The sequence below is a fragment of the Amycolatopsis sp. NPDC051045 genome (assembly GCF_040682955.1).
Taxonomy (GTDB): domain Bacteria; phylum Actinomycetota; class Actinomycetes; order Mycobacteriales; family Pseudonocardiaceae; genus Amycolatopsis.
Genome location: NZ_JBFBCC010000008.1, coordinates 1 through 43873, shown reverse-complemented (window position 1 = coordinate 43873; position 43873 = coordinate 1). Strand labels below are relative to the sequence as shown.

The following is a 43873-nucleotide window of genomic DNA, read 5'->3' as shown; positions in this document are numbered from 1 at the left end:
CCGACCAGCTCCAGAACGGAAGCAACCTCGAGAGGCGACCACGGCGGGGGTCCGGGGGCGGAGCCCGCCGGGCGGGGCGTGGGGGTTGCACCCCCACAAGACACTCCGGAGGGCTCGACGGCGAGCGCTTTCCGCGAGCACACCGGCCCGAAGCCCGGAGGAACCCTCCCCACTCTGTCCGTACCCATATTGGGCGCCTGAGAGTTTCGCCCGCAGTTTTCCGGGCTTGCACCGTCGGCGGGGTCGTCAGGTGGTCTCCTGACGACCCGCTTTCCAGAGGCGTCTCGTCCGCGCGGTCCAGGGTGCCTGAGAGGTTCCGGGGAGGATTTGCTCCTTCGGCGCCGAGCTCAAGGTGAGGCTCGGACTCTCCCGCGCGGATTCGTCGACCGCGGGGTGAACCTTACTCCGTCCGCCGCAGTGGTGATCACCCGGTCTTGCGGGCGTTGCGGCGCTGGGTGAGTTCGTCCGGTTGGTGCGTCTCGACGATGCCGCCGTCGGCGCGTTCGGCGGGGAACTCGTGGATGGTGCCGCTGATTTCCTGCATCGCTCCGCTGACGGCGATGCCGAAGACGCCTTGACCGCCCTGGAGCAGGTCGACGATCTCCTCCGGCGACGTGCATTCGTAGACGGTGGTGCCGTCGGAGAACAGCGTCACCCTGGCCAGGTCGCGGACGCCGCGGAGGCGCAGGTGGTCGACGGCGACGCGGATGTTCTGGAGCGAGACGCCGGTGTCCAGCAGCCGCTTGACGACCTTGAGGACCAGGATGTCCTTGAACGAGTACAGCCGCTGCGAGCCGGAGCCGTGCGCGGTGCGGATGCTGGGCGCGACCAGTTTGGTCCGGGCCCAGTAGTCGAGCTGGCGGTAGGTGATCCCGGCGATCTGACACGCCGCCGGCCCCCGGTAGCCCACCAGCTCGTCGGGCAGCGAGTCGTCGGGGAACAGTTCACCCTGCTCACCAGCCGCGACCTCGACAGGCTGCTTCTCGGAACCAGCCTCGACCACGCAAGCCTCCCCTCGCCCGACCTGGTGGCCGGCGAATGACAGCCGGACGGTCCCAGGAGCGGGACCCGCCGGAGATCAACCGCCACGGTCCGGCCCCAGACCGTGAATCACACCGTGACGATTTACCTCCTTCGACGGTAAGCGCCCGGACAGTGCCGGTCAACGCGACGCGCGGCAAGCCTCAACGGTCGGCTGAGCCTTTGCGCCGTTCGCCGTACCCCGTCCGGGGCGATTCAAACACGGTGGACGTTTTTACTCAGCCGTGTTAATTTTTACTCATGCAAGTAAACACCGACCTCATGGCCGAGCTGGGGCTGAGCGTCACCGAGGCCGCACGCCGGGCGCAGATCATCGGCGCGACCATCGGCGTCCTTTCCGACCTCGGCTACCGCAGGACCACCTTCGCCAAGATCAAGGAACGGGCCGGGCTCAGCAGCACCCGGCTGATCTCGTACCACTTCACGAACAAGGCCGGCCTGATGCAGGCCGTGCTCAGCACGGTCGTCGAGACGAAGAACGAGTTCCTCGCCGAACGCACCGGTGGCGGCCTCGACCCGGCCGACCGGCCCGGCTACCTGCGGGCGCACATCGAGACGTCGGTGGCGTTCCTGCGCGCGTACCCCGAATGCGTCCGGGCGCTGACGGAGCTGTCCGCCAACGCCGACGACGCCGACGGCTGGATGATGACCAAGGTGCTGGTCGACGACCTGCGCGTGCACGGCCTGGCCCGCCAGCTGCGGCAGGGCCAGGCCGAGGGCCTGTTCGGCGAGTTCACCCCCGAGGTGATGGCGATGTCGATCGCCCAGGCCATCGACGGCGTCGCCGCGGCCTACGCGGCCGACCCGTCGCTGAACGTCGAGAAGTACGGGCGCGAGCTGGCGGACGCGTTCGTCAAAGCGACGGCGCCTTGAGGGCCCGGTCGAGCCGGTCTTCGATGCGGGCCTTCGGGAACGCGCCGACGATCGTCTCGACCGGCTCACCTGCGCGGAAGAGGATCATCGTCGGCAGCGACATGACCTGGTAGGAGCGGGTGGTCTCCGGGTTTTCGTCCGCGTTGATCTTGCGGACGGCGAGCTCCCCGGCCCGTTCGGCGGCCAGCTGTTCCAGCACCGGGCCGACCATCCGGCACGGGCCGCACCAGGTGGCCCAGAACTCGACCAGCACGGGGACATCGCTGCCGAGGACCTCGGTGAACGTCGCATCGGTGACTTCGCGGACTGTGGTGCCTGTGGTGTTTTCGGACATGGCGGGCTCCTTCACGGGCGGGGTGCTCCGGGGACGACACACGGATCGGGCGCCTGCCGGGCGAGCGCACCGGCGAGCTTCGCGGCCAGTTCGCCGCGGATGCCGCCGAGCCGCGCGAGGAGCGCGTCGGCTTCTTCGAGCTTGCGCCGGTACACCTCGATCGAGCTCGCGCACGAATCGCCGGTCTCGTGGCCGCTGCGCAGGCAGTCGACGAACGGCCGGGTCTCCTCGAGCGTCAGACCGACCGTCTGGAGGGTCAGGATCTCCTTGACCAGCTGGAGATCGTCCTCGTCGTACTCGCGGTAGCCGTTCGCCGAGCGACGGGCCGTCAGGAGGCCCTGGTCCTCGTAAAAACGCAGCGCACGGGTGGTGGTACCCGTGCGCTGCGCCAGTTCTCCGATCCGCATGCCGTCGACGCTAGACGTTGACGTCCGCGTCAAGGCAAGGTCTCACGCGTCAAGGCAAGCAAAACGCCCTACTGCGGGAGAACGCGGGGGTCCGGGGGCGTGCCCCCGGGCGGGGTCTGGGGGTTGCACCCCCAGAAGACACGGCGAGGAGCTCCGGGCGAGCGCTGTCCGCGAGCACACCCCACCCAAGCTTCGAGCACACCCCACCCAAACTCCGAACCCTCAGGTGTCCGCTCCGCGGAAGTCTTCCGGAGAGACCGAGTCGAGGAACTCGCGGAACTTCTCGACCTCGTCCTCCTGCTCGTCCGGGATGATCAGGCCGGCCTCCTCCAGCACCGCGTCCACGGCGTGGATGGGGACACCGATCCGCAGGGCCAGCGCGACCGAATCGCTCGGCCGGGCGGACACCCGGATGTCGCCGTCGAACACGAGCTCCGCGAAGAACGTGCCCTCCTTCAGGTCCGTGATGACGACCTGCTCCAGCTCCCGGCCGAGCGCTCCGATGACCTCTTTCAGCAGGTCATGCGTGAGCGGACGGGCGGGGCGGACCCCCTGCTGCTCCAAGGCGATGGCGGTGGCTTCGACCGAGCCGATCCAGATCGGCAGGTACCGTTCACCCTCGGTCTCCCGCAGCAACAAGATCGGCTGATTCGCGGGCAGCTCGACCCGCACACCGACGACGCGCATTTCGCTCATCGGGCTTCGCCTCCCTCTCGTGCACACGGGCCTCAGCGTTGGAACGGCTTCACGCCGCCACTGCCGACGCTACCCGTCATCCGTGCGCTGTGCTCGCTGTCCGGACTCTCTCGGTTCGCCTGCCGCAAACCCTTGCTCTCACGGTACGGCATGAGGGTCCGAACATTCAGTCATTGACATGGGACCGCAAAGAGGATCTCACTGCCCCGTTACCGATCAACACCCGGAAACGCCACGGATTCCGGCCTTGACGAGGAGCGTGTGCAGGGTCACGGACAGTGCCGCGAGCTCCCGCACCACCTCGTCGGCCCGTGACTTGGCCTCCGGGTCACGATGCCGGTACACCGGCGTCACGATCTGCTCCAGCAGCCCGACCTCGCGGTCGGCCGCGGCGCGGAAGGCACGCAAGTGTCTCGGCTCGATACCGAATTCGGTCATCGCCTTCACCGTCCGCGCGACCAGCACCGCGTCGGGGTCGAAGAACCCCGCGGGACCGGACCGGACGAGACCGTACTGCTGCAGCTCGGCCAGCGCGGGCGCGTCGATGCCGGCCTGCTCCAGGAGCTCCTCCTGGGTCAGGCGCAGCTCCTTGCCCGCGGCGAAGTCGTCCGCCACCGGCAGGCCGACGTTCTCGGCCGGCGCGTCGATCGGCACCAGCCGGCGCGGCGGGCGGAGCAGGGCCGCGGCGGGCCCGGCACCCGAGTCCGCCGCGTCCAGCTGTTCCTTGATGACCTTCAACGGCAGGTAGTGATCCCGCTGGGCGGCCAGGACGAACCTCAGGCGCTCCACGTCCGCCGCGGCGAACTGCCGGTACCCCGAAGGCGTCCGGCCCGGCTGGACCAGGCCTTCCGCTTCGAGGAACCGGATCTTGGAGATGGTGACATCGGGGAAGTCGCCGCGCAGCTGCGCCAGCACGGCCCCGATGCTCAGTCCCTGACTTTGTGGCCGCCCGGCCGCCGTCACTGCGCCCCCTGGCCCCCGTGCCCCGGGCCGGTCAGGAAGACCAGGCGGAACTTCCCGATCTGGACCTCGTCGCCGCCGGCGAGCACCGCCTGGTCGACCGGCTCGCGGTTGACGTAGGTCCCGTTGAGGCTCCCGACGTCGATGACGACGAACTCGCCGCCCTCACGCCGGAACTCCGCGTGCCGGCGGGAGACCGTGACGTCGTCCAGGAAGATGTCGCTGTCCGGGTGCCGTCCGGCGCTGGTGGTGTCGCGGTCGAGCAGGAACCGCGAACCCGCGTTCGGCCCGCGCTTCACGACCAGCAGGGCCGAACCCGCCGGCAGGGCGTCGACACCCTGGACCGGGGCCTCCGGGGCCGGGGCGGACTCGTGGCCTTCGGCTTCGGCCAGGAAGTCGGCCCGGAAGACAGAGGTCCGCTCCGGAGACTGCTCCGGGGGAACGCCGCCGGGCCCGTCGTTCGTGCTCACCTGAGCTCTCCTCCACACATGCTGTGTTGCCAGTACTCAAGAACGTGTAGCTGCCAACGTACCGTGCCTGATCGATTCAACGAGCCCCGGCTCCCCGAACCGGCGGAGCGGGCTTCAGCCCTTGGTCAGCGCGTCGTACGCCTCGGCTTCGAGCAGGGCTTCCAGCCCCGCCGGGTCGTCGAGCCGGATCTCGATCAGCCAGCCCTCGCCGTAGGGGTCGCTGTTGATCAGCTCCGGGGAGTCGGCGACCGCGTCGTTGACCGCGACGACCTCGCCGTCGACCGGCGCGAAGAGCTCGGAGACGCTCTTGGTCGACTCGACCTCGCCGAAGACGTCACCGGCGGTCACCTGCCTGCCGACGTCGGGCAGGTCGACGAACACGACGTCGCCGAGCTGGTCCTGCGCGTACTCGGTGATGCCCACGCGGACGAGGGTCTCCTCGCCGCGGATGGCGACCCACTCGTGTTCCTCGGTGTAGCGAAGCTCTTCAGGAGCGGACACCGCCGGTCCCCTTTCCTGCCCTCAATGGCAAAAGTGTTGGGCGAAGTCTTACACCCACACGGCGCAGCCGCCCGCCACGACCCGGGGAAAGGGTCGCGCTCAGTCGTCGCCGGCGCCGCGCAGGGCGTTACGCGCCTGCACGACGTAGAGCACGCCGGACCAGACGTAGAGGACGGCGCCCCAGATGGTGAAGGCGTAGCCGATCGGCCGCGCGACCGCGGCGACGCCGGAGCCACCCTGCGCGAGCAGCAGGAGCGGGAAGGCGTACATCAGGACGAAGGTGGCGCCCTTGCCGAGGTAGGTGACCTCGGGCGGTGCGAAGCCGCGGCGGCGCAGGACGACGACGCAGACGCCGAGCACGGCCTCGCGCAGCACGAGCGGCACCACGACCCACCACGGGATGATGTCGCGGACCAGGAAGGCGATGAGCGTCGCGAGGATGTACAACCGGTCGGCGGCCGGGTCGAGCAGCTGCCCGAGCCGGGACATCTGGTCGAGCCAGCGGGCCAGCTTGCCGTCGAGCCAGTCGGTCAGCGCGCTGAACACCAGCAGCGCGAGCGCCCAGCCGTCCTCCTTCGGGCCGAGCAGCAGCCAGAGGAACACCGGCACCCCGGCCAGCCGCAGCAACGACAGGATGTTGGGGACGTTCAGAACCTGCTTCAGCAGAGACGGCTCGGCCTGAGCGGCTGGTTCCGGGGCGGCTGTGCTCACGAGGAGTCAGCTTAGAGCGGTGCTCAGCACGCGCGGCGGCGGTGGCTCCAGCCGCGTCGCTGCAGCTCGGCGCTGCTCAGCGCTTCGGGGCGGCCGCGGTAGTCGGTGCCCATCCAGCGGGCGCGGCCGGCACGGCCCTCGAGGACGTACGGGCGGCCGCAGCACCACACCACGGCGCTCGGGACGGTCGGCGGACTGGACGGGTCTTCGGTGCTGGTCACAGCGTCGGCGTTCATCGCTCTCACGGATTCGGGACGGGTGTCGGGGAGGGGAAGCTCGTCGGCCTCCACCAAGATCTTCGGTGCCCGGGGCCGGGATGTTAACGGATACGGCCGGAATTAGACCGATCGATTCTGGATGGCAGCGTGAGGTTTCGGAGCGTGAACGGAATGTTAATTGTCCACTGTGGACAGTAGTCCGGTGGCCACCGGACCGGGCCGCCGGACCGCTGGAGTAATCTCCGGCACACCCGTGGGCGAGCCGGTCCGCGGGGCGCCGGCCCGGAGGGGCCGGAAGGCCCGGACCAGCCAGGCGGGGAGGAAGGATCGCGGTGCCCCACCCGACCACCACGAGGACGTGGCGGCCGTTGCTCGCGGCCTGTCTCGCCGTCCCCGCGCTCGCGGCCTGCGCCGGCGACCCGGCCGCGCAGGAGCCCCCGCCCCCGCCGTCCTCGGCCGCCCCGGCGGCCACGACGACGCCGACGGGCACCCCGCCGCCGCCACCGGCCACCACCGGCGGCTCGTCCGCACCGGCTCCGGTGACCAAGCCGTCCGGGCCACCGCCGTCGGTGCCCGGGTCGTGCGGCACGGTGACCGCCGCCAGCGGGCTGACGCTCTACGTGTTCGACAGCGGCTCCGCCGGCGTCAGCTGCGTCGCGGCGACGAAGCTGGTCGGCGACTTCCACCGCACGATCGCCGGGCGCCAGGGCACCGGCTCGAACGACGCGGTGAACGAGACCGTCGACGGCTGGCTGTGCACCTCCGGGCCGCCCGCCGCGCAGGGCGGCACCACCTGCACCAAGGGCGAGCAGACGGTGTTCGCCGCCGTCGTGCCGTCCGAGTGAGTCCGTTCCGTTCCGTCGCGCTCCTGAAGGGCCCATGAAGACACTCGCGTACCCCCTGCTGTTCGTCGCCGCGGCCGCCGCATTGGCCGGCTGCGGTGGTCGCGACCCGGCACCCGCCGCGCCGTCCTCCGCCGGTCCCGCACCCGTCCCCGCCGCGGCCGCCGCGGCCGGGTCGACGGCACCCGGCGTTCCGTGCGGCGACGTCACCGGCACGGGCGGCGCCAAGACGGCAGTCGTCGCGCACGGCCAGGTGGACTGCGCCGCGGCGACGAAGCTGCTGAAGGACTACTTCGCGAAGCTGACCCCGGCCGAGGCCGCCTCCCCCGACGGCCCGGGCCCGGTCGTCCTCGACGAGTGGACGTGCGGCAGCGGCGCCGACGACCCGGTGACGGCGTGCTCGACCGAGGACGGCCGCCAGGTCGAGGGCACCCGCGGCTGAGAAGCGCCCCACGCCGGCTGTCAGGACTTGAGGTCGGGGAAGTCCTCTTCGCGGTACTCGGTGCCCTCCGGCCGCTTCGGGTCGTTCTCGCGGCCGCGCAGCTCGACGCGGCGGATCTTGCCGGAGATCGTCTTCGGCAGCTCCGCGAACTCGAGCCGCCGGATCCGCTTGTACGGCGCCAGGTGCTCGCGGCAGTACGCCAGGATCGACCGCGCGGTCGCGGCGTCCGGGGAGAAGCCCGCCGCCAGCACGACGTACGCCTTGGGCACCGCGAGCCGGATCGGGTCGGGGGCCGGGACGACCGCCGCTTCCGCCACCGCCTCGTGCTCGATGAGGACGCTCTCCAGCTCGAACGGCGAGATCCGGTAGTCCGACGCCTTGAACACGTCGTCGGTGCGCCCGACGTAGGTGAGGTAGCCGCGTTCGTCGATCGAACCGACGTCGCCGGTGTGGTAGAAGCCGCCGGCGAAGGCCGCCGACGTGCGCTCGTCGTCGTCCGCGTATCCGGTCATCAGGCCCACCGGCCGGTGCGCGAGGTCCAGGCAGATCTCGCCCTCCGCCGCGCGCTCGCCGCTGACCGGGTCGACCAGTGCCACCACGAACCCGGGCAGCGGGCGGCCCATCGAGCCGGGCACCACGTCCTGGCCCGGCGTGTTGGCGATCTGGACACTGCTCTCGGTCTGGCCGAAGCCGTCGCGGATGGTGACGCCCCACGCCTTCTCGACCTGGTCGATCACCTCGGGGTTGAGCGGTTCGCCGGCGCCCACGACTTTGCGCGGCGGGTTTCGCAGCGCCGTCAGATCCGCCTGGATGAGCATCCGCCAGACCGTCGGTGGCGCGCAGAAGCTGGTCACCCCGCACCGGTCCATCTGGGCCATCAGCGCGCCCGCGTCGAACCGGCTGTAGTTGTAGAGGAACACCGTCGCCTCGGCGTTCCACGGGGCGAAGAAGTTGCTCCAGGCGTGCTTCGCCCAGCCCGGCGAGGAGATGTTCAGGTGGACGTCGCCGGGCTCCAGCCCGATCCAGTACATCGTGGACAGGTGGCCCACCGGGTACGAGACGTGCGTGTGCTGCACCAGCTTCGGCTTCGCGGTCGTGCCGGAGGTGAAGTACAGGAGCAGGGGGTCGCTGGCCTTGGTCGGGCCGTCCGGGGTGTACTCCGGCGACTCGGCGAAGGCGGCCGAGTACGAGTGCCAGCCTTCGACGGGCTCACCCACGGCGATCCGGGTGTAGCCGCCCGTCACACCGTCGAACTTCGGCGCGTCCACCGAGCGGACCACGACGTGCTTGGCCGCACCGCGCTCCACGCGGTCGGTCAGGTCGGCCGGGCCGAGCAGCGTGGACGCCGGGATGATCACCGCGCCGAGCTTGATCGCGGCGAGGATCGTCTCCCACAGCTCGCCCTGGTTGCCCAGCATGAGGATCAGCCGGTCACCGCGGCGGACGCCGAGACCGCGCAGCCAGTTGGCGACCTGGTTGGACCGGCCGGACATCTCCGGGTAGGTCCAGCGGTTCTCGGTCCCGTCCTCCTCGACGATCCACAGCGCGTACCGCTCGGCGTTGTCCGGGTCGTGCGCGACGACGTCGAACCAGTCGATCGCCCAGTTGAACTCGTCGAACTCCGGCCAGGCGAAGTCGCGGTACGCCGTGTCGTAGTCCTCGCGGTGGGTCTGCAGGTAGTCCCGCGCCACGCGGAACGCGTGGTGGACTTCCGAAGCGCCGTTGCTCACCCTGCCTCCTCGGTCGTGTCTATTCGCCCTTGAACTCCGGCTTGCGGCGCTCCATGAACGCCTGGACCGCCTCGCCGAGGTCCTTGCTGGGCAGGAACGCCGAGTTCCACGCCGCGACGTACCGGAGGCCGTCGGCGACCTGGCGCTCGGTGTTCACCGCCAGTACCTGCTTCGTACCCTGCACCACCAGCGGCGGGTTCGCAGCGATCTCCCCGGCGAGTTCCCGCGCGGCTTTCAGCAGGGTTTCGGAGTCCGCGTAGACGTCGTTGACCAGGCCGATCTTCTCCGCGCGGGCGGCGTCGATGTCCTTGCCGGTCAGCGCGAGCTCCCGCAGGTGGCCTTCACCGATGATGGAGGCGAGCCGCTGGAGGCTGCCGAGGTCGGCCACGATCGCGACGCGGACCTCGCGGACGCTGAACTTGGCGTCGGCGCCGGCCAGGCGGACGTCCGCGGCGGCGATCACGTCGACACCGCCGCCGATGCACCAGCCGGACACGGCCGCGACGACCGGTTTGCGGCATTCCGCGATCGAGCTGACCGCCGCCTGCAGCGACCGGACCTGGTCGAGGAACGCCGTGCGCGGGCCGGCCAGGTTGTCCCCGCCCAGCATCGGCGCCCAGTCGCCCATCATCGCCGGCAGGTCGAGGCCGTAGGAGAAGTTCGCGCCGCTGCCGGTCAGCACCACGGCCCTGACCTGCGGGTCGGCGTCCAGGGCGCGGAACACCAGCGGCAGTTCGCGCCAGAAGTCCGGGCCCATCGCGTTGCCCTTCGACGGGCCGAGAAGCGTCACTTCGGCCACGTGGCCGTCGACGTCGACCTTCAGGGAGACGAGGTCGGGCAGACTGTCAGCAGTAGCGGTCATGGGGTCATCTTCACCCATGCCCGCGACGAGCCGCCATTGGCACGTTGTCAATTGACGCGCGAGTCACTGTGCCAACGTGTCGATGTCACTGTGCCAACGTCAACGTCACTGTGCCAACGTGGTCATGGGATGTTTTCCTGAACGTGCACGACCACGACGTGGGGAGGACGGTGGGACATGAGCCCGGCCGGCAGCGCGACCCTGATCGAACCGGAGCCCCCGGCCGCGCCGTCGCGGCGCGCGTCGCGCCCGATCGAGCTGACCGGCTCGTTCGACCACGATGGCCACCGGCTCTGGTACACGGAGTTCGGCAGCGGCGACCGCGTCGTCGTGCTCACCCACGGCATCATGCTGACCCGCCGGATGCACGCCCCGCTGGCGCGCCGGCTGGCCCGCGCCGGGTTCCGGGTCATCACCCTGGACCTGCTCGGCCACGGGGACTCCGACCGCCCCACCGAGTCGTGGCAGTACTCGATGCCCGCGTTCGCCGAGCAGACCCTCGCCCTCCTCGACCACCTCGAGGTGGACTCGGCGGTGATCGGCGGGACGTCCCTGGGTGCGAACGTCTCGCTGGAGGTGGCGGTGTCGGCGCCGGCACGGGCCCGCGGCCTGATCGTCGAGATGCCGGTGCTGGACAACGCGATCGTCGCGGGGCTGATCACGTTCGCCCCGCTGCTGATGGCGGCCCGGTTCCTGCCGGTGACGGTGCAGGCGGTGGCCCTCGCCGCGTCCCTGGTCCCCCACGGCAACCAGTGGGTCGACGTCGTCACGGACACGCTCTCGCAGCGCCCGGCCCCGATGGCGGCGCTCATCCACGGCGTGCTGTTCGGCCGGATCGCGCCCCCGAAGGCGGTGCGCCGCAAGATCACCACGCGCGCGCTGGTGATCGGCCACCAGCGCGACCCGATCCACCCCTTCGGCGACGCGGACTCGCTGGCGGTCGACATGCCGGAAGCGGAGTTCGTCCAGGCCCGCAGCCCGGTCGAGCTCCGTCTGGACCCGACCCGGCTCTCGGACGCGATCCGCGACTTCGCCGCGAGCTGCTACGAGGACTGAACGGGCAGGATCCCCGTCAGGACACGGGCCCGAGGCCGGCCACCGGGCCGATCACGATCACCGCGGGCGGCCGGACGCCCGCCGCGGCCGCGTCGGCGACCACCTTGTCCAATGTGGACCGCAGCGCGCGCTGGGTGCGCATCGTGCCGTCCTCGACGATCGCCACCGGGGTGTCCGCCGGGCGGCCGCCGTCCAGCAGCGCCTTGGCGAACTGCGGCAGGCGCTCCACACCCATCATCAGCACGATCGTGCCGCGCATGCGGGCCAGCAGCGCCCAGTCGACCAGTGACCGGTCGTCGCCGGGGGCGACGTGGCCGGAGACCACCACCACCTCGTGCGCCACGCCGCGGTGGGTCACCGGGACGTCGGCCACCGCCGGGACCGCGAACGCGCTCGTGATGCCCGGGACCATCGTCACCGGGACGCCCGCCTCGGCGCAGGCCAGGACCTCCTCGAAGCCGCGGCCGAACAGGTACGGGTCGCCGCCCTTGAGGCGGACGACGAACTTGCCCTCCTTGGCGCGCTCGATCAGCGTGCTGTTGATCACGTCCTGGCTGGCCGCGCGGCCGTACGGGATCTTCGCCGCGTCCACGATCTCCACCTCGGGCGCGAGCTCGTCGAGCAGTTCGCGGGGCGCCAGCCGGTCCACCACGACGACGTCCGCGCGCGACAGCAGGCGCCGGCCGCGGACCGTGATCAGCTCCGGATCGCCCGGGCCGCCGCCGACCAGCGCCACCCCGGGCAGGGTGCCCTCCGGGTGCGGCTGACGGCCGTCCTCGATCGTGCCGTTGTGCAGGCCGTCGAGCATCGAGTCGCGCACCGCGGCCGAGCGCAGCGGCTCGCCTCCGGACAGCACGCCGAACAGCAGGCCGCCGTGCCGCCCGGACGCCGGGGTCACCGCGCTGCCCGACTCACCCTCGTCGGCGCGGACGCAGAACACCCGCTCGCGCTCGGCTTCGGCGCAGATGGCGGCGTTCACCGAGGGATCGTTCGTGCAGGCCAACGCGTACCAGGCGGCGCGAAGGTCGCCCTCGGCGTAGGGGCGTTCGTGCCAGACCAGCTCGCCCGCGTCCACCATGCCCTGCACCGACGGTGTCGTGTGCGGTGACACCAGCTCGACGCGGGCGCCCGCGCTGATGAGCCGGGGCAGCCGTCGCTGGGCGACGGAGCCACCGCCGAACATCACGACACGGCGGCCGGTGAGCTGGAGGCCGGAAAGGTAGTGCGGGTCGTCCATGGCCGGGAGTTTATTGACGGTTCACCCCCGCGCCAGCCCAGCGTGGGTCACGCCACGCGGAAGACCGGCCCCCGCGGCACGAACGGCAGCCGCGCGCCCCGCGGCACGAGGAACGCGTGCTCCCGGCGCGGCCGGACGTGGTCGCACATCGCGTCGGTGATCAGGATCGGCCCGTCGGCCGGAAAGTCCTCCGCGCGCTGCAGCAGGTCGACGCCGGGCTGCAGGATCGTGCCGCCGCGGCCGCGCACTTGGACGCGGCCCGCGATCTGCTCGACCGCGAGGTAGCCGGCGTCGTAGGCGACGGCGTCGCAGAACGCCACACGCGCCGCCGGGACGTCCCTGGCCAGCGCGTAGGACGCGATCGCGCCGAGGGCCTTGCCCAGCAGCTCCGCGTTCATCGACCCCGAGGTGTCCAGCACGACGCCGAAGGTGACGCGCCGGTCGAGGCGGTCCGGGCGGACCCGGCCGCGGGATGTCCGGCGTCGCCGACTGACGGCGCGACGCCCGCGCGTAGCTGCGCACCGGCAGCTCGGCCCGGACGTGCTCGTCGAACCAGCGGGCCAGTTGCGCGTCCCACGGCAGCGGCGGGTGGTCGAGGGCGCGGATCTCCTGCTCCAGCCCGAGCGGCAGCAGCCCCCGGCTCCGGGCGTGGTGGTACTCGAGCCCCTGGGTGAGCGCCCGGCGGTAGAACTCGTCGAGGTCGACGCCGCCGGCGCGGTCGCCGGTCCGCCACGGCAGCGGCTTCGGCGGCCGCCGCGACGAGCGGCGCCGAGCCGCCTCCGGTTCGGACAGCCAGCCGCCCAGGACGTCACCGGCGGACCGACCGCCGAGGGTCACCAGCTTGCGGGCGCGGCGGATGTCGGTCGTCAGCGTGTCGTACACCGATTCCGCGGACATCCCGGTGAGCTGCTGGTCGTGCAGGCTGCCGTCGGGCAGCTCGCCGACGCCCATGGCGACCAGCCAGCCGTTGATCACGTAGTCGCAGGCGACGTTCCACAGGTACGGGTCGCGGCCCAGCGCGCGGCGGTCGTGCCGCAGAGCCGCGTGCAGCATCTCGTGGGCCAGGACGAACCGCCACTCCTCCACGGTCAGCGCAGCGCTCGGGTTGACGTCGATCTCGCCGTGCTCGGCGTCGACCGCCGCGAGGGCGATGTCCCAGGCGCGGACGACCTCGGCGTCGACGACCAGCGTGAACCCCGCGGCAACCGCGCCGAGCAGCGGGAACGACGAGACGAACCACGCCAGCGCGCGGTCCCACTCCCCCATCGCCCGGCGGTGCCGCGTCTGCCCGCGTGCGTCGGCGGCGCGTTCCATCGCTTCGGTGGCCGACGCGATCAGCCCGCGCGCGAACCGTTCGGTCCACGGCTCCGGCTTCGGGTGGTACTGCAGCTGCCAGCGCGAGAGCGGCGGCGCGAGCACCAGGCACGGCCCGCCGGTGCCCAGGCGGGTGAACGGCGCCGGGACGCCCGCCTCGCGCCACGCGCGGGTCAGCGCGAGCTCGTCGGTCCCCGGGAGTTCGGGCAGGTCGACGACGGGGGTCCCGACGGGCACCGCCTCGGCGAACCGGTGGACGGCCACGCAGCACGCGGCCGCGTAAGCCGGGTCGATCCCGCCGTCCGCGATCGCCTTGTTCCGGCGTTCGCGGCGCTTCGCCTCCGCCTTGGCGTTCACGCTCGCGCCGCGACCAGCCGCGGCAGGTCACGGGCCACCTCGATCAGGAACCACGACGGCAGCCGCGGGTGGCCGGCTTCGTCGTCGGCGATGACCAGCTGGGCCATCTCCAGGGAGATCTCGGCCAGCTCGACGAGCAGGCTCTTCGCGCGGAAGGCGAACTGGCGCACGGCTGTGGACGCGTGCCGCTTGTCCGCGGGCAGGTCCTTGACCAGCCGCGCGCGGAACGTCTCGGCGAGGAAGTACAGCAGGTCACGGTCGGCCGGCTCGGCGGGCCAGCGGGCGTCGCCCTCGAGGATCGCCTCCAGGTCGAAGGCGTGCCGCGCCACCTTGAGGTACGCGCGGAACGCGCCCGCGTGCGCCGGGGTGAGGGTGGCGTACGCGAGCAGGGCGATCGTCTCGTCGCCGGCCGGGTCGCCGGAGGAGTGCAGCAGGTCCGAGAGCATGTGCCAGGACCGCGGCGTCGAGAACGGCTCCTCGGTCTTCGGCGGCGGGCTCCACAGGTGGTCCGGCCGCTGGGTCAGGTATTCGACGGCCCACGGGTGGATGCCGTTCCCGGCCGCCCAGGCGAGCCAGTCGCCCGCCGCGGCGCGCAGGTGGACGTGCACCAGGCGGTTCACCAGCGCCGAGGCCATCGGCCGGGCGAGCGCCTGGTCGGTGGCGCGGTTGCCGGCACCGATCACGACCGAGCCGAGCGGCAGTTCGTACGAGCCGATGCAGCGGTCGAGGATGAGCGAGTAGAACGCCTTCTGCACGTCGGGTGCGGCGGCGTTCAGCTCGTCGAGGAACAGGCAGTACGGCTCGTCGCGCGCGATCTCCTCCGGCGGGCAGAACCGGCTGCGGCCCTCGACGACCTGCGGGACGCCGATCAGGTCCTCGGGCGCGAGCTGGGTGCCCAGCAGCGACACGCATTCGAGCCCCAGCGAAGCGGCGAATTCCCGCACCAGCGAAGACTTCCCGATGCCGGGCGCACCCCAGAGGAACACCGGCCGGACGACGGCGGTGTTCAGCAGGACTTCGGGCAGCTGGGCGGGCGTGACCGTGAGCTGGGCGTGCAAGCGTGGACCTCCTGGTGTCAGGACATCCCCTCGACGCCCCCTTCCCCGGAGCCCATGATCGCGCGCCCGCCCAGCGTGCGCATCCGATTTAGCCGGCGCGCCCCGAGCCCGGGTACGGCAGCAGGGCCATCTCGCGCGCGTTCTTGATCGCCGTGGCGACCTGCTTCTGTTGCTGCGGCGTCAATCCCGTCACGCGGCGAGCGCGGATCTTGCCGCGGTCGGAGACGAACTTCCGCAGCAGGTCGACGTCCTTCCAGTCGACCTCGGTGACCTTGTTGACGCGCAACAGGTTCACCTTGCGCTTGGCGGGACGGTCCCGGTTCGGCTTCGGCATCCGGCTCACCAGCTCGACTTCGTGACGCCGGGCAGCTCGCCCCGGTGCGCGGCCTGGCGCATCTTCACCCGCGACAACCCGAACTTGCGCAGGTATCCCCGCGGTCGTCCGTCGGCGGCGTCCCGGTTGCGGATGCGCGTCGGGCTCGCGTCGCGCGGCAGCTTCTGCAGCGCGACAACGGCTTCCGCCTTCTCCTCCGTAGCCGACGACGGTGAGGCGATCAGGGCTTTGAGCGCACGACGCCGGTCGACGTACCGCGCCGCGACCACCTTCCGCTGCTCGTTCTTCGCGATCTTCGACTTCTTGGCCATCAGCGCTCTTCCTTGAACTCGACGTGCTTGCGCGCGACCGGGTCGTACTTGCGCAGGACCATCCGGTCGGGGTCGTTCCGCCGGTTCTTCTTCGTGACGTAGGTGTAGCCGGTGCCCGCGGTGGACCGCAGCTTGATGATCGGGCGGACGTCGGTGCTCTTCGCCATTACAGCTTCACTCCCCTTGCCTTCAGCTCGGCCACGACGGACTCGATGCCGCGCTTGTCGATCGTCTTCATGCCTTTGACGGAGACGCGCAGACGCACCCAGCGGCCTTCCCCGGGCACGAAGTAGCGACGGTTCTGCAGGTTCGGCTCCCAGCGCCGCGACGTACGGCGGTGCGAGTGCGAGACCTGCTTGCCGTAGCCCGGCTTGCGGCCGGTGACCTGGCACACGGCGGACACGGACCCTCCCGAGTTGATAGTGGTTGTCGTTTTCATTTACTCTACGCACCGTACCCCGCCCGTATTCCTGGAGCTCTCGTGACCCCTCACCCCCGCGTCCCGCTCGTCCTCGTCAGCGGCCTCGCCCCGGGACCGAACGCCGAACTCGCCGAACTGCTGCGCGTGGCCGGGCCCGGTACCGCCGTCGTCCACCACGACCTGCGCGAGATCCACTCCGGTGTGGTCCGCCGCCGGCTGCGCCTCGGCGAGCGCGACGAACTGACCGTGCTCGAACTGGCGCACGGCTGCGTGTCCTGCACCCTGCGCGAAGACCTGCTCCCGCTGCTGCGGCGGCTGGCCCGGCGCCCGGAGGTGACCCGGATCGTCGTCCGGCTCGACGAGGCCATGGAGCCGGAGCCGGTCAGCTGGGCGATCCGGAACGTCCTGGTCGGTGCCCACCCGGTGAGCGACGACGTCGACCTGCGGGCGGTCCTGACCGTCGTCGACTGCGCGACCTGGCTCGCCGACGCCACCGGCGACGACGAACTGGCCGACCGGAACCTCCGAGCCAGTCCCGAGGACGAGCGCACCGTCGCGCAGGTCGCGCTGGCCCAGGTCGAGTTCGCCGACGTCCTCGTGCTGGCCGGCGCGGCCACCGACGCGTGGAGCGCCGCGAAGGCGTCCGCGGTCCTCGACCGGGTCGCGCCGTCGGTCCCGCGGGTCGCACTGAACCGCCTCGACGGGCCCAGCGTGCTCGACGCCGTGCCGGAGGACGCCCGGCGCGGCGAAGTCACCGACATGCACGGAGCCCTGCTGCGCGGCGAGCCGCCAGTGCACGTCGACTGCGGCATCGGCCTGGTCACCTTCACCGCCCAGCGGCCGTTCCACCCCGAACGGCTCCACGACGCCCTCGATGTCCTCCTGGACGGCGTCGTCCGGACCCGCGGCCGCGCCTGGGTGGCCAGCCAGCCGGACGTCGCCTTCTGGATCGAGTCCGCCGGCGGCGGGCTGGGCATCGGCCACGCCGGGCCGTGGCTCGCCGCGCCGGACGGTCCGGCGTGGGCGGACGTCTCCCCCGAGCGCCGCACCCTGGCGTCCCTGCGCTGGGACCCGGTGCACGGCGACCGCGCGCAGGAGCTCGTCGTGGTGACGGACCAGACAACGCCCGACGAGATCGACGCGGCCCTGCGCGGCGCTCTACTGACCGAAGAAGAACTGGCCGCCGGCCCCGAGGAGTGGCTCCGCTACCCCGACCCGTTCGGCGACTGGCACGAAGAACCGTGCGAGGACACCGAAACCGACCCGGCGCGGCACGACGCGACCGCGGCGAACCGAAAGGAAGACCAGTGAAGAACGGCATCCACCCCGACTACCACCCCGTGGTGTTCAAGGACTCCTCCACCGGTGACGCGTTCCTGACCCGCTCCACCATCACCTCCGACAAGACCGTCGAGTGGTCCGACGGCCGGACCTACCCGCTCGTCATGGTCGACATCAGCTCGTGGTCGCACCCGTTCTGGACCGGCACCCAGCGGATCATGGACAGCGCCGGCCAGGTCGAGAAGTTCCACCGCCGCTACGGGAAGCGGGGGACGCGCTGATGGCCGTCCCCAAGCGCAAGAAGTCGCGCAGCAACACCCGCTCCCGGCGCGCCCAGTGGAAGGCCGCAGTGCCCGACCTGGTGCCGATCAAGGTCGACGGCGAGACGAAGCTCGTGCCGCGCCGGCTGATCAAGCACTTCCACCAGTGAGCGTTCCGGTCACGGTCCTGTCGGGATTCCTCGGCGCGGGCAAGACGACCCTGCTCAACCACATCCTCGCCAACCGGGCGGGGGTGCGGGTGGCGGTGATCGTCAACGACATGAGCGAAGTCAACATCGACGCCGCGCTGGTGCGCTCGCAGGAGCGGCTGGTCGAGCTGACCAACGGGTGCATCTGCTGCACCCTGCGGGAGGACCTCCTCGAGGAGGTGGCGGCGCTGTGCGCGGACGACCGCTTCGACCACGTGCTGATCGAGTCGAGCGGGATCTCCGAGCCGATGCCGGTGGCGGCGACGTTCTCGTTCCTGGAGCCGCTCGCCCGCCTCGACACCATGGTGACGGTGGTGGACGCGGCGAACTTCGCCCGCGAACTGGCCGACGGCGACTCGCTCGTGGAGCGCCGGCTGGACCAGTACGACGATGACGAGCGGACGGTCAGCGACCTGCTCGTGGACCAGGTCGAGTTCGCCGACGTCCTCCTGCTGAACAAGACCGACCTCGTCGCGGCTCCGGACGTGGACCGGCTGGTGGCGACGCTGCGGCGGATCAATCCCGCCGCGGACGTCGTCACCGGCCGGTTCGGGGAGGTGCCGCTGGAGCGCGTCTTCGGGACGGGCCGCTACGACGTCTTGCGGGCCAGGGAAGCGCCGGGCTGGGTGGCCGAGCTGAACGGCGACCACGTGCCGGAGACCGAGGAGTACGGCATCTCCAGCGTGGTGTTCCGCGCGTCGCGGGCGTTCGATCCGGCGGCGCTGTGGGACTTCGTCACACGGCGGCTGGACTCCGGCGAGTTCGGGACCGTGGTGCGCTCGAAGGGGTTCTTCGCGCTGGCCTCCCGGCCCGGGGTGACCGGGCTGTGGTCCCAGGCAGGCACGGTGGCGCGGTTCGAACCCCACGGCGTCGCGGCCGAGCCCCGGCAGGAGCTGGTGTTCATCGGCGTCGAGCTGGCGGGCGAAGCACTCCTTCGCGCCCTGCGCGAGTGCTTGGCCGACGTCGCCACCGGGCCGGACCCGTTCCCCGCGTGGGACGTGGTCCACGTCCACTGAGCGAAAGCTCCCCGCTCACCCGATAGCGCCCGATCCGTCCGAGTTGATCAACCCAGATTTATCAGCCTAGGTTGACGATCGTGACGGACGAGGAGCTCCTGCAGGCGAGCACCGACCTGCGCGTCGCCTTGGGCCGGGTGATCCGGCGGCTGCGGCAGGGGTACGTCGCCGGGGAGCTCACCCTGCCCGAACGGTCGGTGCTCTCCCGGCTCGACCGGGAGGGCCTGGCCACCCCGGGCTGCCTCGCCGACCTCGAGCGCGTCAAACCGCAGGCCATGGGCGTGACCCTGGCCGGGCTGGTCGAGCGCGGGCTCGTCGAGCGGCGCAAGGACGACTCCGACGGCCGCAAGGTGCTGATGTCGGTCACCGAGTCCGGGGTCAGGCTGCTCACCGACCGGCGCTCGCACACGACGCAGCAGATGGCGACCGCGCTGGCCGAGAAGTTCACCGCGGCCGAGCAGCGCAAGCTCGTCGCCGCGATCCCGCTGATCGAGCGGCTGGCGGACGAGCTGTGACGACGACGGCGACCACGAACAGCCGCTACAAGTGGGTCGCGCTGTCCAACACCACGCTCGGTGTGCTGATGTCCGCGCTCGACGGCTCGATCGTCATCATCTCGCTGCCGGCGATCTTCCGCGGCATCGGGCTCGATCCCCTCGCGCCGGGCAACATCGGCTACCTGCTCTGGATGATCCTCGGCTACCTGCTGGTGCAGGCGGTGCTGGTGGTGACGCTGGGGCGGCGCGGCGACATGTTCGGCCGCGTCAAGATCCGCAGCCTCCGCGAGGCCGGGACGCCCCGGCGGGCCGAGGTCGATGGGGGCGGCAACGTCACCTTCGCGGCCGGGACCGCGTTGGTCCTCGCGGCGATCACCTACGGCATCCAGCCCTACGGCGGCGCCCCCACCGGCTGGGGCAACCCCTGGGTGCTCGGCGGGATCGGCGCCGGCGTGCTGCTGCTCGTGCTGTTCGGCGTCATCGAGACCCGCGTCGCCGCGCCGATGTTCCAGCTGGGCCTGTTCAGGATCCGGGCGTTCGCGGCCGGCACCATCGCCGCGTTGCTGACTTCGGTCGCCCGTGGTGGCATGCAGTTCATGCTCATCATCTGGCTGCAGGGCATCTGGCTGCCCCTGCACGGCTACGAGCAGACCCCGCTGTGGGCGGGCATCCACCTGCTGCCGCTGACCGTCGGGTTCCTGATCGCCGGGCCGGTGTCCGGGTACCTGTCCGACCGGTGCTGTCGCCGCCCGACCGGGCGGCGCTCACCGGCGGCGAGTTCTTCCCGCGGCTGGTCTCCGGCCCGTTCCACCACGGCCTGGTGGTCGTGTTCACCGCGGCCGCGGCGATGGCCGTCGTCGCCGCGCTCGCTTCCGCTTCGCGCGGCGCGCGGTACGTCCACACCCCGAAGGATCGAAGGAGCACCGATGACCGACGAGATCATCGCCGGAACCGTCACCATCACCGGCCACGGTGGCGACGAACTCGAGGCCTACCTGGCCAAACCGACCGACGAGACCCCGCGCGGCGGCGTCGTGGTGATCCACCACCTGCCCGGCTACGACGCGGCGACGAAGGAGATGGTCCGCCGCTTCGCCGTCGAGGGCTACAACGCGCTCTGCCCGAACCTCTACACGCGCGAAGCACCCGGCGCGGACCCGGACGACGCGGCCGCGACGGTCCGCGCGTCGGGCGGTGTCCCCGACGACCGCCTGGTCGGCGACGTCTCCGGCGCGGCGGACTACCTCCGCGCCCTGGAAAACGCGAACGGCCGGGTCGGCGTCATCGGGCACTGCTCGGGCGGCCGCCACGCGTTCCTCGCCGCCTGTTCGCTGGACCTCGACGCGGCGGTGGACTGCTACGGCGCGTTCGTCGTCAACGACCCGCCGGAGGCCATGAAGCAGATGAAGCCGCTGCTCGGCCTGGCGCCCCAGCTGTCCTGCCCGCTGCTGGGCATCTTCGGCGCGGACGACCAGTTCCCCGGACCGGACGAGGTCGCCGTGCTGGCGGCCGAGCTGGAGAAGCTGGGCAAGGAGCACGAGTTCCACACGTACGCGGACGCCGGCCACGCGTTCTTCGCCGTCGACCGCCCGAGCTACCGCCCCGAAGCCGCGAAGGACGGCTGGGAACGCATCCTCGACTTCTACGCCCGCACGCTCACCGCCTGAGAGGACCAGCCCATGTGCACATACCTGACGGAAAAGTTCGCGCTCGAAGGCAGCGGCAAGGGCGCCCGCGGCTGGTTCCGGCTGAACGAGGGCACCGTGTACGTCGACCACCCGGTCCACGCGCCGTACGCGCACACGGTGAACATCGACTTCCGCAATCCGGGGCTGGGCGCTTCGGCGCGAGTCGCGCTCGAACTCACCGAAGAAGACGCGCTGGCCTTGGCGGACGCGATCCACGCGGCGGTCAAGTCCGCCCCGCCCGGCCTCGCCTCCCGCACCCAGTAGCCGTCACGGCGTGTAGAGCGCGCCCAGGAACTCCAGCAGGAGGCGCTCCCGCAACGGCGCCGGTGCCGTTGCGAGCAGGGCGTTGATCGGCGCCATCCGCTCCGGCAGGCCGGCCGCGCCGCCGAGGCCGGCCGCCGCGAGCAGGCCCGCGAACTGCTCGGACGTCAGGGTCGCCGGATCCAAGGCGGCCACGAACTCCGCCACGGCCGGGTCCACCGTCACCGGGCCCGCCGCCCGGGCCGCGTCGACCGAAGCAGCGAGATCCGCCAGGAACTCCTTCTCACTGCCACGGTTCGCCGCGGTGACCGTCAGGTGCAGGTTCACCGGCGAGGCTGCGAAAGCGAACTGCGGCTGGACGTACCAGCCGCGGACCTTCATCTCGTCCGCCACCGTGAACAGGTCGAAGCCGTCGTCGTCGCCGGTGATCGCGATCAGCGTCGAGACCGGGTCGCCGAGCACCCGCAGCCCGTCGATGTCCGCGATCCCGGCACGGATCCGGGAAACCGCTTCCCGCGCCGAAGCGGCCAGGCGCAGGTAGCCCTCCTCGCCCAGGTGGTGGACCACCGCCCACGCCGCGGCCAGTGGTCCACCCGACCGCGTGCTCTGGATCGTCGTGTTCAGCATCGTGTAGCCCGGCCAGGCCGCGCTCGCGAAGTAGTGCGTGCGCCGCAGTTCCGCCGAGGCGTGCAGCAGCACCGACGTCCCCTTCGGGCAGTACGCGTACTTGTGCAGGTCCACCGAGATGCTCGTGACGCCGGGGACGCGGAAGTCGAACGGACCGACGTCCGCGCCGAGGCGGGCGAAGTACGGCAGTACCCAGCCGCCGATGCAGGCGTCGACGTGCATCCGGACGCCCCGCGCGGAAGCCGCCGCCGCGATCTCGGGCACCGGGTCGAGGACGCCGTGGGCGTACGACGGCGCGCTCGCCACCACCAGGACCGTCGAGTCGTCGATCGCCGCGGCCATCGCCGCCGGGTCGGCGCGGAACGTCACCGGGTCGACCGGGACGTCGATCCGCCGCAGCCCGAACAGGTGGGCCGCCTTGTGGAACGCCGCGTGCACGGTGGTCGGCAGCACGATCGAGGGTGCCGCGACCGAAGGCCGCGCGTCCCGAGCGGCCAGCACCGCCAGCAGGCACGACTCCGTGCCGCCGGACGTCACCGAACCGACCACGCCCGGAACGTCGCCGAGCAGGGCAGCGGCCGCGGAAACGAGGTCGTTCTCCAACCGGAGCAGGCTCGGGAACGCCGTCGGATCGAGGCCGTTCGCCGACGACGCCAGTGCGTGCGCCGCCGCGCCCAGGGAGTCCACTTCGGACAGCCCGCTGTCGTAGACGTAGGCCAGGGTGCGGCCGCCGTGGGTCGGCAGGTCACCCGCGCGGAGCTCCCGCAGCGCCGCGAGGACGTCCTCGGGCGGGATCACGGGCGCGGCTCCAGTACCTTGCGCCGCAGCAGCGGCAGCGCGAGCGCGATCAGCACGCCGGGGACGATCGACGCTCCGATGAGGATCGCCACGATCGCGCTGTGCGGCTGGAACGCCGTGGCGTCCGTGCTGGACACGTAGCCGCCGAAGGCCAGGATCAGCGCCCAGAGCCCGCCGCCGAAGGCCAGCCCGAGGGTCTCCCCCGCGGTCCACACGCCGGCCGCGATCCCCGCGCGGGTCTCGCCGGTGCGCTCCTCCTCGGCCGTGATCAGGTCGGGCAGGATGGCCAGGGGGAACACCGAGATCCCGGCGTACCCGACCCCGCACAGCGCCACGAAGACGAACGACACGACCAGCGGGATCGACTGGGCGAAGACCAGGCCGAGCAGCCCGGCCGCGAAGGCGGCGGTGGCCAGGCGGAAGCCGTTGAGCTTGCCCACCCGGTCGCCCAGCCGCGGCCACAGCGGCATGGTGATCAGCGCCGGGCCGACGAAGATGACGAACAGGATCGTGCCGTACCCCTCGCTGCCGAGGATCCGCTGGGCGAAGAACGGGATGGCGGCGAGCACCGTGCCGATGCCCAGCGCCTGGATGAAGTACGTGCCGAGCAGCCAGCGGAACGGCCGCCAGGCGGCCAGCGTGCGCACCAGCTCCTTGCGGTTGACGGTGTTCGGCCGCAGCGAGCCGACCGGCGCGTCTTTCAGCCCGAAGTACACCAGCAGCGTCGCGGCCAGCACGATCAGCCCGATCACCACGGCCATCACGCGGTAGCCGGCGACGCCGTCGATCGCGGCGGTGATCGCCGGGGCGCCGCCGCCGCAGATCAGGATCGTCACGGCCAGCACGCCGATGCGGACGCTGGTGAGCTTCGTGCGCTCGGTCGCCGACTCGGTCAGCTCGGCGGGCAGCGCGTTGAACGGCACCTGGAACAACGCGTACGCCGTGGCGCAGAGGGCGAACGTGATCGCCACGTACAGCGCGTCCGGCAGCGGGGCGCCGAACCCGGGGTGGGCGAACATCGCCGCGAACAGGATCGCCACGCCGATGCCACCGATGAGCAGGAAGCGCCGCCGGCTGCCGGTCTTGAGCAGGTCGGCGTCGGACAGCCGGCCGGCGATCGGGTTGAACAGCACGTCCCAGGCCTTCGGCACGAACACGATCGCGGCGGCCCAGCCGGCGGGCACGGCCATCGTGTCGGTCAGGTACTTGACCAGGACCAGGCCGGGGACCGTGCCGAAGGACCCGGTGACGAACGAGCCGAGCGAATAGCGGAATCTCGTCCGGCCGGACAGCGTCGCCATGGTCCTCCTCGAAGGCGTGCCGGGCGCACTCGCCCGGTGGGTCGAGGGGAATCGTGCCATCGCCGTGACCGAGGACACGGAGCGACCCGCGCTACCCGGTCACAAAAGGGCGTCGGCGATCTTCGTCAGCGTCGCGGCGTCACCGCGCAGGAGCAGTTGCGTGACCACGGTGTCCTCCCACGCCTTCAGCTCTTCGCGGATCTTCGCCGGCGGTCCGATCAGCGACGTGTCCTCCACCAGTGACGTCGGGATCGCGGCCGTCGCCTCCTCCTTGCGGCCGGCCAGGTACAGCTCCTGGACCTTGTCGGCGACGTCCTCGTAGCCGAGCCGCGCGAAGACGTCGTGGTGGAAGTTGACGCTCTTCGCGCCCATCCCGCCGATGTACAGCGCGAGCGACGGCTTGATCCAGCCCGCCGCCTCCTCGACGTCGTCGTGCACGATCACCGGGAGCGAGCACGGCACCTCGAACGTCTCCAGGGTGTGCCGGGCGCCCGGCCGTGCGAAGCCCTCTTCGAGCGCGGCCTGGTAGAAGCCGTTGCTCTTCGGGGAGAAGAACAGGGGCAGCCAGCCGTCGGCGATCTCCGCGGCCAGGGCGACGTTCTTCGGGCCCTCCGCGGCCAGGTGGATCGGGATCTCCTTGCGCAGCGGGTGGACCGTCGGCTTCAGCGCCTTGCCGAGCCCGGTGCCGCCCTTGAGCGGCAGCTGGAAGTGGTCGCCGTCGAGCGTCACCGGCGCCTCGCGGGCGATCACCTGCCGGACGATGTCGACGTACTCCCGCGTGCGGGCCAGGGGCTTCGGGTACGGCTGGCCGTACCAGCCCTCGACGACCTGCGGGCCCGACGCGCCGAGCCCGAGCACCATCCGGCCGCCGGAGAGGTGGTCCAGCGTCATGGCGCTCATCGCCGTCGCGGTCGGGGTGCGCGCCGCCATCTGCACGATGTTGGTGCCGAGCCGGATGCGGCTGGTGGCCGCGCCGTACCAGGCCAGCGGCGTGAACGCGTCCGAGCCGTAGGCCTCCGCCGTCCACACCGAGTCGAAGCCGAGTTCCTCGGCCTTGAGGACCGCTTCCAGCGCGCCCGGGGTCGGGCCGCTGCCCCAGTACCCGACGTGGAATCCCAGCTTCACGAATGCCTCCTAGACGTTCGGCGCGTAGTGCTCGGGCTTGCCCCGCTCCGGCAGCGGCGGCAGGTTCCTGCGTGGAGTCTCGACCACGGGCGCGTCCGGAGCCACCTCGCCGCGCACGCGACGCCAGCCGGCGCGGGCCCGCGGGTGGTAGCGGCGGTCGTGCGGGACGAGCTTGAACACGGCGTCGACCAGCTTGCCGAACCGCCGGTGCCGCCGCGCGTCGCGGTCGGTCCAGCGGAAGCCGAGCCGGTCGCGGATCTCGCGGTCGTAGAGGCCGATCGTCAGCCAGACGAAGCGGCGGGCGATCACCCGCTGGACCGGCCGCCACAGCGCGTCCGGCAGCCAGGGCAGGAACGGCGGCCTGCCGAGCCCGCGGATGTCCAGGACGTCCCTGGTCGCCTTGTTGTCCTCCAGGACCTCGGTGCACATGTGCTTCCAGTAGCGCTGGAAGTCCTCCCAGCTCTCCGGCACCGGCCGCATCGTCATGTCGTACATCCGCCACCACCGGACGTGCTCGTCGAACAGCTGCCGCTTTTCGGCCTCGCCGATGCCGCCCGTGAAGTGGCCGGCGATGAGGATCGTGCTGACGAAGAACGTCGCGTGCGCCCAGTAGTAGGTGTCGGGGTCGAGCGCGTGGTAGCGCCGTCCTTGCGCGTCGACGCCCTTGATGCGGTCGTGGTAGCCGCGGACCTCCAGGGCGGTGCGGTGGGCGCGCGGGCCGTCGTAGACCACCCCGCCGATCGGGTACAGCGAGCGGAACAGCCGCTGCCAGCGCTCCTCGAAGAACCGCGAGTGCTGCTCGACGCCGGCGCCGAGGCCCGGGTGCATGTTCTGCATCGACCCGGCCCACAGGCCGATGAGCAGGCCGCGCCAGTCGCCGAAGTACTTCCACGTCAGCGAGTCGGGCCCCAGCGGTTCGGGTGTCTCCCGGGTCATCGGCGGCTCCTCGTCGAGTCCTGAACTGACTACGTGTGTTGTCAGGCTAGGATCTGACAACACACGTAGTCAACCGAGGAGCCGCCATGCCGGGCCGCACGTGGGCGGGCACGACGCTGGACGACCGGAAGGCGCTCCGGCGCGAGCAGCTCGTGGCCGCCGGCCTCGCCCTGCTGGGCACCGAAGGCTCGGCCGGGACGAGCGTCCGCGCGGTGTGCCGGCACGCGAAGCTGACCGAGCGCTACTTCTACGAGAGCTTCGCCGACCGCGAAGAGCTGGTGGCGGCGGTGTACGAGCACGTCGGCGAAGAGGCGCGGCAGGCGCTCGTCGACGCGGTGCGGGACGCCCCCACCCCCCTCCTGCGGGCGGAGAACGCCGTGCGCGCGTTCGTCGAGCTGATCGTCGACGACCCCCGCAAGGGCCGGATCCTGCTGCTCGCCCCGCTGACCGACCCCGCACTCACCCGCCGGGGCCTGCACCTGCTGCCGGTGTTCGCCGCGCTCGTCGGCGAGCAGTTGTCCCACGGCGACGAGACCGAACGCCGGATGGTCGCCGTCGGGCTGGTCGGCGCGCTGAGCAACGTCTTCATCGCCTACCTCGACGGGTCGCTGAAGGTGTCGCGCGAGCGGCTCGTCGCGCACTGCGTGAAACTCGTCCTCGGCGCCGACGGCCACTGACCTCACCTCCCACCTGCTGACAGTCGCGCGGCGGATCGGGCACACTCAACCCATGCGTACCGCTGGGCGGAACGACGGCGCGAGCGGCGACGGCCTCGTCGCGGCCCGGCTCGCCGCGCTCCTGGATGCCTTCCGGCCGGGTGACGAGACCCTCGGCGTGTCCGAGCTGGCCCGCCGGACCGGCCTGGCGAAGACGACCGTGCACCGGCTCGTCGGGCACCTGACCGAAACCGGCTTGCTCGAACGCGAAGCCGGCGCGGTGCGGCTCGGGCTCCGCCTGTTCGAAATCGGCCAACTGGCCTCGCCCCGCCGCGGCCTGGTCGAGGCGGCCCGCCCGTACCTGGCGGATCTGCGCGAGGCCACGCACAACACCGTCCACCTCGCGATGCTCGAAGGCACCGAGGTCGTGTACCTCGACGTGCTGCGCGGCCCGGACGCGCCGACGCTGCCCTCGCGCATCGGCGGCCGGTTCCCCGCGCACGCCACCGGCGTCGGCAAGGCGATCCTCGCGTTTTCCCCGGAATCCGTGGTGAATCAGGTCATCGACGCCGGATTGCCGCGGTTGAGCGCGCGGACGATCACCGCGCCCGGCCTGCTGCGCCGTCAGCTCACCCGGATCCGGGAGGACGGGATCGCCTTGGAGCGCGAGGAATCCGGCGTCGGCGTCGTGTGCGCGGCCAGCCCGCTGCTCGATTCCCGCGGCGTCGCGGTGGCCGCGGTGTCGATCTCCGGCTGGGCCAACCGGATGCGGACCGAACGGGTCGCTCCGGCCGTCCGGACGGTCGCACTCGCGTTGACCCGGACACTTTCCGGATCCACTGCGGACAGTCGGAAATAATCTTGCGGGACAACGCTTTTCCGCCGGCTGGGCCGTCCGGCTGAACGTGACCGCCCCGTGCTGGACCGGTGATCGCGAGCGGCTACGATCCGTCCAATGGCCCAGCACAGCCGGGGAACGACGTTCTCGGGCCGCTCCCCCGCCACGCGTCCTCCACCGGCGGGCACCCGTCCGCCGGCCGCGCAGTGGTTGCTGTCGCTGGACATCGTGCTCGCCTTGCTGGCGCTGGCCGGCGGCCTGCGCGTGCTCGCCCTCGCCGCCCCGGCCCCGGCCCTGCCCGCCGAAGCCGCGAACGTCGCCCACGCCTACGCGCTCGGGCACCTCACGCCGTTCACCGACGCGGGCGGCGCCGGGGTCAGCCCGTTCGGCTGGCTGCAGCTCTCGGCCGCCACCATGGTGTCGGACGCGTTCGGCCGCTCGGCCACGGCGCTGGCGGCGGTCCGCGAAACGATGATCGTGACGGCGGTGGCCGGCGCCCTGCTGCTGTGGGTGCTGGCGCGCCGGCTGGGCCTGACGCGGTGGGCGTCGGCGGCCGCGGTGGCGCTCCTGGCCGCGTCACCGCTCGCGCTCGGCCTGCAGCGGCTGGTCGTGGTGGAGCACCTGGCGGCGGTGTGGGCACTGGGCGCGCTGGTGCTGATCACCAAGCCCGGCGCGCGGATCCGGCACGACGTCGCGGCCGCGGGGTGCCTGCTGGCGGCGGTGCTCACCTCGCCGCTGGCCCTGGCCATCCTGCCCGCGGCCGGCTGGCTGCTGGTGCGGCGCGGGCCGGCCCGGGCGGCGCTGGTGGCCGTGCTGCTCAACCTCGGGCTGGGCATCGCGTTCGGCCCGGCGGCCGCCGTGCTGCGGCCGCACCTCGCGGCCGCGGGCCGCCCGTCCGTCGCCGACTGGGTCGCGCTCGACCCGGCGTGGGCGGTGCTGTCGACCGTCGCGCTGGTGGCCGCGCTGGCCGTCACCTCGTTGCGGCCGTTCGCGGTGTCCGGCCTGCTGCTCGCCGCGACCCTGCTCATCCCCGGCGTCCCCGGCACCGCCGTACTCGCCCTGCTGCTGCCGGTGACCCCGCTGCTGCTGGCCGGGGTCGCCCAAGCCGTCACCCGGCCACGCACCGCGGCGCACCGGTGGCCCACCGGCCGGTCCCCCGCGGTCGCGGCGGGCGCGGTCGTCCTCGTCGCGACGGTCGCCGTCGGCTGGGGGTACGGCTACCCGGCGCTACCGCTGTCGACCGACCGGTCCGGGCCCCTCGCCGCGGCGCGGGACTGGCTGCGGGCCAACGCCTCCGGCGCCCGGCTGCTCGTCGACGACGCCGCCTGGGCCGAACTCGCCGACGCCGGCTGGCCGACCGGCATGCTGGCCTCGCCCGCCGCGTGCGCGGCCACCTGCCCGCCCGCCGAGTGGGCCGTCTTCGGCGACGACGAGGCCGGGCTCCGAAGCCGCTATCCCGCCCTCGAGGCCGCCTTCGCCGGCACCGTGACGACCGCCGTGTTCGGCACCGGCGACCGCCGCGTCACCGTTTCCCGGCTGGGCGTGCCCCTGACCGACCCGGCGGCACCGTCGGAAGCGTCGGAAGCGTCGGCCCGCGCCCATGCCGGTGCGGCGCTGACGGCCTCGCCCAGGATCACCTTCACCCCGGACGCCGCCGCCGTGCTCCGCGCCGGGCAGGTCGACCCCCGGCTCATCGCGACGATCGCCGCGCTCGCGGCGCTCCAGCCGGCGACGGTCGGCGCCTTCCCCGAAATCCCCGGCGAAGACCCCGCCGGCCGGCCGCGCCGCCGCGTGCTGCTGACCGGCGGCGCAGACGGCGCGGCCGCGTTCTACACCGGCCAGCGCGATCTGTTCCGCCCGTCCTCGGTCACCCGGACCGCCGACGGCGTGCTCGTCACCTATCCGCTGTTCGCGCCGACGGGCCTGCTCGTCCCGTTCTCCTCCCCTTGACCCGGCGAAAGGCCGCTGCCATGCGTACTCTCCCCCAGCTCCTGCTCAGACCCGGCGGGCTGACCGCCGCAGCCCTCCTGCTCGTCGCGCTGACGCCGGTGACGGCCGAGGCGGCGACCGCCCCCGGTCCGGGCGTCGGCTGGATCCGGGTCGGCCACCTGTCCCCGAAAGTGCCGCCGGTCGACATCTACTTCGCGCCGTTCGGCCAGGCGCAGAAGGTCGTCATCCGCAAGGCCGGGTACGGCGCGGTCACCCCGTACTCCTCGCTCGGCCCCGGCGAGTACACGCTGTCGATGCGCCCCGCCGGCGCCTCGTCGAGCACTCCCCCCGCGCTGTCGGCGACGATCTCGATCGCCGAGCGCAGCGCCTACTCCCTGCTGGTCTTCACGAACGGCCCCGGCGGCTCGCTCCAGGGTGACCTGGTCACCGACGACCTCACCCCGCCGGCCGCGGGCCAGGGCCGGGTCCGGGTCGTCGAGGGGTCGGCGGCGATCACGCCGGTGAGCGTCGACGGGCCGCGGGGCCTCTCACTGGCCAAGGACGCGCCGTACGGCCGGACGTCGGCCTACGTCGACGTGCCGGAAGGACGCTGGCCGCTGCAGCTGAGCGGCGGCTCGGTGAAGTCCACCGCCGACGTCGACGTCAAGGCCGGGACGTCGACGACGCTGCTGGTGACCGAGGACGCCGGGGCGCTCAAGGCGAACCCGATCTCCGACGGCGCGACGCTGCCCGAACCGCCGAAGTTCGGCGTCGAGACCGGGGGCGGCGGCACGGCGCCGTCGTCCGGGACACCGCTCTGGCCGGTGTTCGCGGCGGCCGGGCTGCTGGCCGCGCTCCTCCTGGGACGCCGGGCGGCTCGTGCGCGCTGACCTCGGCGTACTGCTCGTCGTGGCCGTGTTGGCCGCGGGCTGCTCGGCGGCCCCGGCCGCACCGCCGTCCGTCGTCCCGTCCTCGTCCGCACCCGAACCGGCGACCGGGCCCCAGCCGCTGCCCGCCGCCGCGGACGTCCGCCCGGTCCGGCTGCGGATCCCCGCCATCGGCGTCGACGCGGCCGCGCTCGTCCCGCTCGGGCTGGGCGCCGATCACCGGCTGGAAGCACCCGCGCGGTTCGCGGACGTCGGCTGGTACGCCGCCGGCCCGGTCCCGGGCGACCCGGGCCCCTCGGTGATCGCTGCGCACGTCGACTCCCGGTCCGGGCCGGCGCCGTTCTTCCGGCTGCGCGACCTGCGTGACGGCGACGAGGTGTTCGTCGCCCGCTCGGACGGCCGGGAGACCCGGTTCGTCGTCGACGGTGTCCAGCGCTACCCGAAGGACGCGTTCCCGACCGACGCGGTGTACGGACCCGCGCCGGGCAGCGCGCTGCGGCTCATCACCTGCGGCGGGAGCTTCGACGCGGCGAAGCGGTCCTACCGGGACAACATCGTCGCCTACGCCTCGACCCGCTGGAGCTAGGCGACGAACTCCTTCAGCAGCCCGCGCCGCGCCAGCACGGGCCGGACGCCGTCGCCGAACCAGTACGCCTCTTCCAGGTGCGGGTAGCCCGACAGCACGAACTCCGTGACGCCGGCCGCGTGGTACTCCTCGATCAGGTCGGCGACCTCTTCGTGGCTGCCGACCAGCGCGGTGCCGGCGCCGCCGCGCACCAGGCCGATGCCGGCCCACAGGTGCGGGTGGATCTCCAGGGCGCGGACGCCGCCGCCGGACCGGCCGCCGTGCAAGGCGACCATCCGCTGCTGCCCCACCGACTCGCTCGCGGCCAGTTGCGCCTGCGCCTTCGCGACCTGTTCCGGGCTCAGCGCGTCGAGCAGCTTCTGCGCCTCCGCCCAGGCTTCGGCCGAGGTGTCCCGGGAAATCGTGTGCAGCCGGACGCCGAACCGGATGTCCCGCCCGGCGGCCAGTTCGCGGACCTTGCCGATCTTCTCGGCGACCTGCGCGGGCGGCTCGCCCCAGGTCAGGTAGACGTCGGCGTGCCGCGCCGCGACCGGCAGCGCGGCCGGCGACGAGCCGCCGAAGTAGATCGGCGGCACGGGATCCGGCGCGGCCAGCGTCGTCGCGCCCGCCACGCTCAGGTGCTCGCCCGCGAAGGTGAACGGCTCACCCGACCAGACGCCGCGGACGATGGTGAGGAACTCGTCGGTGCGCGCGTACCGGGCGTCGTGGTCGTGCCAGTCGCCGAAGCGGCGCTGCTCCACCGCGTCGCCGCCGGTGACGACGTTGAGCAGCACCCGGCCGCCCGACAGTCGTTGGAACGTGCCCGCCATCTGCGCGGCGAGCGTCGGGGAGAGGACGCCGGGGCGGAAGGCGACCAGGAACTTCAGCCGGGTCGTCTCCCGGATCAGCGCGGCCGTGGTGAGCCACGCGTCCTCGCACCACGTGCCCGTCGGCGTCAGGACGCCTTCGAAGCCCTGCCGCTCGGCGGCGCGGGCGACCTGGGCCAGGTAGTCCAGGTCCGGGTCGCGCTGGGCGGCCGGGCCCGCGGACCGGTTGGCGTGGAAGCGTTCCACGATCGTGCGGCCGTCACCGCTGGTGGGCAGGAACCAGTGCAGCCTGATGCTCATCCGTTGCTCCTCGCCTGGTCCAGGTCGGGACCGAACCGCCGGTCGACGAAGGCGGCGAAGTCCACCTTGCCCGGCAAAGTCTTCTCGTCGGTGAAGGCGTCCGCGAGCTGCTGTTCGGACGCCACGACGGAGTCGTCCAGCACGATCGGCAGGTCGCGGCCCGCCTCGACGGCCTTCTGCGCGACTTCCGGCTTCAAGCCGGTTTCCTTGGCCCACGCCTGCGCCCACGCGTCGCGGTGCGTGTCGGCCCACTTCTGCGCCTTGACCACGCGCACCGCGAAGTCGCGCAGGGCGGAGTTCTTGCCCGGATCGCCGAGCGCGGCCGTGCTCGCCGTCAGGAAGCCCAGGCCGTTCGACGCGCCCCGGCCGTCGGCGAGCACCCGCGCGTGGGCCTCGAGCTGGGCCTGCGCGGTGTAGGGGTCCCAGATCGCCCACGCATCGATGGTGTGCTGGGTGAACGCGGCGTACGCCTCGGACGGCTGCAGGAAGCTCAGCTTGACGTCCTTTGTGGACAAGCCGTTCTTGTGCAGGGTGTTCAGCAGCTGCCCGTGCGCCGAGGTGCCTTTCGCGACCCCGATCGTCTTGCCCTTCAACGAGGCGACGTCCCGCAGCGGCGAGTCCGGCGGCACCAGGACGGCTTCGCGCTCGACGTTGCTGCGCGACACGCTGATCACCTTGATCTTCGCCTTCGCGGCGGCCGCGAAGATCGGCGGCGTGTTGCCGACGCGCCCGGCGTCGATCGCGCCGGCCGAGGCGGCCTCCAGCAGCGGCGGGCCGGAGGTGAACGTCGCCCATTCCACCTGATACGGCGTCCCCTGCAGCAGGTTCGCCGCGGTGAGCAAGGACTTCACCCCGCCCTTCTGGTCGCCCACCTTGAGCGTCACCTTCGCCAGGTCCGCCGCGCTCACCGGCGCCGGCACGGCGGTGGGGCCTTCGCCGATCGCGGTTCCGCACGCGCTCACCGCGAGCGCCGCCGCGACGACGGCCACTCCGTTACGCCACTGCATCTTCGGTCACTCCCAGGTCGGCCAGCACACGGCGGCGGAGGTCGTCGTGGCCGGCGGCTTCGTGCGGCCGGTGCCCGGCGACGATCCGGCCGCCGTCGAGCACCAGCACCCGGTCGGCGAGGCGCAGGGCCTCGTCGACGTCGTGGGTCACGAGCAGCACGCCCGGCCGGTGCCGCCGCCAGAGGTCCTGGACCAGGCCGTGCATCGAAATCCGGGTGAGCGCGTCGAGCGCGCCGAACGGCTCGTCGAGCAGCAGCAGGTCGGGTTCGCGCACCAGCGCGCGGGCGAGCGATACGCGCTGGGCTTCGCCGCCGGACAGCGTGAGCGGCCAGTCGTCGGCGTGCGCGGCCAGCTGGACCTCGGCCAGTGCCCGGTCCGCCAGTGCCCGGTTGCGGGACTTCCCGACGCCGTCCTGACGCACGCCGAGGACGACGTTGCGCCAGACCTTCCGCCACGGCAGCAGCCGGGGTTGCTGGAAGGCGACCGAGACGGTCCCGGACACGTCCACGTGGCCCTCGACGTCGCCGTCGAGACCGGCCAGCACCCGCAGGAGCGTCGACTTGCCGGAGCCGCTGCGGCCCAGCAGGGCGACGAACTCGCCGCGTTCGACGGTCAGGTCGAGACCGGCGAGGACGGTCCGGGCACCGAAGCGTTTCGTGAGGCCGCGGACCTCGGCTACCGGGCTCGCCATCGCAGCACCTTCCGTTCCAGCAGCCGGACGAGCGCGTCCGTGACCAGGCCCAGCAGGGCGTACAGGACGAGCCCGACGACCACGACGTCGGTCCGCAGGAACTCCCGCGCATTGTTGATGAGGTAGCCGACGCCGGCGTCGGCGTTGACCGTCTCGCCGACGATCAGCGCGAGCCAGGCGAGGCCGAGCGACTGCCGCAGCCCGACGATCGCCTGCGGCAGCGCGCCGGGCAGGACGACGTGCCAGAGCCGTTCCGCGCGGCTGAACCCGAGCGCGCGCGAAGCTTCGACGAGGGCCGGGTCGGCGCCGCGGATTCCCGAATGGACGTTGAGGTAGAGCGGGAAGGCCACGCCGAGCGCGACCAGCACGATCTTCGTCTCCTCGCCGATGCCGAACCACAGGATGAACAGCGGGATCAGGCCGAGGAACGGCAGCGTGCGCAGCATCTGCACCGGCGGGTCGACCAGCGCCTCGCCCCAGCGGGACAGCCCGGAGACGATGCCGAGCAGGACCCCGGCGACCGCGCCGAGCGCGAAGCCGGCGCCGACCCGGCCGAGCGACACCGCGAAGGCCTCGCCGAGTTCGCCGCTGCGCGCGGCTTCGATGCCGGCCTGCACGACCGTCCACGGTGAACTGAGCTTGTCGGGCGGCAGGACACCGGTGGCGCTGGCGATCTGCCAGGCGGCGACGAGCACCACCGGGCTGATCCAGCGCCGCAGATCGGGACGCCGGACCGGCCGGGGCGGCGGCCCGTCGGCGGCTTTTCGGACGTGCGCAAGCACGCCCGTGGTGGAAATCGACACGGATTTCTCCCGGGGACGGGGACGATCGGGGTTGCGTGGTCCCGACCTTCCGGTCCCCGGGAAGCGAAGTCAATGCGCGCCCACTCCGTGAACGCGCCGCGTTTCACCCCGTGGAACGGCTTGGCTCAGCCGCCGAACATGACCTTCCATTCGTCGAGCGAGCGCGGCCGGTAGACGAAGTTGGTGCGCTTCACCTCCGACAACGCGGCCGACGGCTCGGCCGAGTACTGGTGCCCCGGGTAGACGACGGGATCGCCGGGCAGGCCGGCGAGCGCCTGCAGGCTGCGGTAGATCTCGTCGGCGTCGCCGCCCGGGAAATCGGTGCGGCCACAGCCTTCCAGGAACAGCGTGTCGCCCGAGACGAGCTTGTCCTCGACCAGGAAGCACTGGCTGCCCGGGGTGTGTCCGGGCGTGTGCAGCAGCCGGATGGGGATGGCCCCGACGTCGAGGACGTCGTCGTGGTCGTGCGCGCGCAGGTCGGTGCCGGACACGCCGGTGACCCGCCGGACCCACTCGGTTTCGGCGCCGTTGACGTGGATCGGCACCTGCTCGATCGCGAGGAGCTCGGCGATGCCCGGCAGCGAGAAGCCGAGCATCTCGCCGCCGACGTGGTCGGGGTGGTGGTGGGTCGCCAGCACCCCGGTGAGCCGCATCCCGTCCTGCGCCAGGACGTCCAGCAGGTCCTGCACCGCGTAGGCCGGGTCGACGAGCACGGCGTCCCCGGTTTCGCGGTCGCCGATCAGGTAGGCGAAGTTCACCATCTGCGTCGCGACGGGATCGCCGACGGCGAAGTCGCGCCCGGCCAGCAGCTGCCGGAAGTAGAGCCGATCAGTCATGCCGGACACCCTACGGTCCGTTCCCCGCCGTCGCGGCGGCGTGGGTGACCGCGGCGGCCTCGGTCACGCCCCTGCGTTGTCGCGTGCCCCGCCGAAGCTCCCGGTGGTCAGCACGATCCGGCCGAACACCTCGCCCGCGTCCAGCTTCCGGTGCGCCAGCGCGGCCTGGTCCAGGGGCAGCACCTCGTGCACGACCGCACGCAGGCCGCCGGTGAAGAGCTCGGCGGTCGCGGCGGTCCGGTCGGCCACCGGCACGGTGTCGGCGCTGAAGGTCGCGAACGACAGCGACTTCCGGAACGCCGCGAACAGCGCCTTGCCGAAGTCGGCGGGCGGGTCGCCGGCGACCGCGCCGACGGCCACCAGGCGGCCGTTCGGGTTGAGCCGGGCGAAGAACGACGGGAGATCCGGACCGGCCACGACGTCGATGACCACGTCGTAGCCCGTGCCGTCGGCTCCTCCGCCGTCGCGGCCGAGGACGTGGGTCGCCCCCAGCTCCCGCAGGCGCTCGCCGCGTTCGGCCGACGACGTCGTCACCGCGATCGCCCCCGCGCCGCCGCGGGCGGCGAGCTGGACCGCCATGATCCCGATGCCCCCGGCCGCGCCGCGCACCAGCACCGACTCGCCGGGGGCGAACCGGGCGTGGCGCAGGCCGAAGTGGGCGACCACCCCGGAGCTGCCGAGGGTCACCGCGTCGACGGGCGACAGGGTCTCCGGCAGCGGGACGAGCGTCGAGGCCGGGACGACCGCCTGCTCGGCGTAGCCGCCGCCCACGCCGGCGAACGCCCAGACGCGGCGGCCGATCCAGGACGGGTCGACGCCGTCGCCGACCGCGGCCACCGTGCCGGCGATCTCGCCGCCCAGGACGTGACCGTCCTGGAAGCCGTAGGCGGCGAGGGCGCCGCTGCGGATCAGGACGTCGACGCCGCCGACGCCGATCGCCTCGGTCGTGATCAGCACCTGCCCGCCGGCCGGGTCCGGGACCGGGAGGTCGACGACCGCCAGCCCGCCGGGACCGCCGAACGCCTGCACCGCGACTGCTTTCACCGTCTGCTCCGTCCTTCCGGGATCGATGATCGACAGCGGACGGTAACGGACGCCGGCGTCCGGTTGGCTAAAGTGAGGAAGTGACCGAGGGTTTGTCTCAGCTCCTGCGCTCGGACGCGCGGGACAACCGCGAACGCATCCTCGAGGCGGCCCGCGCGGTGTTCGCCGCCGACGGCCTGGCCGTCCCGATGCGGGAGATCGCCCGCCGCGCCGACGTCGGCCCGGCGACCCTGTACCGCCACTTCCCGACCAAGGAGGCGCTGGCCACCGAGGCGTTCGCGGACCGGATGCACGCGTGCTACGCGATCGTCGACGAAGGACTCGCCGACCGCGATCCGTGGCGCGGCTTCACCTCGATGGTCGAGGGGCTGTTCGAGCTGCACGCCCGCGACCGGGGGTTCACCGCGGCGTTCACGGCGGAGTTCCCGCACGCGCTGGATTTCGCCGCGGACCGCGAACGCGCGGTGCAGTCGATCGCGGAGCTGACCCGCCGCGCCAAGGAAGCCGGTTGCCTGCGCCCCGACGTCGAGCTGGACGACGTGATCCTCGTCCTGATGGCCAACAGCGGCATCCAGGGCGCCTCACCGGCGGCCCGCGTCGCGGCTTCCCGGCGTTTCGCCGCGCTCGTGATCCGGGGACTGCAGGCCTGAGCCGGCCCACTGGTGCACGCTCCCCTGGTGCAACGCCGCGTACGCGCGGTCTCTCAGGACGTTCGCCTCGTGGTCGGACAGCGTCCGGTCCAGGGGGCGGAGCACCAGGCGGACCAGGAGGTTCTTCTGGCCGGGCCGGGCACCCAGCCGCGCCCGCGCCTGTGGTGGCAACCCGGCACAGGGCGTCTCCTGCCGGATCTCGACCGACTCCACGACGTCGGCGTCTTCGCCGAGGGCGTCGCGGACGCGGTCGCCGAGGTCCTCGGCCCGGTCGCCGGCGGCGACGGCGATCGAGAGGTCGCGGCGCACCGGCGGCAGCGCCGAGACCGGCCGGTACGGCGCGAGGTCCGTCATCTGGGCGGCGACCGCCGGCTCGGCCGAGCGGAGCAGGCGGATGTCCGGGACACCCTTGAGGAGCATCACCATCCGGTCGAGGCCCAGGCCGAGCGCGAGCCCGGACCAGCCGTCCCCGAGTCCGGCGCGCGCGAGGACGGCGGGGTGGGCGAGCCCGCACTCGCCGATCTCGAGCCGGCCGCCGGCGTGCTCGACGTCCAGCTGGGCACCGTCCACTGTGTACGGATGGCGCCGCGGTTCCAGCCGCCACCGGCCGTGGGGGACGAGGGCGGCGACCATCTCCTCGAGGTCGGCGCGGGTGGTGGGGCCACGGGTGATCCGCCAGAGGTCGAGCTGGTGGGGTGTGCCGCTGTGCAGCCGGTCGATGCTGTCGCGGCGGTAGACGACGCCGGGGCAGGCGAGCAGGACGTCATCGGCCGGGTTCGCCGCCAGGGCCCGCAGCGCCGCCGGGATCATCGCGCTGGAGTGGCTTCGCAGCACGTGGCGGGCATCGACGTACCGGGTGTAGCGGGCATCGCGCGTGACGTCGGCCGGGTCGTAGCCGAGGTTGTCGTAGTTGTCGGCGATGGTGACGACGCGGTCGCCCGGCCACCGCCGCACGGCACCGGGCCACCGGGCGGCCACCGCCGCGACGGCCCGGTCGACGACGAGCTGGACGGCATGCGGCCCGGCGGCCGGATCGGTGAGATCACGGACGGCGAGATCGCGGGCGAGCTGGGCGGGGGTGAGTGCTTCGGGCATGACAGAACCTCCGAGGTGAGCGGGACGGCAGTGGGGACGGCTCCCCCTGGCCCGGACACCCGGCGAGGTCAGTGCGGACGGACGGTCACGGCTCGGCGAAGGCTGCACCCGGTGCCCGCCCAGCCGGGGCGGACTTCGGGAATCAGAGGTGGATCGAATCGAGCCGCTGGGGCGCAGCCTGTTCAGGCAGCGCCGGCCGCGGACGTGGCACCGGAACCCCGCCGGCACCCGGAAAGGGCCAGGGGGCCGGTAAATCGGCGGTACTCCGCGACGACGGCCACGAATCCAGGGTAGCGACCCGGTCACCCGGTTTGCTCCGTCACTCGCCCACCTCCCCGTCCGCCAGCTCGCGCAGCACGTCCAGGTGCCCCACGTGCCGCGCGGTCTCCTGGACCACGTGCGCCACCACCCACCGCACGGTGAACTCCGACCGCCGCCGGGTGCGGTCGTCCGGGCCCAGCCCGCGCAGGGCCTTCTCCGCCCTCGCCCACTCCGCCTTGTACGCCGCCACCACCGTGGCCGGCGTGTCGTCCGGCGCGAGGTCCCAGCTCGGATCCGGGCTGCCCACCCACAGTGATGGCAGGTCCGCTCCGCCCGCCTCGATCGCCAGCCACCAGCGCTCGACCGCGGTGAGGTGCTTCACCACGCCCAGCGCGCTCATCCGCGGCGAGGCCGGGAACGGCGTCGCCGCCGCCTGCTCGCGGGGCAGCCCGGCCAGCTTGTTCACCGCTGTAGCCCGCAGGAACTGCAGGAAATCCAGCAGCAGGCGCAGCTCGTCGCCGGCCACGGGCGCCGGCCACCGCCGGTGCGTTTTCGAACTCGTGTTCGACATGACCGCAACCTACCTCGCGGGTCCGACAAAACCCGCCATAGAGTGATCGGCATGTGGTGGGGACTGCTCTGCGCCTTGGGCGCGGCATGCGCGTACGGCGTGGCTTCGGTGATGCAGTCGGTCGCCGCACGGGCCACCGACACCGGCGCCGACGGCGTCGACCCGAAACTGCTGGTCCGCGTGCTCGGCCAGGGGAAGTTCGTGCTGGGACTGTTCCTCGACGTCCTCGGGTTCGTCGCGCAGATCGCCGCCCTGCACGTCCTGCCCCTGTTCGTCGTCCAGGCCGCGCTCGCCGCGAGCCTCGCCGTGACCGCCGTCGCCGCGCGGTTCCTCGGCGTGCGGCTCGGCCGTCGCGAGTGGGCGGCCATCGCCGTCGTGTGCGCCGGGCTCGCCCTGCTCGGCGCCGCCGCCGAGAGCGAGGGCTCCGACCCGGTCGGGCTCGGCTTCCGGCTCACCCTCGTCGGCGCCGTCGCCGTCCTCGCCGCGGCCGGGATCGCCGCGGGCAAGGCGAACCGCCGCATCAGGACGCCGGCGCTCGGGCTCGTCGCCGGGCTGTGCTTCGGCGTCGTCGCGATCGCCGGCCGGATCATCCCCAGCCTCGCGCCGCTGGACCTGCTCACCGACCCCGCGACCTACACCGTCGCGGTCGCGGGCGGGATGGCGATGCTGTTCTACGCGACGGCGTTGCAGCGCGGCAGCGTCACCACCTCGACGGCGATGATGGTGCTCGGCGAAACGGTGTTCCCGTCGCTGGTCGGCGTGCTGGCGCTCGGCGACCGCACCCGGCCCGGGTTCGCGGCCGTCGCCGTCGCCGGGTTCGCCCTCGCCGTGCTGGCCGCGCTCGCCCTGGCGCGGTTCGGCGAGCCGGCGACCGAACCGCGGACCGAGACGAAGCCCACCGTGTTCCCGTAACTTCTTTACTTAGACTAGCCTTACCTATCCCAGCTCTGGACAGGGAGGCGCGGGTGAGCACGACGGGACGGGAAGTCCTCCGCCGGTCGATCGCCGGGCAACGACGATCGGTGGTGCTCGCGGCGCTGCTGACCGCGGGCCACCAAGGCGGCGAAGCACTGGTTCCGGTGGTGATCGGCGTGGTGATCGACCAAGCCGTCGCGGGCCGCTCGGTGGGCACGCTGCTGGTCTGGCTGGTGGTGCTGGGCGTGCTGTTCGCCGCGCTGTCGACCAGCTACCGCCTCGGTGCCCGCTTCGGCGAGCGCGCCGCCGAACGCGCGGCCCACGACCTGCGCCTCGACGTCGGACGCCGGGTGCTGCACCCCGGCGGCGTGGCCGACTCCGGCACCCTCGCCGGCGAACTGGTGAGCATCGGCACGTCGGACGCCAAGCGCGTCGGCACGGTCAACGGCGTCCTGCCCTTCGGCGTCGCCGGCCTGGCCGGGCTGCTGGTCAGCGCCGTCGTGCTGCTCACCATGTCGCTGCCGCTCGGCCTGCTCGTGCTGCTCGGCACGCCGCCGATGCTGTACCTGGCGCACCTGATCGGCAAGCCGCTGGAGCGCCGCAGCGAGGCCGAACAGGAGCGCTCCGCGTTCGCCTCCGGTGTCGCCACCGACCTCGTCGCCGGGCTGCGCGTGCTGAAGGGCGTCGGCGCCGAGCGCGCCGCCGTCGACCGCTACCGGCGGACCAGCCAGGACTCACTGCGGGCGACGCTGCGTGCGGCCCGCGCCCAGGCGTGGCACAACGGCGCGCTGCTGGCGCTCACCGGGATCTTCATCGCGGTCGTCGCCCTGGTCGGCGGCCACCTCGCCGCGGCGGGCGACATCAGCGTCGGTGACCTGGTCGCCGCGGTCGGGCTCGCGCAGTACCTGATCACGCCGTTCACGATCTTCTCGTGGGTCAACGGCGAACTCGCGCAGGGCCGGGCGTCGGCCGCGCGGATCGCCGACGTGCTGAACGCGCCGCCGGCCGTCGGCGCCGGGGACGCGACGCTGCCGGTTCCGGCGGCCGGGCACGTCAAGCTGTCGGCGCTGAACCGCGGCGCCCTGCTCGACGTCGGCTTCGAAGCCCGGCCGGGCGAGCTGCTGGGCGTGGTCGCCACCGACCCGGCCGCCGCGACGGATCTGCTCGATTGCCTCGGCCGCGCCGCCGATCCCGCGGGCGGCTCGGTGTCGGTCGACGCGGTCGATCTGTCCACTGTGGACCCGGGCCGGGTCCGCGAGGTGGTGCTGGTCGCCGCGCACGACGCGGACCTGTTCGCCGGAACGGTCGCCGAGAACATCGCGACCGGACCGCTGGCCGCCGAGGCGATGACCGCGGCCGCCGTCGACGAGGTGGCGAGCGCGCTGCCCGACGGCGCCGAGACCGCCGTCACCGAACGCGGGCGGTCGCTGTCGGGCGGGCAACGCCAGCGGGTCGCGCTCGCGCGGGCGCTCGCCGCCGACGCGCCGGTGCTGGTCCTGCACGACCCGACGACCGCCGTCGACACGGTCACCGAGGCCCGGATCGCCGCGGGGCTGGCCGAACTGCGGCGCGGCCGCACCACGATCCTCGTGACCACCAGCCCGGCGCTGCTGGCCGCCACCGACCGCGTCGTCCTGCTCGACGACGGGCGGATCGCGGGCGAAGGCAGTCACGCCGAGCTGACCGGCCGTCCCGACTACCGAGCGGCGGTGCTCTCGTGACCCGCGAACTCCTCCCCGTGGCCGACGGCCGCCGGATCCGCGCCGTCGTCGGCGAACTGGCCGGCCGGGCGAAGGGCCGGACGGCCGCCGCGTTCACGACGCTCGTCGCGGCCACCGCGATCGGCCTGCTCACCGCGCCCCTGCTCGGCCGGATCGTCGACCTGGTCGCCACGCGCCGGCCGGCGGCCGAACTGGTCACGCCGGTCGTGGGGCTGGTGCTCGTCGCGGTGACGCAGGCGGTCGCGACCGCGATCGGGGTGTCGCTGGTGGCGCGGCTGGGCGAGACGATCCTGGCCGAGCTGCGCGAACGCTTCGTCGAACGCGCCCTCGGCCTGCCGCTCGAACAGCTCGAGCGCGCCGGGTCCGGCGACCTCACCGCCCGCGTGACGAACGACGTCTCGGTGGTCGCCGAGGGCGTCCGGCAGGCGCTGCCCGAACTGGGCCGCTCGGTGCTGACGGTCGTCTTGACGCTCGGCGCGCTGGCCGTGCTGGACTGGCGGTTCCTGCTGGCCGCGCTGCTGGCCGTGCCGATCCAGCTGTGGACCGTGCGCTGGTACGTGCCGCGCGCGAAGCCGTTGTACGCCGCCCAGCGCGAGGCGGTCGGGGCGCAACAGCAGCAGCTGCTGGACACCATCGGCGGGGCGAAGACGGTCCGCGCGTTCCGCCTGGCGGACACGCACCTGGAGCGGGTGCGGGAGCGGTCCGACGCGGCCGTCTCGCTCGCGTTGCGCGGAATCCGCCTGGTGACGCGGTTCTACGCGCGGCTCAACCTGGCGGAGTTCGTCGGGTTGTCGGCGGTGCTGGCGCTGGGGTTCCTGCTGGTCGGCGCGGACGCGGTGACGGTCGGCGTCGCGACGGCGGCGGCGCTGTACTTCCACAGCCTGTTCGGCCCGATCACGACCGCGCTGGCGCTGGTCGACGACGCGCAGGCGGCCGCGGCGAGCCTCGCGCGGCTGATCGGCGTCGCCGACCTGCCCGCCGAGGCGTCGCCCACGCAGCCGTCACGGCCGGTCGACGCGTCGGTGAAGACCGCGGGAATCGGCTACTCCTATGTGGACGGTCACCCGGTGCTGCGGGACGTCGACCTCGGTGTCGCGCCCGGCGAACGGGTGGCGCTGGTCGGCGCCAGCGGGGCCGGGAAGACCACGCTGGCCAAGCTGATCGCCGGGATCCACCGCCCGGACGCGGGCTCGGTCACGCTCGGCGGCGTGTCCTTGGACGAGCTGGGGCCGGAAGCCACGCGGCGGACGGTGGGGCTGATCAGCCAGGAGGTCCACGTCTTCGCGGGCTCGCTGGCCGACGACCTGCGGCTGGCCCGCCCGTCGGCGACCGACGCCGAACTGCGGGCCGCGCTGGCGAAGGTGGGGGCGCTGACCTGGGTTTCGTCCCTTCCGGGCGGCCTCGCGACGGTCGTCGGCGAAGGCGGTCACCAGCTGACGGTGACGCAGGCGCAGCAGCTGGCCCTGGCCCGGCTGGTGCTGGCCGACCCGCCGATCGCGATCCTCGACGAAGCCACGGCCGAAGCGGGCAGCGCGGGTTCGAAGGTGCTGGAGTCGGCGGCCGCGGCAGCGCTGGCGGGACGCACGGCCCTGGTGGTGGCCCACCGCCTGACGCAGGCGGCGGCGTCCGACCGGATCGTGGTCCTCGACGCGGGCGCGGTCGTGGAGTCCGGAACCCACGACGACCTGGTCGCCGCGGGCGGTCAGTACGCAAAGCTCTGGGCAGCCTGGTCCGGCCAGCGCGCCTGACCCGCCCGCCGCCCGTGTCGTCCATCCCGGCACGCGTGTCGTCCGTCCAGGTACGCAAGTCGTCCATCCACGTACGCAAGTCGTCCGCTCCGGTACACGGAACTCGCGCGCTTGAGGGGCTCTCACGCGTACCCGGGCGGACGACACGCGCACTCAGATGGACGACTCGCGTACCTGGATGGACGACACGCCGGGAGCCGTGTGGCTCCCGGCGTGTCGTCGGAGGAAGGATGCTCCTATGGAGGTCAAGAGCTCCGTTTAAGATCATTTGTGGTGATCAGCTGGTAGAGCTCTCGGGCGATGTAGCGTTTGAGGCAGCGGATGATCTCTTTCTTCGACAAGCCTTCACGGGTGC

The 43873-nt window shown here is 72.6% G+C and carries 50 protein-coding genes and 1 riboswitch; of the genes, 20 read left to right on the top strand and 30 right to left on the bottom strand.

What is annotated here, in order from left to right; translation table 11 throughout:
• Positions 1 to 283: 283 nt before the first annotated feature.
• Positions 284 to 382: riboswitch (glycine riboswitch) on the bottom strand.
• Positions 383 to 424: 42 nt separating this feature from the next.
• A complete protein-coding gene (locus AB0M80_RS20240; RefSeq protein ID WP_364566783.1) occupies positions 425 to 1003 on the bottom strand; it encodes a MerR family transcriptional regulator in 579 nt (192 codons plus the stop codon).
• 278 nt (positions 1004 to 1281) lie between these two features.
• Between AB0M80_RS20240 and AB0M80_RS20235 the strand changes: the two genes are divergently transcribed.
• Positions 1282 to 1914 carry a TetR/AcrR family transcriptional regulator gene (locus AB0M80_RS20235; RefSeq protein ID WP_364566780.1) on the top strand — a complete coding sequence of 211 codons (633 nt, stop codon included), beginning with the start codon at positions 1282 to 1284 and terminating at the stop codon, positions 1912 to 1914.
• Here AB0M80_RS20235 and trxA read toward each other — a convergent pair.
• From trxA to AB0M80_RS20195, 8 genes are all read right to left on the bottom strand, one after another.
• On the bottom strand, positions 1895 to 2248 hold the full coding sequence (gene trxA, locus AB0M80_RS20230) for a thioredoxin (RefSeq protein ID WP_364566777.1): 354 nt from the start codon (positions 2246 to 2248) through the stop codon (positions 1895 to 1897). The genes AB0M80_RS20235 and trxA overlap by 20 nt on opposite strands.
• An 11-nt stretch (positions 2249 to 2259) precedes the next feature.
• On the bottom strand, positions 2260 to 2655 hold the full coding sequence (locus AB0M80_RS20225; RefSeq protein ID WP_364566775.1) for a MerR family transcriptional regulator: 396 nt from the start codon (positions 2653 to 2655) through the stop codon (positions 2260 to 2262).
• 222 nt (positions 2656 to 2877) lie between these two features.
• The gene (locus AB0M80_RS20220; RefSeq protein WP_009078856.1) at positions 2878 to 3351 is read right to left on the bottom strand and encodes a bifunctional nuclease family protein; all 474 of its coding nucleotides are present in this window, start codon (positions 3349 to 3351) and stop codon (positions 2878 to 2880) included.
• Between the two features lie 216 nt (positions 3352 to 3567).
• Positions 3568 to 4314 carry a MerR family transcriptional regulator gene (locus AB0M80_RS20215; protein WP_364566772.1) on the bottom strand — a complete coding sequence of 249 codons (747 nt, stop codon included), beginning with the start codon at positions 4312 to 4314 and terminating at the stop codon, positions 3568 to 3570.
• Positions 4311 to 4781, bottom strand: coding sequence for a glycogen accumulation regulator GarA (gene garA / locus AB0M80_RS20210; protein WP_093946737.1), 471 nt, complete (start codon positions 4779 to 4781; stop codon positions 4311 to 4313). The genes AB0M80_RS20215 and garA overlap by 4 nt, the downstream gene beginning before the upstream one ends.
• Before the next feature lie 114 nt (positions 4782 to 4895).
• A complete protein-coding gene (gcvH, locus tag AB0M80_RS20205) occupies positions 4896 to 5282 on the bottom strand; it encodes a glycine cleavage system protein GcvH (RefSeq protein WP_364566769.1) in 387 nt (128 codons plus the stop codon).
• Between the two features lie 99 nt (positions 5283 to 5381).
• Positions 5382 to 5993 (bottom strand): CDP-alcohol phosphatidyltransferase family protein, encoded by a 612-nt coding sequence (locus AB0M80_RS20200; protein WP_364566766.1) that lies wholly within the window; start codon positions 5991 to 5993, stop codon positions 5382 to 5384.
• A gap of 23 nt (positions 5994 to 6016) precedes the next feature.
• Entirely contained in the window at positions 6017 to 6229 is a 213-nt protein-coding gene (locus AB0M80_RS20195; RefSeq protein WP_364566763.1) for a hypothetical protein, read from the bottom strand.
• Between the two features lie 314 nt (positions 6230 to 6543).
• On the opposite strand from AB0M80_RS20195, the gene AB0M80_RS20190 reads away from it, so the two are divergent.
• Positions 6544 to 7056 carry a hypothetical protein gene (locus AB0M80_RS20190; RefSeq protein WP_364566760.1) on the top strand — a complete coding sequence of 171 codons (513 nt, stop codon included), beginning with the start codon at positions 6544 to 6546 and terminating at the stop codon, positions 7054 to 7056.
• A 34-nt stretch (positions 7057 to 7090) separates the two neighbouring features.
• Positions 7091 to 7495, top strand: coding sequence for a hypothetical protein (locus AB0M80_RS20185; RefSeq protein WP_364566758.1), 405 nt, complete (start codon positions 7091 to 7093; stop codon positions 7493 to 7495).
• A 20-nt stretch (positions 7496 to 7515) separates the two neighbouring features.
• On the opposite strand, the gene AB0M80_RS20180 is transcribed toward AB0M80_RS20185, so the two are convergent.
• On the bottom strand, positions 7516 to 9225 hold the full coding sequence (locus AB0M80_RS20180) for an AMP-binding protein (protein ID WP_364566756.1): 1710 nt from the start codon (positions 9223 to 9225) through the stop codon (positions 7516 to 7518).
• A 19-nt stretch (positions 9226 to 9244) separates the two neighbouring features.
• Complete coding sequence (locus AB0M80_RS20175) at positions 9245 to 10087, bottom strand: crotonase/enoyl-CoA hydratase family protein (RefSeq protein ID WP_364566753.1); 843 nt, start codon at positions 10085 to 10087, stop codon at positions 9245 to 9247.
• 177 nt (positions 10088 to 10264) lie between these two features.
• Between AB0M80_RS20175 and AB0M80_RS20170 the strand changes: the two genes are divergently transcribed.
• Positions 10265 to 11143: an alpha/beta hydrolase gene (locus tag AB0M80_RS20170; RefSeq protein ID WP_364566750.1), complete on the top strand. Its 879-nt coding sequence runs from the start codon at positions 10265 to 10267 to the stop codon at positions 11141 to 11143.
• A gap of 16 nt (positions 11144 to 11159) precedes the next feature.
• On the opposite strand, the gene cobA is transcribed toward AB0M80_RS20170, so the two are convergent.
• The 7 genes from cobA to rpmB form a co-directional block, all read right to left on the bottom strand.
• On the bottom strand, positions 11160 to 12380 hold the full coding sequence (cobA, locus tag AB0M80_RS20165; RefSeq protein WP_364566747.1) for a uroporphyrinogen-III C-methyltransferase: 1221 nt from the start codon (positions 12378 to 12380) through the stop codon (positions 11160 to 11162).
• Between the two features lie 21 nt (positions 12381 to 12401).
• Positions 12402 to 14051 carry a hypothetical protein gene (locus AB0M80_RS20160; RefSeq protein ID WP_364566744.1) on the bottom strand — a complete coding sequence of 550 codons (1650 nt, stop codon included), beginning with the start codon at positions 14049 to 14051 and terminating at the stop codon, positions 12402 to 12404.
• The gene (locus tag AB0M80_RS20155; RefSeq protein ID WP_364566741.1) at positions 14048 to 15109 is read right to left on the bottom strand and encodes a MoxR family ATPase; all 1062 of its coding nucleotides are present in this window, start codon (positions 15107 to 15109) and stop codon (positions 14048 to 14050) included. The genes AB0M80_RS20160 and AB0M80_RS20155 overlap by 4 nt, the downstream gene beginning before the upstream one ends.
• 88 nt (positions 15110 to 15197) lie before the next feature.
• Entirely contained in the window at positions 15198 to 15452 is a 255-nt protein-coding gene (rpsR, locus tag AB0M80_RS20150; protein ID WP_364566739.1) for a 30S ribosomal protein S18, read from the bottom strand.
• Complete coding sequence (gene rpsN / locus AB0M80_RS20145; protein ID WP_364566736.1) at positions 15449 to 15754, bottom strand: 30S ribosomal protein S14; 306 nt, start codon at positions 15752 to 15754, stop codon at positions 15449 to 15451. The genes rpsR and rpsN overlap by 4 nt, the downstream gene beginning before the upstream one ends.
• Positions 15754 to 15921, bottom strand: coding sequence for a 50S ribosomal protein L33 (gene rpmG / locus AB0M80_RS20140; protein ID WP_003091682.1), 168 nt, complete (start codon positions 15919 to 15921; stop codon positions 15754 to 15756). Before rpmG ends, rpsN begins: the two co-directional genes overlap by 1 nt.
• On the bottom strand, positions 15921 to 16157 hold the full coding sequence (gene rpmB, locus AB0M80_RS20135; protein WP_360686024.1) for a 50S ribosomal protein L28: 237 nt from the start codon (positions 16155 to 16157) through the stop codon (positions 15921 to 15923). The genes rpmG and rpmB overlap by 1 nt, the downstream gene beginning before the upstream one ends.
• A gap of 78 nt (positions 16158 to 16235) precedes the next feature.
• On the opposite strand from rpmB, the gene AB0M80_RS20130 reads away from it, so the two are divergent.
• From AB0M80_RS20130 to AB0M80_RS20100, 7 genes are all read left to right on the top strand, one after another.
• Positions 16236 to 17486, top strand: a complete 1251-nt coding sequence (locus AB0M80_RS20130; RefSeq protein WP_364566733.1) for a GTP-binding protein — start codon at positions 16236 to 16238, stop codon at positions 17484 to 17486.
• On the top strand, positions 17483 to 17737 hold the full coding sequence (locus tag AB0M80_RS20125; protein WP_364566731.1) for a type B 50S ribosomal protein L31: 255 nt from the start codon (positions 17483 to 17485) through the stop codon (positions 17735 to 17737). The genes AB0M80_RS20130 and AB0M80_RS20125 overlap by 4 nt, the downstream gene beginning before the upstream one ends.
• Entirely contained in the window at positions 17737 to 17886 is a 150-nt protein-coding gene (rpmF, locus tag AB0M80_RS20120) for a 50S ribosomal protein L32 (RefSeq protein ID WP_364566728.1), read from the top strand. The genes AB0M80_RS20125 and rpmF overlap by 1 nt, the downstream gene beginning before the upstream one ends.
• Complete coding sequence (locus tag AB0M80_RS20115; protein WP_364566726.1) at positions 17883 to 18941, top strand: GTP-binding protein; 1059 nt, start codon at positions 17883 to 17885, stop codon at positions 18939 to 18941. Before rpmF ends, AB0M80_RS20115 begins: the two co-directional genes overlap by 4 nt.
• 80 nt (positions 18942 to 19021) lie before the next feature.
• Positions 19022 to 19456 (top strand): MarR family transcriptional regulator, encoded by a 435-nt coding sequence (locus AB0M80_RS20110; RefSeq protein ID WP_364566723.1) that lies wholly within the window; start codon positions 19022 to 19024, stop codon positions 19454 to 19456.
• A 908-nt stretch (positions 19457 to 20364) separates the two neighbouring features.
• Complete coding sequence (locus AB0M80_RS20105) at positions 20365 to 21105, top strand: dienelactone hydrolase family protein (RefSeq protein ID WP_364567626.1); 741 nt, start codon at positions 20365 to 20367, stop codon at positions 21103 to 21105.
• 12 nt (positions 21106 to 21117) lie between these two features.
• Positions 21118 to 21390, top strand: a complete 273-nt coding sequence (locus AB0M80_RS20100; RefSeq protein ID WP_364566720.1) for a DUF6295 family protein — start codon at positions 21118 to 21120, stop codon at positions 21388 to 21390.
• A 3-nt stretch (positions 21391 to 21393) separates the two neighbouring features.
• Here AB0M80_RS20100 and AB0M80_RS20095 read toward each other — a convergent pair whose 3' ends face one another.
• From AB0M80_RS20095 to AB0M80_RS20080, 4 genes are all read right to left on the bottom strand, one after another.
• On the bottom strand, positions 21394 to 22809 hold the full coding sequence (locus tag AB0M80_RS20095) for an aminotransferase class V-fold PLP-dependent enzyme (RefSeq protein WP_364567623.1): 1416 nt from the start codon (positions 22807 to 22809) through the stop codon (positions 21394 to 21396).
• Positions 22809 to 24113, bottom strand: coding sequence for an MFS transporter (locus AB0M80_RS20090; RefSeq protein WP_364566717.1), 1305 nt, complete (start codon positions 24111 to 24113; stop codon positions 22809 to 22811). Before AB0M80_RS20090 ends, AB0M80_RS20095 begins: the two co-directional genes overlap by 1 nt.
• Before the next feature lie 99 nt (positions 24114 to 24212).
• Positions 24213 to 25238 (bottom strand): LLM class F420-dependent oxidoreductase, encoded by a 1026-nt coding sequence (locus AB0M80_RS20085; RefSeq protein WP_364566715.1) that lies wholly within the window; start codon positions 25236 to 25238, stop codon positions 24213 to 24215.
• 9 nt (positions 25239 to 25247) lie between these two features.
• The gene (locus tag AB0M80_RS20080) at positions 25248 to 26174 is read right to left on the bottom strand and encodes an oxygenase MpaB family protein (protein ID WP_364566713.1); all 927 of its coding nucleotides are present in this window, start codon (positions 26172 to 26174) and stop codon (positions 25248 to 25250) included.
• Between the two features lie 86 nt (positions 26175 to 26260).
• On the opposite strand from AB0M80_RS20080, the gene AB0M80_RS20075 reads away from it, so the two are divergent.
• From AB0M80_RS20075 to AB0M80_RS20055, 5 genes are all read left to right on the top strand, one after another.
• Positions 26261 to 26851, top strand: a complete 591-nt coding sequence (locus tag AB0M80_RS20075; RefSeq protein ID WP_364566710.1) for a TetR/AcrR family transcriptional regulator — start codon at positions 26261 to 26263, stop codon at positions 26849 to 26851.
• Positions 26852 to 26903: 52 nt separating this feature from the next.
• A complete protein-coding gene (locus AB0M80_RS20070; protein ID WP_364566707.1) occupies positions 26904 to 27689 on the top strand; it encodes an IclR family transcriptional regulator in 786 nt (261 codons plus the stop codon).
• A 96-nt stretch (positions 27690 to 27785) separates the two neighbouring features.
• The gene (locus AB0M80_RS20065) at positions 27786 to 29618 is read left to right on the top strand and encodes a glycosyl transferase (protein WP_364566704.1); all 1833 of its coding nucleotides are present in this window, start codon (positions 27786 to 27788) and stop codon (positions 29616 to 29618) included.
• Positions 29619 to 29638: 20 nt separating this feature from the next.
• On the top strand, positions 29639 to 30487 hold the full coding sequence (locus AB0M80_RS20060; protein WP_364566702.1) for a DUF4397 domain-containing protein: 849 nt from the start codon (positions 29639 to 29641) through the stop codon (positions 30485 to 30487).
• Between the two features lie 19 nt (positions 30488 to 30506).
• Positions 30507 to 31070, top strand: a complete 564-nt coding sequence (locus AB0M80_RS20055; protein WP_364566699.1) for a class F sortase — start codon at positions 30507 to 30509, stop codon at positions 31068 to 31070.
• Here the strand turns inward: AB0M80_RS20055 and AB0M80_RS20050 are convergent.
• From AB0M80_RS20050 to AB0M80_RS20025, 6 genes are all read right to left on the bottom strand, one after another.
• On the bottom strand, positions 31067 to 32176 hold the full coding sequence (locus tag AB0M80_RS20050) for an LLM class flavin-dependent oxidoreductase (protein ID WP_364566696.1): 1110 nt from the start codon (positions 32174 to 32176) through the stop codon (positions 31067 to 31069). The two genes, AB0M80_RS20055 and AB0M80_RS20050, sit on opposite strands and share 4 nt — an antisense overlap.
• Positions 32173 to 33183: an ABC transporter substrate-binding protein gene (locus AB0M80_RS20045; protein WP_364566693.1), complete on the bottom strand. Its 1011-nt coding sequence runs from the start codon at positions 33181 to 33183 to the stop codon at positions 32173 to 32175. Before AB0M80_RS20045 ends, AB0M80_RS20050 begins: the two co-directional genes overlap by 4 nt.
• Positions 33170 to 33874 carry an ABC transporter ATP-binding protein gene (locus AB0M80_RS20040; protein WP_364566690.1) on the bottom strand — a complete coding sequence of 235 codons (705 nt, stop codon included), beginning with the start codon at positions 33872 to 33874 and terminating at the stop codon, positions 33170 to 33172. Before AB0M80_RS20040 ends, AB0M80_RS20045 begins: the two co-directional genes overlap by 14 nt.
• Positions 33859 to 34677 carry an ABC transporter permease subunit gene (locus AB0M80_RS20035; RefSeq protein ID WP_364566687.1) on the bottom strand — a complete coding sequence of 273 codons (819 nt, stop codon included), beginning with the start codon at positions 34675 to 34677 and terminating at the stop codon, positions 33859 to 33861. Before AB0M80_RS20035 ends, AB0M80_RS20040 begins: the two co-directional genes overlap by 16 nt.
• A gap of 125 nt (positions 34678 to 34802) precedes the next feature.
• On the bottom strand, positions 34803 to 35513 hold the full coding sequence (locus AB0M80_RS20030) for an MBL fold metallo-hydrolase (protein ID WP_364566685.1): 711 nt from the start codon (positions 35511 to 35513) through the stop codon (positions 34803 to 34805).
• Between the two features lie 63 nt (positions 35514 to 35576).
• Entirely contained in the window at positions 35577 to 36557 is a 981-nt protein-coding gene (locus AB0M80_RS20025) for a zinc-binding dehydrogenase (protein WP_364566682.1), read from the bottom strand.
• An 80-nt stretch (positions 36558 to 36637) separates the two neighbouring features.
• Here AB0M80_RS20025 and AB0M80_RS20020 point away from each other — a divergent pair, with 80 nt between their 5' ends.
• The gene (locus AB0M80_RS20020; protein ID WP_364566679.1) at positions 36638 to 37207 is read left to right on the top strand and encodes a helix-turn-helix domain-containing protein; all 570 of its coding nucleotides are present in this window, start codon (positions 36638 to 36640) and stop codon (positions 37205 to 37207) included.
• Here AB0M80_RS20020 and AB0M80_RS20015 read toward each other — a convergent pair.
• Together AB0M80_RS20015 and AB0M80_RS20010 are read right to left on the bottom strand one after the other, a co-directional pair.
• The gene (locus AB0M80_RS20015; RefSeq protein ID WP_364566676.1) at positions 37139 to 38302 is read right to left on the bottom strand and encodes a hypothetical protein; all 1164 of its coding nucleotides are present in this window, start codon (positions 38300 to 38302) and stop codon (positions 37139 to 37141) included. The genes AB0M80_RS20020 and AB0M80_RS20015 overlap by 69 nt on opposite strands.
• A gap of 319 nt (positions 38303 to 38621) precedes the next feature.
• Complete coding sequence (locus AB0M80_RS20010) at positions 38622 to 39134, bottom strand: DinB family protein (protein ID WP_364566673.1); 513 nt, start codon at positions 39132 to 39134, stop codon at positions 38622 to 38624.
• A 51-nt stretch (positions 39135 to 39185) separates the two neighbouring features.
• Here AB0M80_RS20010 and AB0M80_RS20005 point away from each other — a divergent pair, with 51 nt between their 5' ends.
• Genes AB0M80_RS20005 through AB0M80_RS19995 form a run of 3 tightly spaced genes read left to right on the top strand, consistent with a single transcriptional unit; the run spans position 39186 to position 43518 of the window.
• Positions 39186 to 40046: a hypothetical protein gene (locus AB0M80_RS20005; protein WP_364566670.1), complete on the top strand. Its 861-nt coding sequence runs from the start codon at positions 39186 to 39188 to the stop codon at positions 40044 to 40046.
• Positions 40047 to 40099: 53 nt separating this feature from the next.
• Positions 40100 to 41770: an ABC transporter ATP-binding protein gene (locus tag AB0M80_RS20000; RefSeq protein ID WP_364566668.1), complete on the top strand. Its 1671-nt coding sequence runs from the start codon at positions 40100 to 40102 to the stop codon at positions 41768 to 41770.
• Complete coding sequence (locus tag AB0M80_RS19995) at positions 41767 to 43518, top strand: ABC transporter ATP-binding protein (protein ID WP_364566665.1); 1752 nt, start codon at positions 41767 to 41769, stop codon at positions 43516 to 43518. The genes AB0M80_RS20000 and AB0M80_RS19995 overlap by 4 nt, the downstream gene beginning before the upstream one ends.
• Positions 43519 to 43873: the final 355 nt, after the last annotated feature.

Coding starts and splice junctions, on each gene's coding strand:
- AB0M80_RS20235 (WP_364566780.1), top strand. CDS start 1,282: ATGCAAGTAAACACCGACCTCATGGCCGAGCTGGGGCTGAGCGTCACC.
- trxA (WP_364566777.1), bottom strand. CDS start 2,248: ATGTCCGAAAACACCACAGGCACCACAGTCCGCGAAGTCACCGATGCG.
- AB0M80_RS20225 (WP_364566775.1), bottom strand. CDS start 2,655: ATGCGGATCGGAGAACTGGCGCAGCGCACGGGTACCACCACCCGTGCG.
- AB0M80_RS20220 (WP_009078856.1), bottom strand. CDS start 3,351: ATGAGCGAAATGCGCGTCGTCGGTGTGCGGGTCGAGCTGCCCGCGAAT.
- AB0M80_RS20195 (WP_364566763.1), bottom strand. CDS start 6,229: ATGAACGCCGACGCTGTGACCAGCACCGAAGACCCGTCCAGTCCGCCG.
- AB0M80_RS20185 (WP_364566758.1), top strand. CDS start 7,091: ATGAAGACACTCGCGTACCCCCTGCTGTTCGTCGCCGCGGCCGCCGCA.
- AB0M80_RS20175 (WP_364566753.1), bottom strand. CDS start 10,087: ATGACCGCTACTGCTGACAGTCTGCCCGACCTCGTCTCCCTGAAGGTC.
- AB0M80_RS20170 (WP_364566750.1), top strand. CDS start 10,265: ATGAGCCCGGCCGGCAGCGCGACCCTGATCGAACCGGAGCCCCCGGCC.
- cobA (WP_364566747.1), bottom strand. CDS start 12,380: ATGGACGACCCGCACTACCTTTCCGGCCTCCAGCTCACCGGCCGCCGT.
- rpsN (WP_364566736.1), bottom strand. CDS start 15,754: ATGGCCAAGAAGTCGAAGATCGCGAAGAACGAGCAGCGGAAGGTGGTC.
- rpmG (WP_003091682.1), bottom strand. CDS start 15,921: ATGGCGAAGAGCACCGACGTCCGCCCGATCATCAAGCTGCGGTCCACC.
- rpmF (WP_364566728.1), top strand. CDS start 17,737: ATGGCCGTCCCCAAGCGCAAGAAGTCGCGCAGCAACACCCGCTCCCGG.
- AB0M80_RS20105 (WP_364567626.1), top strand. CDS start 20,365: ATGACCGACGAGATCATCGCCGGAACCGTCACCATCACCGGCCACGGT.
- AB0M80_RS20100 (WP_364566720.1), top strand. CDS start 21,118: ATGTGCACATACCTGACGGAAAAGTTCGCGCTCGAAGGCAGCGGCAAG.
- AB0M80_RS20090 (WP_364566717.1), bottom strand. CDS start 24,113: ATGGCGACGCTGTCCGGCCGGACGAGATTCCGCTATTCGCTCGGCTCG.
- AB0M80_RS20080 (WP_364566713.1), bottom strand. CDS start 26,174: ATGACCCGGGAGACACCCGAACCGCTGGGGCCCGACTCGCTGACGTGG.
- AB0M80_RS20075 (WP_364566710.1), top strand. CDS start 26,261: ATGCCGGGCCGCACGTGGGCGGGCACGACGCTGGACGACCGGAAGGCG.
- AB0M80_RS20070 (WP_364566707.1), top strand. CDS start 26,904: ATGCGTACCGCTGGGCGGAACGACGGCGCGAGCGGCGACGGCCTCGTC.
- AB0M80_RS20065 (WP_364566704.1), top strand. CDS start 27,786: ATGGCCCAGCACAGCCGGGGAACGACGTTCTCGGGCCGCTCCCCCGCC.
- AB0M80_RS20060 (WP_364566702.1), top strand. CDS start 29,639: ATGCGTACTCTCCCCCAGCTCCTGCTCAGACCCGGCGGGCTGACCGCC.
- AB0M80_RS20050 (WP_364566696.1), bottom strand. CDS start 32,176: ATGAGCATCAGGCTGCACTGGTTCCTGCCCACCAGCGGTGACGGCCGC.
- AB0M80_RS20045 (WP_364566693.1), bottom strand. CDS start 33,183: ATGCAGTGGCGTAACGGAGTGGCCGTCGTCGCGGCGGCGCTCGCGGTG.
- AB0M80_RS20040 (WP_364566690.1), bottom strand. CDS start 33,874: ATGGCGAGCCCGGTAGCCGAGGTCCGCGGCCTCACGAAACGCTTCGGT.
- AB0M80_RS20030 (WP_364566685.1), bottom strand. CDS start 35,513: ATGACTGATCGGCTCTACTTCCGGCAGCTGCTGGCCGGGCGCGACTTC.
- AB0M80_RS20015 (WP_364566676.1), bottom strand. CDS start 38,302: ATGCCCGAAGCACTCACCCCCGCCCAGCTCGCCCGCGATCTCGCCGTC.
- AB0M80_RS20010 (WP_364566673.1), bottom strand. CDS start 39,134: ATGTCGAACACGAGTTCGAAAACGCACCGGCGGTGGCCGGCGCCCGTG.
- AB0M80_RS20005 (WP_364566670.1), top strand. CDS start 39,186: ATGTGGTGGGGACTGCTCTGCGCCTTGGGCGCGGCATGCGCGTACGGC.